We start from the raw sequence: 57,671 nt of genomic DNA, 5'->3' as shown, positions 1-57,671 counted from the left end.
CTAGAAGTACAGAACTTGGCCGGTGAGAGTAAATATCTTCAACGTCCTATTTATGCCGGTGATCATCATCAGCTAGGTGTTATTCTAGCTCCGGATCAGAATGTAGGTGTGACGGCGAGTATGAGACCTATTAGCATTTATCAAATTATCGGTATGAAATTGAACACGACTAAACGGGCTTCAATAAGTGACGAAGTACCTTCTCCTGAATCGGCAACGCAAGCAGTGATTGCCTTAGCTGAAACAGCTGCAACAACAGACATGGATATACCTGATCCAGTTATACGTTATCCATGGGATAAATAGCGTGCGTGTTGATCTTCCGTATTCTTATTTCACAGAATTCGTGAGATATAGAATCGCAATTTGTGTTCTATCTCGTAGCTGTGTCTTACTTAAGATGTCCGTAATATAATTCTTTACCGTACCTTCGCTCAGGAAACATGTCTGGGCGATTTCTTTATTTGATCGACCTTCTGAAATATGACGGACAATCGTCTGTTCCATAGGGGTTAGTCCGTATTGTTCTAACTTATGAGTACACGAAGCTTCGGATGCCTGCATAGGAGACGAGGGCATAGGCCGAAGGAAGGTTGTGAGCTTACGAGCGATATCCGGATGGATTAATATATCACCATCGTGTACAGTTTTGATTCCATGAATGATGCGATCGGGGGGGATATTCTTGAGTAAGTACCCACTGGCTCCATTCACTAACGCTTGAATAATAAACTCGTCATCATCGAAGGTTGTTAGCATCAGAACACGCGTATTTGGAAATTGTTCCTTCACCCGTTTGGTTCCTTCTACACCGTCACATATTGGCATTCGAATGTCCATGAGTACGACATCTACGTGTAGTCCAGATGCCAATAAGTCTACGGCATCTGCACCATGTGCAGCACAACCTACAACCTCAATATCAGAATCCATGGCCATTAATACTTTTAGACTTTCACGTATGAATTCATCATCATCTACGATTAATAAAGAAATCAATATATGTTCCCCCTTGTTCTATATTACTTCGTTCTTCTTGTACACTGGGAGCGTGGTAACAATAGTAAATGGATACTCCCACTGAATATCTATCGAACCACCCACCAACTTAACGCGTTCTTGCATGCCACTGAGCCCCATGCCTTGTTGTCTCGAATTCATATTCGTCGTAAGCTGAGTGATTTCACCAGTATTACTTACAGACATACTTACCTGCCCATCTTCAAAAGTGATGATAACTTCCACAGCTGTAGCTTTACCATGTCGTAGAGCATTCGTAATCGCTTCTTTAGCATTTTTGAATAATACAATCTGCAAACTCGGATACAACAGGATTGGGATGCCTTTGACCTTAAGATTGGTGTGAATTCCTGTTGCACGTCCAGTTTCCTCAAGTAATCGATCGATGGCGTATTCCTCCGTTAAAGAAGTAGCAGGGCGCATCTTTTTCACAGTATTACGCATATCATCCATGCTTCCGGACAGTTGGTCTCTAATCTGGATCATCATGTTCATACCTTGAGGATAATTGGTAGGCATAATGTGAATAGCTGCTTCCATCATCATTTTGACTCGAATTAGACGATGACCGATATCATCATGAAGGTGTCGAGCTATTCGCTCACGTTCGCCCGATTGTGCAGTGGCTTCTACTTGATGAGTAAACTCTACTAGCCGTTTATTTGTTTCATCTAGTTCGTAATGATTCTTACGAAGATCGTCGTAGCGTCGAATGAGATCTGCATGACTTTTCGTAGAATACTGAAGTAACGATAGTAAAACAGCGGTTAGAATGAATGAGAAATTGATGCAGATCATCCATAAAGCTTGCTCGTATTGAAAGGATACATTAAGAAGTATTAAATGGACACTTAACATGAACCAACGGGTCCTGCGATGAAGTAAGAAAACATAAGCGAATAATGAGGAGAGAGAGATAAAAAACATCAAATAACCATAGGTGTGACAGAGCCAGACAGAGAAGATGATGTCTATACATAACAATAGCTTTTTAGCGGAGAGTTTATGTATGAATCGATCTAATACAACTAGGGACATATAGAGGAGCAGAGTTACAATAAATTGACCATAATTATCATAACGGTATATGTAGATGGAGCTAAAACTGGCAATGAAGATGAAGCCATAGCGAAGAATACTTAGAAAAGATGAGAACAAGATACGCAACATCCTTTATAGGATAAAATGGGTCAATATGGCTTCATTATAGCATAGGACTAGAATCCTGAAGGAGATGACTTTCGTCACCTATATCATATGACCTTTAGTACCTCTCAAATACGCTGAACTTCAGTACAATAGGGAACAAGAAGTAGTTAGAGGGAGCGATGAATATGGCGTTTGTGGAAATAAAGGATGTAGTGAAACGATACGGTTCTAATATATCTGTTGATCATCTAAATCTGAGTATTCATGAAGGTGAAATCTTTGGTCTGTTAGGTCCAAATGGTGCAGGGAAGAGCACGGCGATCAATATGATGAGCGGACTAATGAAAATAGATCATGGAAGTATTTCTGTAGATGGGATATCTGTGAATGATCGACCCCTCGAAGTTAAGAAGCGTATAGGTCTTGTTCCTCAAGATCTAGCGTTATATGAGACGATGCCTGCGGCAGACAATGTGACTTTCTTTGCTAAGTTACATGGACTGCGAGGAAAGTTGTTGAAGGAGCGAGTGGAGGAGGCATTAGAGTTCGTAGGCCTACAAGACCGTGCTAAAGAGATGCCTGCGACATTCTCAGGAGGGATGAAAAGAAGGTTGAACATTGCTTGTGCAATCATGCATCACCCAAAATTGATTATTATGGATGAACCGACGGTAGGTATCGATCCGCAATCTCGGAATCATATCCTTGAATCCGTTCGTACTTTGAATAAAATGGGCTCAACCATTATTTACACAAGTCATTACATGGAAGAAGTAGCTGCGATCAGCGATCGGGTTGCGATTATGGATCAAGGACACATGATTGCATGTGGTACGCAGCAAGAACTCCGTGAGCGGGTATCGAGTTTGGAGAAGATTGTCATTAAGGCAACTCAGATTACAGAAGCGGTTATCGATGAGTTGAAACTTCATCCAAGAATTTCTAGAGTCTCGTCCTATGAAGATGTTATTGAGCTATATGTGGCTTCTTCCCAGCAAGAATTGCAAGACATCCTATTCATTTGTGCTAAGCACAATGTTATTTTACAGTCGCTAGCTTGTGAAGAGCCTGATCTTGAGTCTCTTTTTCTAAATTTAACGGGTCGCAAGCTACGTGATTAGGGGGTTGAAGTAGATGAATATTTGGATCATTGCGTGGTTTGAGCTTAGGAGAATGTTTCGAACGCGTACAGTAATAATGAACCTTTTTTTGTTGCCATTAATATTGATCTTTATACTAGGTACGGCCCTGTCAATCTTTTTCAATTCAGGTGATAAGATTCCCGATCTTGATCCTGTGAAGGTTGCGATGGTAGAAAGTGTTGGGAATAGAGGAGCGGTGACCTCTCAGTTAAATACCTACCTGCAAGGTCCAGATATTGTGAAAATGATTATTGTTCAAGATGTAGCTACAACAGAAGAAGCGGAGAAGCTGTTGCGGTCCCAAAAGGTGGATTATGTCGTTACGGTTCCTATTGATTTCGATCATCAAGTGATGAGCGGAAAGGAAGCGAAGCTCCAGTTGATGCTTGGGAGTAACAGAACGGCTAATATGGTTGCAGGAACGGTATTTGATAGCTTTCTAGATGAAATCAATCATGGGCAAGCAGTTGCATCTGTCGTAGGTTCAATGGGATTACATCAAGAAGTGGCTATTAGTTCAGGTGCGCCTGGCGATACCCATTCATATGTCACAGTAGGGAAGTTGAATGATGAAGCAACTTCATATTCTGCGGCGCAGTATTTTGCAGTGGCGATGTTGATCATGTTCCTATTATATTCGGGCAGTACGGCCAGTGATAGTTTATTTAGTGAGAGGGAAAATCACACATTATACCGCTTACAGTCTATGCCCATATCACATGCTCAGATATTAGTAGGTAAGATGATCGGGAGTAGCATTGTAGCAATGGTTCAGACACTTGTTATTATTGCTGTCTCCTATTTACTATATGGAACCAACTGGGGTCAACAGCCATTGTTGTTAGCGGTGACTTGCATGTTATTGATATTTGCTTCCATGGCGATCGCAGCAATCGTAGCATTGATGTCTAAATCGAGTTCCAGTGCCAGTAACTTCATGCAATTTTTAATAGTGGCAATGACCTTTTTTAGTGGAGGATTTCTACCTATTCCCGTTGGATTTATTCAGAATATCGGAGAGTTTACGTTGAATCATTGGGGGATGCAGAGTATTCTGCAAATCATGTTACATGGGGATATGTCTGAGATCATCTCAAGTATCGGTATGTTGGCAGGTATCTGTGCTGCTCTCTTAGCGGTTACAGCTATTGTTTATCGAAAGGTGGGATATCATGCATAGCTTAACGATTGCCTTGAATATGGTCAGAAGAATTATTGGAACCCGGAAAGGATTTATTGCTTTTATTATTCTACCTTGTGTTGTAGTCACGGCTACGATAGCGTTAATGGGTCAGAATAGTAATGCTAAGGTGAATATTCCTTACGTGAATCAAGATATAGGTCCTGCAGGTCAACATATTATCGATGAATTATCTAGAAATGATAATTATGAGCTGAAACCATTGAATGGTGAAAAAGAGCTTAGGGACACTATTATAGATAAAAAAGGAACATTGGGGATATTGATTCCTTCTGGATTCAGTGAACAATTACTACAAGGGAATGTGCAAGATATCCGCATGTATGAACTAATGGCGGGTGAAGCCGGGATTATGGTCAAAATGAATGTGAATAGTATCGTTGGAAGAATGGTACGAACGACAGAGAGTCTGAGCGTGATGAAGCTGGACGCGGGCATTCAATTAGATGTCTTTAGCAAGAGTCTGCAAGAAGTAAGTAAACATCTAATTGCGTCACAGAAAACAGATTATAATCTGTATACTAAGAATGGACTTACGAATGTGACTGGATTTACAATCATGTTCATGATGGGATTGGTAACGAGTATTGTTCGGATGATATTAGATGATCGTCGAAATAAAACCATGGCACGTATATATAGTGCACCTGTGAGGTCTTACCAAATCGCAGTGGGTCATATGATGGGAAGCTTCATTGTGGGGATCTTACAAATCATTATTATTCTGATCTTGAGTCGTTGGGTATTAGGATATGAGTATAATATTCCATTCTTTACACACTTTCTGATATTAGGTTCCTTCATGTTGGTAGCGATGGGTATAGCTAGCACCGTGGCTGGATTAGTACGAAATCCTAATAATGCCAGTATGATTAATAACATGATTATTACGCCAACTTGTATGATAGGGGGATGTTTCTGGCCGATATCTTTCATGCCGGATTACATGCAAAAGGCAGCTAATTTCGTACCGCAGAAGTGGGTCATTGAATCCGTTGAGAAAATAGCCTCAGGTGGTCAACTGGCGGATATCTGGCTACCTTTATCTATCTTAGGGTTGATGGCGGTCATTCTGCTCGCGATTGGATCAGCGATTTTACGTCCTAGCGATACGGGGGTTGGGGTGTAAGAGGGTTATATTATAAAAGATAAGGACAGCCGTTCTTCAACGGCTGTCCTTATTTGTGTTTACTACTCTTGCAGTTGACGAAGAACAATAATCTGCACACGACGATTACTCTGACGGCCAAGGGTTGTTGTGTTATCTCCTACAGGACGGGTATCAGCATAGCCAGCATATTGGAATCCTTCAGGCTTAAGGTTCTCTTGTTCAAGGAAGAACCGAAGAATAGATAAGGCGCGAGCTCCGGATAATTCCCAGTTATCTTTATACTTAGAGGAGTTCGTGATTGGAACATTATCCGTATGACCTTCGATACTGACTGTAGTTCCCAGGTTCTTGAAAAGGCTTGCGAGCTTAGCTAGTACAGGACCTGAAGCGGACTTTAGGTCTGCTCTACCAGCGTCGAATACGAATTGATCGCTAAGTGTAATAGAGATTCCCTGTGGTTTATCCGCCACGAAAATTTGATCATCCAATTGATTATCAGATACATATTTCGAGATGACAGACATCAAACCCTGCAACTCTTGTTCTTGCTGTCTGAAGGCTAGTTCACGTTCAGTTAATGCTTGTGGTTGTTGTTCCTGTATCTGTGTCTGAGTATCAGGCACTATTTCCTTCGCGGGTGGCGTTGTTGTAGTGTCAGGATTCTTATGTGTATATTTATCAGCGGTACCTGTTATTCCAGAACCTTCTTCTAGAATAGAATCACCAGATTTGAATGTCAGTTGAAGTGACTGAGTAACATCATCATATTTGCTCTTGTCAAGGGTGCTCATGGCATACATCATGACGAAGAAAATCAGCAGTAGAGTAATTAAATCTGCATAGGTTATGAGCCAACGGTCTCGACTACCATGTTCAGTCTTATTTCCTCGACCCCGAGATGGTCGCCTAGTCTGTTGTCTCATCAAGAACCCCTTTCTTCATGGAAGGAGGAGGGGTCAAATCTGTCGTCCTCATCATTTCGAACGAAATCTTTTTTCGGACAATTTGAGGGTGTTCTCCGTTCTGAATCGCAAGAATTCCCTGGAGAAGAAGCTCCATATTCTGAATTTCATCAGCACTTCGCGATTTAATTTTGGAAGCAATGGGCAAAAAGATAAGATTAGCACTAGCGACACCGTAAAGTGTAGCGATAAATGCAACAGCAATGGCAGGACCCAATTCAGTTGGATCTGACAGGCTGCCAAGGACATGAACGAGTCCCATGACTGTACCAATAATTCCCATCGTAGGTGCATAACCACCAGCAGATTCAAATATTTTGGCATAACCATCATGTTTCATTTCTGCGCGATCTATTTCAATCTCCATAATTTGTCTTACAAGAGCAGGTTCTGTTCCATCTACTACCATCTGCATACCTTCGCTGAGGAATAGGTTGGGGTGGTGTTGTGCCTTTCGTTCGAGAGCGAGTACCCCATTACGTCGTGCAGTAGTCGCCATCTGAACAATATCGTCGACTAATTCCTCCATGTCATTGTCTGGTCGAACAAAGGCATAACGTATGGCTTGTGGAATTGTCTTCAACCTTGCAGTTGGGTAACTTATGACTACAGCGGCAATAGTTCCACCGAATACGATAAGTGCTGCCGTCTGTTGAAATAATCCTGTAATTTGTCCGCCTTCCCATAAAAAGCCTCCAACGAGTGCAGCAAGACCGGCTAGTATACCTAATATTGTAACGATATCCATTGATGTGTTCCTCTCCGATCTAAATGTTAGGATTTGCATACCCTATCTGATCCGAGTATAATAATGGGAACAGATATTCTTATATAGGTTAATATTCCTTGTATTATATATCGGGAATTCTCGACATATTCTTTAACTATTTTAGATGATAAGGGTGGTATTGGGCAATGAGTGATATTGTGATTAGTAACAAGCAGTTCGAGCTTGAATCGGAATACTCTCCGCAAGGCGATCAGCCCACAGCCATAAAGGAATTGGTAGAGGGGATTAGGAATGGTAAGAAAGAACAAACATTGCTAGGTGCAACAGGTACCGGCAAGACATTTACCATTGCTCAAATGATCAATAAGGTAAACCGCCCAACGCTTGTGATTGCACATAATAAGACTTTGGCTGCACAGCTTGCGGCTGAGTTCAAAGAGTTCTTCCCTAATAATTCGGTTGATTATTTCGTTAGTTATTACGATTACTTTCAGCCTGAAGCCTATATACCTTCAACGGATACGTACATTGAGAAGGATTCAAGTATAAATGAAGAAATTGATAAGCTTCGACATTCGGCGACGAGTTCATTGTTCGAACGTCGTGATGTAATTATTGTAGCGAGTGTCTCATGTATCTATGGTCTGGGATCACCACGTGAGTATTCAGACTTACTGCTCTCGTTGCGTGTTGGGATGGAGAAGTCTCGCCAAGAGATTCTGAGTCGACTTGTCGATATTCAATATCAACGTAATGATCTCAATTTTGTACGCGGAACTTTCCGTGTACGGGGGGATGTCATCGAGATCTTCCCAGCTTCCAAAGGGGAGCAAGCGCTTCGAGTTGAATTATTCGGCGATGAGATTGAGCGAATTACGGAGATTGATGTACTGACTGGCGAATTGGTTGGCGAGCGGGATCATATTGCTATATTCCCAGCCTCTCACTTTGTAACCAAAGAAGAGACGATGAAGATTGCCCTCGTTAACATTGAACGGGAGCTTGAAGAACGATTAACAGCGTTGAGGTCGGAAGGAAAGCTATTGGAGGCTCAGCGACTAGAGCAACGCACGCGGTATGATATTGAGATGATGAATGAAGTCGGATTCTGTTCTGGGATTGAGAACTATTCAGGACCACTAACATTCCGGGAACCAGGAGCTACGCCGTATACATTAATGGATTATTTCCCTGAAGATATGTTGGTCGTTATTGATGAGTCGCATGTCACATTACCTCAAATTCGGGGGATGTATAATGGTGACCGTGCGCGGAAGACCATGCTTGTGGATCACGGATTCCGACTACCTTCGGCTTTGGACAATCGTCCACTCAGATTCGAGGAGTTCGAAGAAAAGATTAGCCAGATCGTATATGTATCGGCTACACCGGGACCTTATGAGCTAGAACATTGTCAGACGATGGTACAGCAGATTATCCGTCCAACGGGCCTTCTAGACCCTATTATAGAAGTTAGGCCAACCAAGGGGCAGATCGATAACCTTATTGAGGAGATCAGACTTCGTATAGAACGTAATGAACGAGTGCTAGTAACGACACTTACGAAGAAGATGTCTGAGGATTTAACGGATTATTTGAAGGAGATTGGTATCAAGGTTAGGTATCTACATTCCGATATTAAGACATTGGAACGTTTGTCTATTCTTCGAGATTTACGTCTAGGTACTTTTCATGTATTAATAGGTATTAACTTATTACGAGAAGGTCTAGATTTACCAGAGGTATCACTTGTAGCCATACTGGATGCAGATAAAGAAGGGTTCCTTCGTTCAGAGAGATCACTTATTCAGACGAGTGGTAGAGCCGCGCGTAACTCAGAAGGTTATGTCATTATGTACGGTGATAAGATTACGGATTCGATGCGGAAGGCCATTGATGAGACGTCACGTCGACGTACGATTCAGATCGCTTATAATGAGCAACATGGCATTACACCTCAGACGATCGTTAAGAGAGTAAGAGATGTCATTGAAGCTACGAAGGTAGCTGACTCCAAAGCGGATTATCTCACAGGAAATGTATCGAAGATGTCGAAGAAGGACCGTCAATCGGTTATTCAGCGGCTTGAAATAGAGATGAAAGAAGCGGCGAAGAACTTACAATTCGAAAGAGCTGCGGAGCTGCGTGATGCTTTATTAGAGCTAAAAGCAGAGTAAATAGATAAGATGAATGATGTAATAATGATCGTTCACTTTTCAAATGTGTAAGAGTATAAGGAGATGATAACCGTTGGCAAATGAGAACATTATTATAAAGGGCGCTAGAGCCCATAATCTGAAGAATATTGATATTACGATTCCGAGAAATCGTTTTGTCGTGTTGACAGGACTAAGTGGCTCAGGTAAGTCATCTTTGGCGTTCGACACGATCTATGCGGAAGGCCAACGGCGTTATGTAGAGTCCCTTTCTGCTTACGCACGTCAATTTCTAGGTCAGATGGAGAAGCCAGATGTAGATTCTATTGAAGGTCTGTCACCGGCTATTTCTATCGATCAGAAGACGACGAGCCGCAATCCTCGATCTACTGTGGGAACAGTGACTGAGATTTATGATTATTTACGGTTGTTATTTGCACGTGTGGGTCATCCTCACTGCCCAACTCACGGTATCGAGATTACATCACAGACCGTGGAGCAGATGGTGGATCGGATTATGCAATATCCTGAGAAGACGAGGTTACAACTTCTAGCTCCTGTCATTTCTGGGCGTAAAGGAGAACATAAATCGCTGTTTACGGATATCAGTAAGCAGGGTTTTGTTCGCGTGCGTGTGAATGGAGAACTTCGAGACTTGTCGGAGGATATCGAACTTGAGAAGAATAAGAAGCATACCATTGAAGTCGTGGTTGACCGTATTGTCATCAAGGAGGATGTGGAGTCCAGACTAGCTGATTCCATTGAGACTGCATTGAAATTATCAGGTGGACAATTATTAGTTGACGTTATGGGCGAGGAAGAACTGCGATTCAGTTCGAACTTCGCATGTCCTATTTGTGGATTCAGTATGGAAGAGCTGGCACCAAGAATGTTCTCGTTCAATAGTCCATTTGGGGCATGTACGGAGTGTGATGGCCTTGGCGTGAAGATGATTGTGGATCAGGACTTATTGATTCCAGATATGAGTAAATCGATTGAGGATGGCGCCTTCTTAGCTTGGACAGGAAGTACATCTAACTATTATCCACAGTTCTTGAAATCGGTGTGTGAACACTTCACTATCCCACAGGATGTTCCGGTCAGTGAACTGAAGCCAGATCAGATGGAGAAGTTGTTACATGGGACGGGAGAGCAGAAGGTTCGATTCAAATACGAGAATGACTTTGGACACCGTAAAGAAGCGCTCGTGATTTTTGAAGGCATCATTCCGAATCTAGAACGTCGATATCGTGAGACGGCATCGGAAGGAATTCGTGAGTTCATTGAAGGATTCATGAGCGCCAAGCCTTGTGAGGTATGTAAAGGTCATCGTCTAAAGAAAGAAATATTAGCTGTGACGGTGGACAATCATAATATCGCAGATGTAACCAGTCTCTCGATCGGAGATGCGATGAAGCTGTTTGATAGTCTAGTATTGAGCGAGAAGGAGACGGCCATTGCTACGATGATCTTGAAGGAGATTGATAGTAGACTTGGGTTTCTCGTCAATGTGGGCTTAGATTATTTGTCTTTGAGTCGTGCAGCAGGGACATTATCAGGTGGTGAAGCACAGCGCATTCGCCTAGCCACTCAGATTGGTTCTAGCCTGATGGGTGTCCTCTATATTCTAGATGAGCCAAGTATAGGTCTGCACCAACGTGATAACGATCGATTAATAACGACGCTTTTGCATATGAGAGATTTGGGGAATACACTTATTGTGGTTGAGCATGATGAAGATACGATGATGGCGGCGGATCATATTATTGATATCGGACCAGGCGCAGGAATTCATGGGGGTCAAGTGATTGCTCAAGGCACACCACAAGAGATTATGGACCATCCAGACTCGCTAACAGGACAGTACTTAAGTGGACGTAAATTCATCCCAGTGAGTAGTAATCGGCGTAAGCCTGAAGACCGCTGGTTGGAAATTAGGGGTGCCAAAGAGAATAATCTGAAGAACCTTAATGTGAAGATACCTTTAGGGGTGTTCACTGCAGTTACTGGTGTATCAGGTTCAGGTAAATCTACGCTTATCAACGAAATTCTCTATAAGAAGCTAGCTCGTGAATTGAATCGGGCGGTCAAAGTACGACCTGGTCAGCATAAGGAGATTAAGGGATTAGAGCATCTGGAGAAGGTTGTTGATATTGACCAATCGCCTATTGGGCGTACACCAAGATCTAATCCGGCTACGTATACAGGTGTATTCGATGACATCCGTGATATATATGCTCAGACCAACGAAGCGAAGATGCGGGGCTATAAGAAGGGTCGATTCAGCTTTAATGTGAAGGGTGGGCGCTGCGAAGCGTGTCGTGGTGATGGAATTATTAAGATAGAGATGCACTTTCTACCTGATGTTTATGTTCCTTGTGAGGTATGTAAGGGTAAACGTTATAACCGTGAAACCTTGGAAGTTAAATATAAGAATAAGAGCATTGCAGAAGTGTTAGATATGACCATTGAAGATGCTACTGAGTTCTTTAAGAATATTCCACGTATTCACCGTAAGTTACAGACGATACTGGATGTGGGACTTGGCTATGTGAAGATGGGGCAACCAGCAACGACACTGTCGGGTGGAGAGGCACAACGTGTGAAGCTTGCTTCAGAACTATACCGTCGAAGTACAGGTAAGACTTTGTATATTCTTGATGAGCCAACGACGGGTCTTCATGTAGACGATATCGCTCGACTGTTGACCGTTCTTCATCGTTTAGTTGACTCTGGAGAGACCGTTCTTGTCATTGAACACAATCTCGACGTCATTAAGACGGCGGATTACCTAATTGATCTAGGACCAGAAGGCGGTAGTGGTGGGGGTACGATCTTAGCAACGGGTACACCGGAGCAGCTTATAAAAGTAGAGGGATCTTACACCGGCAAGTATTTGAAGCCTGTGCTTGAACGTGATATTGCACGAAGTAAAGCTATGGAAGTGTATAGCTAACAATGATTTATGGTCATGTAAGAATAAGCGTAGTGATCGCGTATTTGTATTGTTGATCACTATACTTTAGAAGTTTGGCAGGTATTAAATAGTCTCCGCCTTCTAACAAGGTGGAGGCTATTTGACGATTACGGGTGCCTTATTGGAATGAATTTGAGTTCATATAAACAATGAATAAAATCATATACAAAGCGTGGGAATCCTCCTTTTTAGAGAATATTCCGTGACAAATTCATTTTTTTCTAAAATCGGGGCTTGCATAAGATAGATCGGCAGGATAACATATAAATATAGGTAAAAATTGACGTGATGTTTCATAGAGGGAGGTACACTGTATGTTGTTGGCAGAAGGTGCTGAGGCTGTATCTAATTTCCATACGTTCGATATATTTATGATTATTTTTACAATCCTAATTTTAATTGGGGTCGTACGTTTGGTAACACAGCCTGTTAAGAATCTATTCGCTATTGGGTTTAGCGTAGTTAGTTTATTGGTCTTCCTATACTCGGATTATGCGATGGTATTAGGATGGATTGGCTAGGATCACAAGAATACTTAGAAGAAAGCAACACCAACGAAGACACCTTACTGCGGATGCAGAATCAAGGCGTCTTTTTTTGTAGTGTTTAAGTGGTGGCGGAATTTGGTTATGGTGGTACGTCTTACAAAGTGCTGTTGTTTTTATAGGGACAGTGTATCGAATAAATATAGGACTTCTAGCAATTGTTCGGGCTGAAATAGTATGATACATTTGGGATATTCCTTACATAAATGAATATGATGATATAGCAACTTAGAGAGATCTTCAAGGGAGATAAAGAGAGCTAGATATGAGAGGGTTAGGTGAGGAAAGAATGAATAGGGTGGGGAAGAACGGTGCAATAGCGCTGTTATGTGGCCTTATGCTGATGAGTGGTGTGGGCACTGCCCAGGCGCAACAAAAGGGGACAACCCAGAGTGCCAAGCAAAGTACAGCTAAGGTATCGAATAAAGTAAGCACAGATCAGGTTCCACAAATCGTAAAAGAAGTATCACCATCGGTCGTTGGAATTATAGGTAAAGGCGATGTTAGTCAGGTAAATAGTAATTCAGATCGATATAATCTAGTACATGGAACGGGTGTAATCATTCGTTCGAATGGATGGATTGTGACCAATGCTCATGTTGTTAAAGGTTTAAAGAATGCTACGGTCGTTACAACAGATGGAAAGAGTTATAAAGTAAAAGAAGTGTTTACGGATGAGACAAGCGATCTTGCACTTGTGAAGATTACGGCAAACGGTCTAATACCGGTGAAGTTCGCTAAATCTATTCAGGATACAGAAGTGGGGGAAAAGGTTATTGCAATCGGAACTCCCATCTCGTTCTCATTACGTAATTCGGCAACGGTAGGTGTTGTAAGCGGACTTAATCGAGGTGTAAATGCTTCTTACCGCTTAATCCAGAGTGATACTGCAATTAATCCAGGGAATAGTGGTGGACCGCTAGTCAACATGAAGGGTGAAGTATTGGGTATTAATACGATGAAATTCGCTGCCGTAGGGGTCGAGAATATGGGTTTCTCCATTCCAACGGATACGGTACAATATGTGATCAATCAATTGATGAAGTATGGAGAAGTGAAGCGTCCAAGCCTCGGTCTTACGCTAGAGGAAAGTTGGTCTGCTATTGTGGGTCTCCCTACAGATGATCCATTAACGGTAACTAAGATCCTTTCTAAGGAAGCTGAAAAAGCGGGCATACATGAGGATGATGTGCTCTACAGTATTAACGGGATAAAGGTAACTTCTGTGGTGGATATTAACGAGATGTTCAAGGCGTACTTACCTGGTCAGACTGTCAAACTATTGATGCAGAGTGATGGGGACATCGTTATCCGTAAGTTAGTACTGAGTCGCCAAGGTCTAGTCCTTGATGAGGAAAGCGAGGATTATGAACTATGATAATCGGGATAAGAAATGTGATGGAAATGAAGAAGATGAGACTCCGCCACTGGGCGTGCATCTCCATGTGTATGATCATGTTTCTAACAGGTACAATTCCTGCGTTCGCAGCAGATAGTGGAAATACATTGGAATTGAAGCTCAAAGTAGGGAGTACGATTGCGGTCATTAATGGACAACAAGTGGCTATTGGTAAGCCTTACATAGATCATTTGACGACGATGGTTCCATTGGGTGTGTTTAAGAGGGCTTTTGAAAGCCAAGTTCGTCTTGAGAACTCTAATCAAGTAAAGGTGACCTATGGGACACACACGTTAAGTATGACAATAGACAGTCATTTGGCTTGGGTGGATGGCAAAAAGGTGAAGCTAGATGTAGCACCTACGATGAAATCAGATACACTAATGGTTCCGGTACGTTTCGTAGCTCAGGGTATAGGGGCTAAGATTGGCACAAGTTCGGTTGGGGAGATCGTGATTACTTTAGAGTCCACAGGGGATAAGGTAGTAACGGATGACACGAATATTGATAGTGATGTAGGTAAGACCAAGCTTGGTAACAGTTATTACAATTGGACGATGAACTACCCAACGGGTCTAATCATTGGAGAAGGTGGAGGGTATGAGAGTATCGCTTCATTCAACGATTCAGAGGAATCTTATTACATCGAAGTTCATGCCAATAAACAAGAAGTGGAGCTTCAGGCGGAGGATATCTTACAACAGTTGGTTGAAGATGCGAAGGATTCAGGGGAAGTCGTATTGGACCGTGAATCTTATCCATTAGTTGGCGTTCCTTATGCCCGTATTGTAACGAAAGATTCGGATGGGACGATCTGGGAAGTTCGGGGATATTATGATCACGAGCAGTTGTACGAAGTATATCTTGCTGACTTCAAGGCGCAAAATTATAAAGAAGTAAGTAAATATTCAACCTTATTAAATTCATTTAAAACAAACTTCAATAAGCAAGACAAGGCCGTCAAGGATTTGTCCAGTGTCGTTAACGGTATGCGAAACGTCTATAACGGCGATTATGGTATTTCTCTAGATGTACCTGCTGGCTGGGATATGGATAATGAGAATATGTATTACGAAAGTGAAGATGGAAGTTATCTTAAGCTGAATGTGACTTCAGCTCCTAAAGGATCAAGCCTGGAACAATGGAGCGGGCAAATGAAGAAATGGCTGGGAGAATCTTTTGTCAACGAATCATATAAAGTGGTGGCTACGTATCCGATTGTCATATCGGGTAGTACAGCACTCGTTAACGAAGTTCAATACAATTATGGTGACGGATGGACAACAGAATATGAAGTGATGTTAGAGAAGAATGGATTCCGATACTATGCAGAGTATGGGGTGCCAGAGGATCAGAAGGCGGACTTAGCGCACTTTAAGGATATTATGAAGTCCATCGATATTGAGTATGAAGTGGTCTCTGACACATTTGGGAGAATGGAAGAAGACGCTTATCTGATCGATAAATCAAAGATCATTACGAAGTCTTCAAAGGCTTATAAGTTCAAATTGAATGTGCCACAATTCTGGACACCTATGAAGGATCGATTCGAGAGCTCTCCGATAGAGTACCAATATACAGGTGGGCGCTTTATGATAACAGCTGAACCAGATACTTCTGTCGAAGAGGCGGTCAGTCAGTTAAGAGCATATTATAATGAAGCTACCAAGAAGTCTAAGGATTTGATTATTCGTGGGATTGAGAGCACAACATTTGCGGGTGTAAATGCAACGGTGTTTAAGTTACATCAGGTTAAGAATGGTATCCCGTACGAGGGTGTCCAGATGCTATTTAGTAATAATGGTATAACGTACACGGTGACAACGGCATTAAATGATGCGAATGCTACACAGGTGCAGAAGGATGCACTGGAGAAGGCACTGAAGTCTTTCGCATTCACGAAGCTAAATTAATAGGTATGAAGGAGAGCAACCTTAAGGGTTGTTCTTTTTTTGAAATGAATGGGAAAGGTAGAAGGTTAGTGTGATATTTGGTACAATAGATAAGTTAAAGATATAATAGCTGTTAATGTGTTGTAGTTGAAGGTCATTTCATCATGATCAGAATTATATAAGAAGTTAACTGGCGATAAGGCTAGTTTAGGAGGATATAGATGCAGAATCAAGGTATACAAAGAGGAGACGTTGAGTTATTAGCGCCAGCCGGTGATTGGGATTGTATGAGAGCAGCGGTTGCTAATGGAGCAGATGCAGTCTTTTTCGGAGTGGAAAAGTTTAATGCGCGTGCACGTGCAAATAATTTCCGTATGGAAGAGCTGCCGGAGATTATGGCGTTTCTTCACAGTTATGGAGTTAAGGGATTTCTAACGTTTAATATTTTAGTATTTGAGAATGAGTTAGCAGATGCTAAGGAACTTATAGAAGCTTGTGTGGATGCAGGTGTTGATGCCACGATCGTACAAGATTTAGGTCTAGTGAAGATGATTCGTGAGATATCACCTGACTTTCCGATTCATGGATCCACGCAGATGACGATTACGTCACCAGAAGCGGTTGAATTTACGAAGCCTTGGGATATGGAGCGTGTAGTATTAGGCCGTGAGAATAATCTGAAGCAGATTAAGAAGATTGGTGAACAAGCAATGCTACCGATGGAAGTATTTGTCCATGGCGCACTATGTGTTTCTTATTCTGGTCAGTGTCTTACTTCGGAAGTATGGGGAGGACGTTCAGCGAACCGTGGGGAATGTGCACAAGCTTGTCGTCTGCCGTATGATTTGATGGTTGATGGGGTTCAGAAACCGATGGGGGATATCTCCTACCTGTTATCACCTAAGGATCTAGCTGCTATCGATATCATGCCGGAATTGATCGAAGCGGGCGTAACTTCATTTAAAATAGAAGGACGTCTTAAGACGCCTGAATATGTGGCTAACGTGGTTAGTAAGTACCGTAAAGCGATTGATCGTTACTTCGAAGGTGATTCTACGCCTCCAAGTAAGGAAGAAATACGTGAACTTGCGCAAAGTTTCTCACGTGGTCTTACGCACGGTTTCTTAGATGGAACGAATAATAAGAAGCTTGTGGAAGGAACATATCCTAAGAGTCGCGGTGTATATCTTGGTAAAGTTGAACAAATTCTACGTGATGGTGTTGTCTGCCGAATTGATGCACCGCTGAAGCGTGGCGACGGAATTGTATTCGACGCAGGGGACCCTACCAAGAAGGAAGAAGGCGGACGCGTTTACGATATACGCCGTAAAGGCGTGAAGATCGAAGGCGAAGCTGGAGAAGGTTGGGTTATTGATATCGTAGCCGGACGTAACGATGTTAATCTACAAAGATTAAATGTCGGAGACCGTGTATGGAAAACGAACGATCCTGCACTCGACAAGCGTTTGCGTCAGACGTATGAGACGGAGAAACCGTACAGAGTGTTCCCGGTTGAAGTGAAGGTTGTCGGTCATGTGGGTGGATTACTCACGACATGGTGGACGGATGTACAAAAGGGGACAATCGTTCAAGTCGATTCCGAGATGGAATTGGAAACGGCGCAGAAGCGTCCTATGGACTATGCTCTGCTGGAAGAACAATTCGGACGCCTAGGCGGGACCGTGTTCCAGCTTGAGAAGCTTGATGTCGAGCTGCAAGGCGACGTCATCGTACCTATGCGTGAGCTGAACAGCATCCGCCGCCGTGCGGTGGAATTGCTCGCTGGCGAGCGTCCGAAGCCGCCCGTATACGTGAAACGGGCGATTGAGGTGTACGGCGATGCGGCGCGAAGCGCATCGAAGCCTGTGGCGCGTGACGAAGCGGAGCTCACAGCGTTATGCCGCAGCCTGCCGCAGGTGCAGGCTGCACTCGATGCAGGTGTTGGTATGATCTACGCCGACTTCGAGTTCATTAAGCAGTTCCCGGCAGCAGTAGAAGCTGTTCGTGCTGCAGGTAAAAAGATTGCACTAGCAACGCCGCGTATTCATATGCCTGGCGAGAATGGCTATCACAACAACATTCTGCGTCTACAGCCAGATGCTGTACTGGTACGTAACACAGGAGCGTTATACTTCTATCTACGTTACCGTCAAGAACATCCAGATGCAGTGCATCCGAAGCTTATTGGCGACTTCTCATTGAACATCGCTAACCATAAAGCAGCTGACCTATTCATCGAAGCTGGATGTGATATCATCACACCATCGTATGATCTGAACATTCAGCAGATGGTCGACATGCTTGGACGTGCTAACACGTCTAAGATGGAGATTGTTATCCATCAGCATATGCCAATGTTCCATACGGAACACTGTGTGTATTGTACATTCCTAAGCGAAGGGACAGACTTCACGAACTGTGGACGTCCATGTGAAGATCACAGCGTGTCGCTACAAGATCGAATTGGAATGTCTCATCCGGTACGTGTAGATGAAGGATGCCGCAATACAGTCTATAATGCTGTTGAGCAATCCGGTGCTGAGTATCTAGATAACTTTATGGAGCTTGGTGTATCGCAGTATCGTATCGAGTTTCTTGAAGAGACACCTGAGCAAGTGCATGAAGTCATTGACCTCTATAAACGTGCACTCCGCGGAGACATCAGTGGATCGCAAGTATGGCGTACACTGAAAGCAACCAATCAACTTGGTGTAACACGTGGACAGCTAGTTAAATAGATAATCGTTCATAAGACGATGAGATTATAAAAAGGACAGCTTACCGAGGTTTATCTGCGGTGGGCTGTCCTTTTTTTTGCGAAATATAAGGAAAATGTATAGATACACTATTGAACTGAGTAAATGACCGATTCAAATCATTTTGTGATGATTTCAATAACGTAAATGAGAGACTACCTGACGATGTAATTATTTGTTACAATTATTGCAATGTAATTGGAATATAATAGGCATTCTAATAAATGCTAGATTAGGAGACTCAAGCAAATGAAAATCCGTAAAGCGATTATTCCGGCTGCAGGCTTAGGCACAAGGTTCCTACCAGCGACGAAAGCAATGCCCAAGGAAATGCTACCGATTGTGGATAAGCCGACCATTCAATATATAGTTGAGGAAGCTGTTGCATCTGGCATTGAGGATATCATTATTGTCACTGGGAAAGGCAAACGGGCGATCGAGGATCACTTTGACTATTCATTTGAACTTGAGCACAATCTTGAATCTAAGGAAAAGTGGGATCTACTCAGTGAAGTTCGCAAGTCCTCAGAAATGGCCGATATACACTATATTCGCCAGAAGGAACCGAAAGGATTAGGTCATGCCATCTGGTGTGCCCGTAAGTTTATAGGTAATGAACCTTTTGCTGTCCTGCTTGGGGATGATATTGTAGAATCGAATCAACCCTGCCTCAAGCAAATGATTGATCTGTATGAACACTACCAGTCTTCCATTGTTGGTGTGCAACCCGTTCCATGGAATGAAGTGTCTAGGTACGGGATTGTAGATGGTGTCTCCATAGAAGAACGGGTCTACCAAGCTAATAGATTGGTAGAGAAACCGGCAGAAGAGAATGCTCCCTCTAATCTAGCAATCATGGGAAGATATATTCTAACACCACATATATTTGAATTGCTCGGCGAACAACATGAAGGTGTGAATGGTGAGATTCAACTGACAGACGCTATTTCTAGACTAGTAGAGGTAGAGAGAGTACTCGCATATCACTTCGAGGGTCAGAGGCATGATGTAGGGGAGAAGTTAGGGTATATCGAGACGACGATCCATTATGCATTACAACATCATGATTTAAGAGAGCAACTACTTAAGTATATGAAACAAACGATTCATCAAATTGAGCATTCATAGGATTAAATATCCATAGGCAAAGAAACAATCTCTCCTGAGTGGAAGTCTTCTTTCAATCATACATAAAACAGCTACCATCCTCTTATAGGATGGTAGCTGTTTCTATTCAATCAGTATGACATTTAAAAGTTCATTTGTACGAGAGCATCAACTTGTTGTTTCTCCGTTGGATCAAGCTGGATTAGACGATCAAGAACGACTTGATCCGTTGTACCCTGTTTTATGAGAGCAGCAACATACCATCTTGCAATTTCACGGTTAACGGGGTCACTTAAGTCTTCTAGAAGTCCAAGTTTCAGTGTTTCAGCTGTCTTATCTGGTTGATTAAGTAGATACTGCATCTTACCTGTATTCAGGATCATTGCTGGAGTATTTGCGAATGCTCGTCCAGCCATTTGCCCTTCCGGTAGAGTAGCTAGATGTACAAGTCCAGCTTGTATCTTATTGAATGCTTCAATACCTGCATTGAAGTATTTATCTCTAGAAGTGAGATCCTTCTTGCTTTGGGCATCGGTACCCAATTCATACCCTTGTGAGATAATCCGTTCATACCATTCAATATCCCAGTTGAAGTTCTTAGAATTCGTTACTAGTAGATCGAAGGCTTGTGCTTGTTCACCTTTTAATGAATGGAACTTGATTAAATGGTTGATGATATTCTTGTTATAGGGTTCATCTTCATGTGCCTTAACCATCATTTGATATCCAGAAAGATAGAAGTCCTCGTTCTGTGTCTGCGAGTAGACTTGTTGATAAAGAGAAGATAACAGAAGCGTCGAATCTGGATGACTCTTACGGATACTAAGGTCTTCATCTAGCGGTGCCTTAATTTCCTCGAAGGATGTACTCGTCTGGACCAACTTCCTTGCCTCAAGTCCAGCGTTACTTGCCTGAACATATCGGATGGAAGTGATTAGGATGACAACTGCACCTATGCCGACTACTATGCTATATAGAGCACTCCAGCCTCTCCCGCGTAAGCGGAGTTGTTGGAAACGTAGTGGCTTGCTTTCCATAACAGCGGCCATACCTCCAAGACCAAGATATACGAGAATACCGATGAACACATAACTCATATTGAAGTCCAAGATACTATGCAACAGAATAGATAAGGTCAGAATAAGATATAAGAAATGAGATTCGCGTCCTTCTTCATTCCCTCTTATGTAACCACGAATATATTTATAGAATATAAAGATCAGGAATGATATAAATACGATAAATCCAAGGATGCCGACCTCTACCAAGTATTGAAGGAAGAAGTTATGTGCTTGACGGCTGGTATACGGGTTATTCTGATATTTCTCATAGAGTACAGCCCAAGCACCACCACCTGCACCTATGACAGGATAATCTTTAACAACTTTCACAGCATCTTTATAAAAGGTTAACCGTTCCAGTACACTATGCTGTTGGAAATTGATATTCTCGAGCCGTGTACTTACATTATCAGGGAGAATATTACGGGCACTGGTTCCGATGAAGAGGAAGGCTATCAAACCGACCACAACGACAGATCCTACTGGAATCCATAGGCTAGCCATTTTACGATTAGACCAAGAAGCAAGACCTCGTTCTAGATGAGAAACGATAAACTTTTGAATAACCCATAAAAGTAGTGCAACAATGGCGGATGTAATAAGTAAATATCCCCATCCCTTAGCAGCAGCCCCACCTTCGTAAGTCCTATTCAATTGTAATCCGAGATCAGTCACTTTCTTCGAAATCGCTAAGGAAGCCATCCCGGCAATACCGATGTATGCCACCCAGAGAATCTGTTTAGCAGGCTTCAAGAATAATAATAGAAGAACAAACACCACGGGCAGCATAACCAATCCTCCACGTGACAGTGTTAAGAGAATGGATAGGATAATTGGGACTAACATGAATCCGTGTATGACTTGGCCATACCACTTACGAGATTTAATCAGAAAGAACACTGCTGCGAATAAGAATGCCATTAGAAATGCTGCGTATGTATTGGCATATTGAAACACTGACGTCAGACGTAGCCCGTTAGAGTCCGACATGACCGCATCTGTGTACTTACCATTCAAGATACCGATAGAGAACCAAGCTACTAATTTTCCTGCAAATTTCCATTGTCCGAACCAGTTCAGCAGTCCAAAACCAACAATAATATAGGCAATAGCCATAATCGCGAGCTGAATCACTCTATTCGCAAACTTATCCCTCAGTAAGAATAACCCAACGATGAACATCGCCGTATAAGTCGACTGAATAATGACCATATTTATTGCCATTGAATGAGAGGCGGCACCAAAGAGTGCGAGTATATACGTAATAGGTAATAATAATATCCACACAGCAAGCCAATCTCTTTGATCTTCTAATTTGATAGTCTTGTAGTAGTTGGCACCACATACTAGCAGGATTACAGACGCCATAGCTGAAGCCCAGAACAACGGTTTCTCAAATTGAAGCATTTGTCCATTGAATAACGCCACTTGAAATGGTGACCAAGCTAAATATAGAATGATAGAGGCTAATAACACCCAGTAAATTACAGGTGTTTTCGAGACGACTCTCGACCCTTTGGAATGTTTACCGTATACTTGTTTAGACAAGCTCTTCAATCTCCTTTATATGTAATTATGAACAATATTTTATCATAGGGAACCAAAATAAGACAGAACACCAAGGATTACTTATATGGAAGTTCTAAACTAAGTTACTAGGACTGAAGGAGTACGAAATGAAATCAAATAAAATAATACTTTCTGTAATAGGAATCATGTTACTGTTTCTATTTTTCAATATCTTTTCTTCCTATCAAAAGAGTGAATCCCATTTAAGTTTTCAATTCAAATTGATTTCTGATCAATCGGATGACTACCAGTTATTTTATATTACCAAGGAAAGTCAGGAGTGGTCGGAGGAGCAATCGATTCATCAAGCTTATGATCGGTCAGGAACTTGGAAAACCTTTAAATATAAAATACCTAAGGACGTATATTCTCTTAGGTTAGATCTGGGTAATCAGAAGGCGATAGTTAAAATACAAGATGCTCAGTTAAAAGGGAACTCCAAAGTAGCCATTTCTCTCAGTGAAATCATGACTAAACAACATGAAGTGAAGATAATTAGTCAGGTGGATGATGAATTGGAGCTAGGAGTGGCTGATAAAGATCCACATATAATCTTGGATATTAAACCACATCGAGACGCGGCAATACAGGGTAATAGCTTGTTTAATACGACCTGGATTTCATTTGCTAGTATTATAACTACTTTAGTAAGTTTGTATATTATCAATTCGATCAAAGAGGTATACAGATTTTTGAAAGAAATATACAAAGGGAGAAGGCTAATTACCAGCCTAGCTAAAAATGACTTTAAAACTAAATATGCTTCTTCCTACTTAGGGGTAGTCTGGGGTTTTATTCAACCCTTACTCACTATTATTACATACTGGTTTGTATTTCAGATCGGATTGCGAAGTGGTAATGTATCGGATGTTCCATTCATACTTTGGTTTATAGTTGCCATTATTCCATGGTTTTTCTTTTCAGAAGCCTTATCGAGTGCTACAAATGTGTATTCAGAATACAGTTATCTTGTAAAGAAAGTAGTATTTAAGATTGAGTTGTTACCCGCGGTCAAGATTACATCGGTCTTATTCGTACATTTATTCTTTATCGTATTTATATTTGTAATGTATACGGGATACGGATACTATCCGAACATTTATAATGTTCAACTGATTTATTATTTGATTTGTACAATTGCTCTTGCTTTTTCTGTATCGTTATTAACATCTTCTGTTGTACTATTTTTTAAAGATTTAAATCAAATCATCATAATAATATTGCAAATAGGCTTTTGGTTCACACCGATTGGATGGTCATACACTATGATTTCTGGTTTCTGGATTAATATTTTCAAACTCAATCCAATGTTCTACATCGTGGAAGGGTATAGAGATACCTTCATCAAACAGGTGGCTTTTGTGGATCATCCTTATTATACGCTCTACTTTTGGATGTTTTGTGCGACTGTACTTGTAATTGGAGTTAAAAGTTTTAAGAAGTTGAAGCCACATTTTGCAGATGTCATATAAGTGGTAAAGGTGGGATAGAGGTTGGGCGATATAATCGAAATAAAAGATGTTGTGAAATCCTATAAATTGTACGATAAACCCTTAGACCGTCTAAAAGAAGCAATCTCTCCTACTCATAAAATGTATCACAAGGAGTTTATAGCTCTTAATGGTATCTCATTTAATGTTGAGAAAGGTGATGCACTTGGGATTCTAGGGAAGAATGGATCAGGGAAATCAACCTTATTAAAAATGATAACAGGAGTCTTGTCTCCCTCAAGCGGAACCATACAAGTAAAGGGTAAAATATCAGCTATATTGGAACTAGGTGCCGGGTTTAACCCTGAGTATAGTGGCAAAGAGAATGTGTACTTAAATGGTCTGATGATGGGATTTACCCGTGAAGAGATCGATAATAAAATGAATGATATTATTGAATTTGCTGATATTGGCGAGTTTATTGAGCAACCTGTCAAAATTTACTCTAGTGGTATGTTTGCTAGGTTGGCCTTTGCCGTTTCTATTAATGTAGATCCAGAAATACTTATTGTAGATGAAGCTCTCGCCGTGGGAGATGTACGCTTCCAAACGAAATGTATTGATAAAATGAAGGAATTGAAAAGTAGAGGAACTACAATATTGTTTGTATCCCATGCAACTGAACAGGTGAAGAGGTTCTGCAATAAGGCAGTATGGCTTAAGGATGGCGTAGTGCAAGCCTCAGGTGAATCATCTGAAATTGCTGATTTATATGAGGATTTCATGAAATATAATACAGATGATAGTGTGAATGATGAGAGTTTAACTGAACTTGACGAATCTGAAATCTCACAACCAGACGATTTTATCAAACCGAACAACCCCGACATATTAGCATCAATTACAAAGGTGGAACTTAACAAGGATAACTTTAGGACTTTTGATGAACTAGAGGTTGAAGTGGAATATGACGTCTATGATGATGTTATAGATGACTTATTATTGGGTGTGGCTATTTATACACCAGATCGTGAATATATATTTGGACCTAATACTCACTTAGAGAAAATTGATATTCCGAATATTTTTGGTAGACATAGAGTGAAGTATATTATTTCTAGCCTGCCGTTACTCAGTGGGACCTTCTGCATTGATGTGGGTTTATTTAACAATGAAGGTATAGTATGCCTAGATTACAAGCAAGAAGTGAGTAATTTTAAAATTACAAATAAGTATTTTTCCGAAGGCCTTATATACATGCAGCATAAATGGGAAGTTATTAAATAGGAAATACAATTAAAAAAGGGGAGTTGCAAAATGGTTGTTCCATTTGACCAATTTCAAAGGTATAAACACGCCTCTGAATTAATCGAAGTTGTTCGTGAAAATAATAATGTATATTCAATTTTAGAAGTTGGGGCAAACGAACATAAAAACTTGGAGAGGTTTCTTCCAAATGACAAAATAACATATTTGGATATTATTGTGCCTGATAAATTAAAAGGAGACCCAGCTTATATACAGGGGGATGCAACAGAGATGCCCCTAAATAATCAGCAGTTTGATTTTATAATAGCTCTTGATGTATTTGAGCATATTCCTCAAACGAAAAGGATTAGTTTTTTGAATGAATTAAGAAGAGTCTCTCGATTCGGGTTTATTTTAGGAGCACCATTTAACACTGAAGGGGTTTCAGAGTCTGAACATAGAGCTAGCACATATTTTAAGACCTTATATGGTTATGAGTACCCATGGCTAGAAGAACACTTTATTAACAAACTTCCTGATATAAATGAAGTATCTGATTATTTTAAAAGTAAAGACTGGAATCACATCAATTTTTATCATGGATCGCTCGAGATTTGGGAGAAGATGACTAAATTACACTTTCTGGCTGCAGGCAGAGAGGCGCTTTATGATTTTAGATTTACTATAGACGAATATTATAATAATTACATTTATAGTAGCGATTATAATGGTCCGTGTTATAGAAATTTCTTTTTTGTTGTGAATGCCGAAAAAAAAGAAATGCTGGAGAAAGTTGATAAATTAATAAACCAAAGGTATAAAAGTGAAATTAATCAATCTAAAATTAATGAATTGAATAATCTAGAGCGAGATTTAAATAATCTTAGTAATTTCCAACTGTTTAATACGGAGATTCATCATAAAAATAATGAATTGGAAGCAAAAAAAATAATGGTAGAGCAAGTAAGACAAGAGGTAGAACAAAAAAGATATGAATTAGAAAAAGCGGAACAGGAAATTAAAGAGAATCGTTTGCAGCTTAAAGAAATGAGTCTGGAACTACAAAAAAAGGATACTGAGATAGTTGATAATATTCAATTAGTTGAAAATTTAACTCTAATAAATGAAACTCTCAACTCTCAAAATAATTATTGGACTAAAATCCACGATGAAGCATGTGAAATTACCAAACGAGTTGAAGTGGAGAATGAGTTGTTAAATAACAGTATTCTTCAAATACAAAACACCGTGAAAGAACAACTAGAATATATTCAAAAACTAGAGATTGTATCTCAACAATTAAGATTGAAAAATCGAATTAAAAAAATAGTTCCTATTAAAATTAGATCGTATATAAAAAAAAACAAGGCGATTTTTGATACACTAAGAAAAAACCCGAATTTAGCAAAAAAAACATTTAATGAAATAAGAAAAAATGGGATTAATGCTACAAAAAATAAGATACGTTCTAAAATGATCTCAGCAGACGCAACTTCGGAATATAAAAGTGAGGATTTAATTAATTTTAAAATTGAACAAATTAAAACAGAAATTAAAGAATTTCCTTACAATCCTTTAGTGTCAATAGTAATTCCAGTTTATAATGTTGATCCAAAGTGGTTAGACCGTGCAATTAGATCTGTAGAAGAGCAAGTGTATGAATTCTGGGAGTTATGTATTGTTGATGATTGCTCCACAAATGAACAAACAAAGTCTTTCCTCAACACAATAAATCATCCAAAAATAAAAATAAAATTATTGGAATCGAATAGAGGTATATCTGATGCTACTAATGAGGCTATTTTATTATCAAGTGGTGAATATATTGCTTTATTAGATAACGATGATGAAATCACAAAAGATGCCCTGTTTGAAGTTGTTAGGGCTATCAATGAAACAGATGCAGACATTATATATTCAGACGAAGATAAGATAGACACTGCTGGAAACAGGAAGTTTCCTTTTCATAAACCGGATTGGTCACCTGACCTATTAAGATCGCAAATGTACATTGGTCATTTTCTTGTGTTTAAAAAGATATTGTTTAATTCTATTGGTGGATTTAGAAAAGAGTTTGACGGAAGCCAGGACTATGATTTGATACTGAGGTTGAGTGAAATAGCAAAATACATTCATCACATACCAAAAGTGCTGTACTCTTGGAGAGAACTAGAGACATCTACAGCATTAAATCCGTATTCTAAGCCTTACGCTCATCATGCTGGGTTAAAGGCCTTGAATGAACATTTAATAAGGGTGTTCGGAGAAGGGAACGCTCATGCGGATGAGAGTGAGTTTTTGTTTGTTTTTGATAGTAGGTACAAAATAGGTCCGATTAAAGCGAGTATTATAATTCCAACGAAAGATAAAATTGATTTATTGGAACCATGTATAAATAGTATATTAGAGAAAACGAGTTATTTGAATTATGAAATCATTATTATCAATAATAACTCAGTTGAAAAAGAGACATTTGAGTGGTTTGACTTGCAACGTGGAAATCCGAAAATTAAAATTGTTGATGCAAACTATGAATTTAATTGGTCTAAACTTAATAATCATGGCATTAGAGAAGCTACAGGGGATGTTTTTGTATTTCTGAATAATGATACACAAGTTATTAGTAAAGATTGGTTGTTAAGGTTATTAGAAAAAGCCAATCGCGCTGATGTTGGAACGGTCGGTGGATTGTTGTTATATGAAGATAAGACTATACAACATGCCGGAGTAGTCATTGGTTTAGGGGGATGGGCGGATCATGTCTTTAAGGGGATGGAGCCAAATCATTATGGATCACCGTTTGTATCACCGATGCTAACAAGAAATGTAATTGCCTCAACAGGGGCATGCCTAGCAATATCAAGAGGCACAATTAACGAAATTGGATTATTCAATGAGGAATTCGTAATTTGCGGAAGTGATGTTGAAATATCACTTAGAGCAATACAAAATGGACTTTACAATATATACGATCCTTACGTTGTACTTTGTCATCTAGAATCAAAGTCGAGAGATTCATATATCCCTCCTATTGATTTTGAAATGTCAAAATTGCATTATGGCCCCTATTTGGAAAAGGGAGATCCATATTTTAATAAGAATTTAGACTTGAATAGTCTCAAACCTATGCTACATCAAGGAGATTGAATTATATGTCGAAGTTTATTGAATTTGTGATTCGGAAAGCTAGAGGAAGTAACACTCTTAAGAGGGCATACAAATCAACGGTTAGTTCATATTTGAACACGCATGTTAGTGAAATAACACCGTTTAATCCAATACACTCATCTTTAGAGGGAAAGAGAATTAATTTGCTGGTTCCTTCAATCAATAAAGAACATGTATTTGGGGGTATATCTACAGCTATAAATTTTTATGATGAATTGGTATTAGCAAGTCAAGGCTATTCTCGTCGTATTATCACAACTGATGCATGCCCTGAGAGTGAGGATTTAGACAGATTTCCTAATTATACGTTAGTGACTTGTGAAGTTGATGCAGAGTATCGTTCTCAAATTGTACCTTTTAATGATAGATACAACAAAACAATCCCTGTGAGTAAAGATGACATTTTCATTGCTACATCTTGGTGGACTGCATACTTCGCTCAAAGGATTGTGAAGTGGCAGTCTGAATATTATGGCCAGGAGATAAAAAAAGTTATTTACTTTATTCAGGATTTTGAACCTGGTTTCTATCCTTGGTCTAGTCAATATTCATTAGCAGAGAGTACTTATAAATATAAGGGACCCCAAATTGCTATATTTAATTCAAGTTTGTTAATGGACTTTGTTATACAACAGGGCTACTCATTTACTGAGAAATATTCTTTTGAACCTAAATTGAATACAGCTTTAAAAGAAAGATTAGTTCCGGTAAAGGATATGAATAAACAAAAAAAAATATTAATATATGGTCGGCCTTCTGTGGCACGAAATGCGTTCACACTAATTGTTGAAGCACTAAGAACTTGGGTTTGGAGTTATCCTAATGCATCACAGTGGGAAATTATATCTGCAGGTGAGCAACATAACGATATTGATATCGGTAACGGGGTAACGATAAAATCCAAAGGGAAAATGTCATTAGATGAGTATGCTGAAGAATTAAAGTCGAGTGCAGTGGGACTTTCACTAATGATTTCACCACACCCTAGTTACCCCCCATTAGAAATGGCTCATTTCGGTGTTTTGGTATTAACAAATAACTATGCTAATAAAAATTTATCTAACTTGCATGGTAACATTACTTCATTGGAAGAGCTTAATACTGATGTAATTGCAAATGCGCTCTCAGATTTATGTGCGAAATTTGAATATGATAATAGTATTGGAACAAGAAGCTTATCATCTATGGAAAGTTATATTAATAATAAGAAGCAGTTTGATTTTATAGACGATGTAATCAAAAATCTATGAGAAATTTAATAAGCTATAGAATAGATTAATTGAGAAGCAATTAGAATAATTGTAAGTCATTTTTTCTGTGATTCGTACTGATTTATTGAAAGTAAATGAATGGAGGAAACATAATGAAAGGTATAATCCTAGCAGGTGGTACAGGCTCTCGCCTTTATCCTTTAACCAAAGTTACTAATAAGCATCTTCTTCCCGTGGGTAAATATCCAATGATCTTTCACTCAATCTATAAGCTTAAGCAAGCTAGTATTAAGGACATTCTCATTGTCACAGGCAAAGAACATATGGGTGACGTCGTTAACTTACTCGGTAGTGGCCGAGATATGGGCGTTTCTTTTACTTATAAAGTACAGGATGAAGCTGGTGGTATTGCCCAAGCATTAGATTTAGCTGAACATTTTGTTGGGGAAGATCAAATGGTAGTTATTCTAGGAGATAATGTTTTCGAAGATGATATCACTCCGTACGTACATAAATTTCAAGAGCAGAAGAAAGGCGCCAAGATCTTAATTCAAGAAGTTCAAGATCCTAATCGATTTGGTGTACCTGAAATTCAAGGAGAGCGAATTCTTTCTATTGAAGAGAAGCCGGAACATCCGAAGTCTAATTATGCAGTTACAGGTATTTATATGTTCGATCATAAGGTATTCGATATCGTTAAGACCCTAAAACCTTCTAGTCGAGGTGAATTAGAAATCACAGATGTTAATAATGCCTATATTAATCGTAATGAGCTGACCTTCGATATCCTTCAAGGATGGTGGACGGATGCAGGAACACATGCTTCATTAGCACGAGCCAATGAGTTATCTCAGGGTTTGATATTTGGAGAAACATTCGGCAAATTAAAATTGTGAATATAGGGAGGAATTCTAAGCTATGAAAGTCACTTCTCTAGCATTATCAGGTGCGAGCTTACTTGAACCGATTGTCCACGGAGACAGTAGGGGCTTTTTTATGGAGAGCTATAATGAGGTCAGCCTACATGAACAGGGAATTAATCATGTTTTTATCCAAGACAACCAATCCCTTTCCGCAGAACCAGGTGTTCTACGCGGCCTTCACTACCAACTCAATCCAAAAGCACAGACGAAACTGATCCGTGTACTCTCTGGAGCAATCTACGACGTAATCGTTGATATTCGTCGTAACTCCTCAACCTTCGGTCAATGGGTAGGTGTCATCTTAAGTGAACACAACCATCGACAGCTCTTAGTTCCAAAAGGCTTTGCCCATGGATTCTGTACTCTTGTTCCCAACACACAGGTTCTCTACAAAGTAGACGAGTATTATTCACCGGAGAATGATCGTGGCATACGATGGAACGACCCTGCTCTTGCTATAGATTGGCCTACAGCAAGTCCGATCCTATCGGACAAAGATCAACAGCATCCGCTACTTCAAGATGCGGAACTTAATTTTGAGTAGGGGGTATATTTTTTAATGAAACTACTAGTTACTGGCGGTGCAGGATTTATCGGAAGTAATTTCGTTATATACATGTTGCGGGAGCATCCTAATTACCAGATTGTGAATGTTGATGCGTTGACATACGCAGGAAATCTAGAGAATCTTAAAACGATTGAGAATCATCCTAATTACTCCTTTGTCAAAGCAGATATTACGGATGGACAAGCCATCGATCAAATATTCCAACAAGGCATTGATGTGGTTGTGAACTTTGCAGCGGAGTCGCATGTGGACCGGAGTATCCTTGAGCCAGAAGTGTTTGTGAAGACCAATGTGTTGGGTACACAAGTGCTGCTTGATGCTTCTAAGAGATATGGTGTGACGAAGTATGTACAAGTATCTACGGATGAGGTATATGGTTCACTTGGAGAGACGGGTCTATTTATGGAGAGTACGCCATTAGAACCTAATAGTCCATATTCCGCTAGTAAAGCGGGAGGTGATTTGTTGGTACGTGCCTATCATGAAACATTCGGATTGCCTGTGAATATTACTCGTTGTTCTAATAACTATGGACCATATCAATTTCCTGAGAAGCTGATTCCATTAATTATATCTCGTGCATTGAGTGATCAGGCCTTACCTATATACGGTGATGGGTTAAATATTCGCGACTGGCTTTATGTTGAAGATCATTGTAGTGCGATTGATCTTGTCATTCATCAAGGACGTGTTGGTGAAGTATACAATATCGGTGGTAACAATGAACGTACGAATCTTCATATTGTGAAGACCATTCTACAAGAGTTGAATAAACCTGAATCTCTTATTACTTATGTTGAAGATCGCTTAGGTCATGATCGCCGCTATGGGATAGATCCAACGAAACTTGCACAAGAGTTGGGTTGGAAGCCGAAGCACAATTTCGAGACGGGCATTAAAGAGACAATCCAATGGTATTTGAAGAATAAAGATTGGTGGACTCGTATTCAATCGGGTGAGTACCAACAATATCAGATCACACAGTATGGAGAACGGTTGGGAGATTCTCTATGAAAGCACTTGTAACAGGAGCAGCAGGTCAATTAGGAACGGATGTCGTTACTATATTGCTTAGCAACGGTCACGATGTGCTTGCATGTGGTCGTAAAGAGTTAGATTTTACGGATCTAGCACAGTGTCAACAAGTGATTGGTCAGTTTCAACCCGATGTGGTCATTCACTGTGCGGCCTATACAGCAGTCGATGCAGCTGAGACAGATATAGATGGTGCTTATAAGGTGAATGCCGTAGGCACGAGGAATATAGCGGTAGCTGCAGAAAGTAACGGATCAAAACTGATCTATATCAGTACGGATTATGTCTTTGATGGTACTAGTAATGAGTCATATCAAGAGTATGATAATACGAATCCCCAGAGCATTTATGGAAAGTCCAAACGTGCAGGAGAGGTATTGGTACAAAGCTTATCCACGCGGTATTTTATCGTTAGGACATCTTGGGTATATGGTGCTCATGGGAATAATTTTGTCAAAACAATGTTGCGTCTCGGTCAAGAAAAGCCTTCTCTTAAAGTTGTGCATGACCAGAAGGGATCTCCAACTTATACGGTTGATCTGACTAACTTCTTATTAGAGCTTATGGTAACTGAAAAGTATGGAGTTTACCACGCATCCAATAGTGGTGCATGTACATGGTATGAGTTCACACAGGCTATCTTTGAAGAGGCTCGTAAGTTAGGAATCAGCATTATTGCTGAGCCCGAACCTTGTTCGACAGATGAATTCCCGCGTCCGGCTCACCGCCCCGCTAATTCGGTCATGGAGCATCTATCTATCCGAACGAATGGGTTTCAGGATATACGGCCTTGGAGAGAAGGACTTATAGACTTCTTACAACAATGGACCGGAACTGAATCTAAATAGATGTTCCGACGAATCCCCCGATCTATTCCCAACTGAATCGGGGGATTCAGTTATAATATGAAGTAAATCTAACATACAAAGGATTGTCCTACCTATGAATAGTAACGTTAGTGTACATATTGTAACCTATAATAGTGCAGATGATATCGCCCGATGTTTACAGGCGGTTGAAGCACAAACATATCCTATATCACAAATTATCGTAGTAGATAATGCTTCTTCAGATTGTACTGTAGAGCAAGTGGAATCCCAATCCCATCTAATAACCGATCAACTTCTTCTTGTTCGTAATCAAGCCAATGTTGGATTTGCTCCTGCTCATAATCAAGCTATAACTTTATCTTCGACTGACTATATACTGGTGCTGAACCCAGATGTGACATTGAACCCAGACTACATCAAGTTACTGATAGAGGTGATGCAGGAGCGAGCAGACATAGGAAGTGCAACTGGAAAGTTACTACTAAGCTCGAATCCGGATGTGGTGGACAGTACAGGTCTAATCATGAATAACAATTGTCGGGCGTTCGACCGTGGAGCGGGGGATCTCGCTTCCCAGTGGAATGAATCTGGAGAAGTATTTGGAGCGTCTGGAGCAGCGGCGCTATATTCACGGACAATGGTTGAGGATATTAGCGTGCATGATGAATTTTTTGATAGTGATTTTTTTGCATATAAAGAAGATGTAGATGTGGCTTGGCGTGCACAACTACTAGGATGGAAATCTTATTATCTAGCAGAAGCGATCGGTTATCATGCAAGGGGATGGAAACAAGGAGGACGTAACGCTCAGCCTCTTTTCCTTCGGAGGGTATCCTATATCAACCGCTACAAAATGATGTATAAGAATCTAGATAGCTCAAGCATATTCAAATCTTTCATACGTATATTACCTTACGAGATCGCTAGCAATGGATATTTTCTAATAAGAGAGCCTAAATTACTAGGGGCGTGGGGAGCATTTTGGAGACAACTGCCGTTACTAAGAGCTAAACGTAAAGAGATTGCTAATAAAAGAAAAAGAAAATAAATGAAGCTCATGGGGAAGTAATCAAAACTGAACTCATTTCAAGCCTATGTCATGCTTCTTAAAACTACCATGCTAGCATTTATCTCCATATGTTATAATAATGTCGATAGATTCTATTTTTGTCAGGAAGTGTTTTACATATGGATTTAAGTATTCTGATTGTTAATTACAACACATGCAAGCTGACGCTGGACTGTCTGCAGTCCGTATTTGCTTCGAATACAAGTTATACTTTTGAAGTGATTGTTATAGACAACCACTCTATCGATTCATCCGTTGAGAGTATCTCAGTAGAGTACCCTCAAGTGACATTGATCGCTAATAATGATAATACGGGTTTTGCCAAGGCGAACAATCAAGGAATGGAAATAGCTAAGGGAAGACATATATTACTGCTTAATTCCGACACGGTAATATCTGATAATACGCTAGAGACAATGATCCTATTCATGGATCAGAACCCTTCTGCAGGAGCATCGGGGTGTAAGATTATTCTGCCTGATGGAACGCTTGATAAGGCATGTAAACGCGGATTTCCGACGCCATCGGCGTCTTTTTACTATGCATTTGGCATATCGCGTCTGTTCCCGGAGCGACCGAAGTTTAATCAGTACCAACTGGGGCATCTAGATCCTGATGAGGAGTATCCTGTGGATTGTTTAGTTGGTGCTTTTATGATGGTAAGACGCGAGACCATGTTGCAGGTAGGAGGTCTGGATGAGACCTTCTTCATGTATGGTGAGGATATTGATTGGTGTTATCGGATCAAGCAGGCGGGTTGGGAGATTCATTATTACCCACGTACTTCGATCGTTCATTACAAAGGTGGAAGCGCCCGTCGCAGACCTACTCGCATTATTTATGAATTTCATCGCGCTATGTTTGTTTTTCACCATAAACATTACAAGAACCAATACTTTTGGGGTACTAATAGTGTTATATATATAGGGATAGGTTTGAAATTTGCTATGGCGTTACTCAAGAACAAGTTTACAAGATCGAAGCCTGTTTCCAAGCCGGTAGACAATCAGGTGGAGGTGAATTTATGATTCGTAGAAGTCAGGGGTTATTAACTCAATTATATATTTTAGCGGATTTCGCTGTGATACAGATATCATTTCTGCTCGCATGGTGGCTTAAATTTGAAAGTGGTTGGATTCCTTATGAGTCACCGATGCCTTTAGAGAAGTATTTGCTGTGGAGTTTAATTTATGGTGCAATTGCTATCTTAACGGGGATTGTTGTGACACTGTATTCTCCTAAGAGGAAGAAAAGATTCGCGGATGAATTTATTAAAATCATACAGATACATTTCATCAGTTTGTTTATCTTGATTAGTATTATGTTTGTTATAAAGGAAATTGATATTTCACGTGTTTATCTAGCTTTCTATTTGGGTTTTAATATCTTGCTCATTTTATTTTACCGGTATTTACTTAAGAGGTCCCTTAAGTATTTTCGTGAGAAAGGTTACAATAGGCAATTCGTATTGATCGTGGGTGCGGGTACGCTAGGTAAACGATTCTACAATAATCTGAAGCAGTATCCTGAATTAGGTTATGAGGTTGTGGGATTTTTAGATGATAATCAGGTTTGGGATAATGTTGATGGAGCGCATTATAAGCCCATTCTCGGAAATTTAGATGATCTTGAATACATGCTGAGTCAAGAACTCATAGATGAAGTCATACTAGCTCTACCTCTCGACGCACATTCCATGTATACGAATATTATCGTCCTTTGCGAGAAGGCTGGCGTGCGAACACTTATCATACCGGACTTTTTCGATTACCTACCAGCGCGACCTTATTTCGATAATTTCGCAGGCATGCCCATGATTAATGTGAGGGATATTCCACTTGATGTGGCAGGTAACCGATTATTTAAGAGACTATTCGATATGATATTCGCTCTCTTTGCTATTATTGTGACTTCGCCAGTCTTGCTGGCCGTTGCTATAGGTGTGAAATGCACCTCATCGGGTCCAATTATATTTAAGCAAGAGCGAGTCGGATTGAATCGTCGTAACTTCATGATGTATAAATTCCGTTCGATGAAATTCCAACCTAAGGATTCTGTGGATACAGGCTGGACAACTGAGAATGATCCGAGACGAACCCGCTTTGGAACGTTCTTACGCTCGACTAGCCTAGATGAGCTTCCCCAATTCTTCAATGTGTTGATGGGACATATGAGTGTTGTGGGACCTAGACCGGAACGTCCCTATTATGTGGAACAGTTCCGTGATGAAATCCCTAAATATATGGTTAAACATCATGTTCGTCCAGGTATTACGGGTTTGGCACAAAGCAAGGGATTACGTGGAGATACATCTATTGAAGAACGGATTAATCACGATATTTTCTATATTGAGAACTGGACTATCCTTTTAGATGTCAAAATCATAATGAAAACGATTAAGAACGGCTTTAAGAATAACAATGCCTATTAAGAGTAGATTACGAGACTGTTCCTTGAGCTTATTGCTTGAGGAGTAGTTTTTTTTGTGTGTTAGTACAAATAGTCAATAGAAATGTTGGCTGTTTCATTTTCAAATATGGATGCCTAATCTAACTCACTTGCCATCAATTTGATCGCCTCTGAGTCATTCAAACGCCTCAACCCCATTTCTCTATATCGAATTGTAAACGTTTACATGTCAATATTGTTCTCTCAGTAAGAATCTGTGATAACTGACCCGCGAGATTGTGTAGAGTACGATAGGTGAAATTTGCGCAGAGGAAACAATCGCATCTTTTTATCAAGAATTACACATGTTTTCTAGAGTTTATAAACCCACAAGTAAGCGTGTAAAGGCCGTCCTATAAGGTTTTCTGGTAATATAAAATGACATATTTACGAATGTAGCTGCTGCTAGGTATTGTGTATGTAAGCGCTAACAACATTTGGTGATTAGCGTCGGTAACATAGCCAGAGGAACACTAACCGAATCAGGAAGGGGTGATACTATGCAGGAAACAAAAAGTAACATCATGAGTAGCGTGATCCCGAAAGTTAAGAGGAAGAAGGAAAAGAAGAAGAGCTGGAACAAGATAGTTCAGAACTGGGAATTATATATATTCATTGCACCAGCGTTCTTGTATTTCCTTATTTTCCATTATGGACCGATGTATGGTATCCAGATTGCTTTTAAGAACTTTGTTCCTACCAAAGGTATTATGGGAAGTTCGTGGGTTGGATTCGATCATTTCACTCGCTTCTTTAATTCTTATTATTTTTGGGATTTGCTATGGAATACGCTTAGTATTAGTTTGTATGAATTGGCTGTTGGGTTTCCAATTCCGATTATCCTGGCGTTAGCTTTTAATGAAGTGAAGAACGGGTCATTTAAGAAGTTGGCTCAGACCGTTACATATGCGCCTCACTTTATTTCCGTCGTTGTCATGGGCGGCATGATCATAACATTCTTGTCTCCTTCATCGGGGATGGCCGTTCACTTGATTGAATGGTTAGGATTTGACGCACCTCAGTTCTTGACGGATCCCAAATGGTTTAAGACGATGTATGTGTTCTCTGGCGTTTGGCAGAGTGCAGGTTGGGGAACGATTATTTATTTAGCAGCTTTGTCTGGCGTGGACCCGCAGCAACATGAAGCAGCTATAATTGATGGAGCATCGCGCCTTCAGCGCATCAGATATATTAACATTCCAGTAATTATTCCAACGATGACGATTCTATTGATTCTGAATGTGGGTAGTTTGCTAGGCGTAGGGTTTGAGAAAATACTACTATTGCAGAATCCGCTGAACATGGGAGCATCGGACGTTATTTCAACATTCGTTTATCGCTCGGGGCTAGTGGATGCACAATATAGTTTCTCTACTGCAGTAGGATTGTTTAACTCCGTAGTTAATGCGTTCCTATTAATTACAGTGAACCAAATCGTGCGTCGTACCAATGAGAACAGTTTATGGTAGAGGAAGGGGTGAGGTAAATGGTTGTCACCGTTAAAGAATCTGGGCGAGACAAGGCATTCGCTATTGGTATCTATATTTATGTGTTTCTAGCATTTATTATTGTGGCTTATCCTGTGGTGTATATGCTTAGTGCTTCCATTAGTGATCCGAAGCTTGTTAGTTCCGGTGAAATGTGGCTATGGCCGAAAGGTATTACGTTTGACGGTTACAAGAGAGTATTCGAGAACGCAAGTATATGGAGAGGATACGGGAATACCATCCTTTATACCGTGATAGGAACGTTGATCAATCTGATCGTCACGTTGCCAGCGGCATATGCTTTGAGTCGCAAGGACTTTGTTGGACGTAACTTTTTCATGGGTATGTTCATGGTCACTATGTTCTTTGGAGGGGGCCTTGTACCGAGCTATCTACTTATTAAAAACCTAGGTATGGTAGATACCATATGGGCGATCGTGATCCCATCGGCAGCTTCGATCTGGAATATCATTGTATCTCGGACGTTCTTTCAGTCTACGATTCCAAATGAATTACAAGAAGCAGCCCAAATCGACGGATGTACGAATATGCGTCTTTTCTTCCAAATCGTTCTTCCGTTGTCGATGCCGATCATTGCCGTTATGGGATTGTTCTACGGTGTAGGGAATTGGAATAGCTATTTCTCGGCTCTTATTTATTTGAACGACGAGAACAAATTTCCACTACAGTTGATCTTGCGTCAAATTCTAGTTCTGCAAGAAATGTCCGCACAACCAGGAGGATCCATGGATGCGACGACGGCGTTGGCACTTAATAATAAGGCAGAAGTCGCAGCTTTGGTTAAATACGCAGTCATTATCGTAGCAACGTTGCCAATTATCGCAATTTATCCGTTCCTTCAACGTTATTTTGTACAAGGTGTCATGATTGGTTCCGTTAAGGGCTGATCTTATATATTAATGATATTAAAAGGGGAGAAATAAGTTATGAAAAAAATCCGTAAAGCGTCAGCTATGTTGTTATGTCTCACCTTGTCCATGTCCGTATTAGCTGCTTGCAGCTCATCGAATGAGGGTTCAAAAGAAGCCGGTACTTCCAACACAGCTGCAGACGTGAGTAAAGAGGGCTTCCCGATTGTTAGCAAACCGCTTACCTTGAAGATGATGTCGCAGGACACTGGTATTCAGGATTGGACCCAAATGCCTACGCTTCAAGAAATGGAGAAATTATCAGGTATCAAGATGGAATACAATAATGCGACACAGGAAAGTTTCTTAACGAAGAAGAATCTCGTGTTTGCTAGTGGTAATTTGCCAGACATATTCTATGCAGCGGACATTAAACCTTCGGAACAAGTGACATACGGAAGTCAGGGTGTACTTGTACCACTCGAAGATTTGATTGATAATTACGCGCCTAACCTCAAAAAAATTCTCGATGGAAATCCAGATATCCGCAAGTCAATTACGACGCCTGATGGTCATATCTATGCTTTACCGAACATCGACTTGTCTGCCGTATGGTATCGAGGTCCGATGTGGTATAACGGGAAGTTCTTGAAAGCTCTTAATGTAACAGAACCTAAGACAACAGAAGAGTTGTATACCTATTTGAAGCGTGTTAAAGAAGAGGATCCAAACGGTAATGGTAAGCAAGATGAAATTCCACTTACATCCGTGAAGCTTGACGATTTACGCATGTACTTCTTCGGCTTCTGGGGGATGTATAACGAGGATATTTACGTCGATAAGCAAGACAAAGTGCACTACCCATATATGGAAGAGGGATATAAAGGTTATGCAACATTCATGAATCGTCTGTGGAATGAGAACCTACTCGATCACGAGACGTTCTCACAGACGAATGATCAGAAGAAGGCTAAAGGTAAAAATAATCAACTGGCACTTTTCGGCGATTGGTTTCCTAGCTTCACATTGGGCGGCGAGCCTGATGGTAGCCATCCAATGATGACACCTGTGAAGAGTGAAATTGATGATTCTCCTGTTTACGGTAAACATCCAGGTCTTTCTACGTACGGTACCTTTGCGATTACTAGCAGTAATCCGGCTCCAGAAGCTTCGATGCGTTGGGCGGATTACCAATACAGTTACGATGGTGCTACTTTGTTCGGACAAGGTCCAGAGAACATTCTTTGGAAATATACAGACAAGGAGAACCACGTAAAAGAATGGCTTCCTGTTCCAGACGGCGGTGATCGTGAAGAATATCGTGGGAAGATTACACCAAATTATAGTATCGTTCCTCCAGGTATGAACCGAATCGATCTTTATAACGGATTAAGAAGTGATTTCGATCAATGGATTGATAAGGAAAATGCAGAGAAGTTAGTTCCGATCGCTAAATCGCCATTCCCAAGTGTTTATTTAACAAATGAAGAGCAAGAGGAGACGTCCGCTTTGCGATCCGATCTGGATGCGTACGTTAAACAGATGGAAGCGAAATTCGTAACGGGCCAGGAATCTGTCGCTAATTGGGATAAATACAAGGCACAAGTTGAAAAAATGGGCGGTAAGCGTATTGTAGAAATTTACCAGGTTGCATACGATCGTTGGAATGCCAACAAGTAACACATAGACCTATCCAACCAAGAGATGCAAGTAGCAATTCTAACCGGATCATGCCACATGATGACCGGTTAGATTGCATCACGGTTATTCTTCAATGAGGTCAGGTGTCGATTCAATCAGTTCATTCTCTTTATGAAGTTTACGGTATTGGCCGGGCGTATACCCTGTTTCCTTCTTGAATTTACGGATGAAGTTCGGCGTATCGAGATAACCGACGCGCATAATAATGTCTTTTAACGGGTCATTTGTCATCGTTAATTGGTGCATGACTTCTTCCATCCTTTTTTGCCATATGTATGGGATAAAGTTTACGCCCATCTTGTCCTTGAAAGAACGACTGACATGCGAAGGTGAGATGTCGAACTCGAAAGAGATCGTCTCTAGACTGAGCGTGTGGTCCATATAATGATTGTCAATATAGACAATAACCTGATCCATCAGGGAATGATCCCTCTTTGTTTGATTACGCTCGACCTGAGCGCAGATCCGAGAAGCAAGATTTAAGAAACTATGCTCTAATTCATCCAATGAATTGAACATTAGATTAGGGGCCATTTCCTGCATCGCATTATCGTTGCCGAGTTCAGATGCGGTCTTCAGCATCGTATTCAGAATATCAAAGCAAATGCAGCGTATAAGTAGTGCAGAAAGTGTATGTAAATTACGGAATGCAGGACTTATGATTTGCGCCGCAACATCATAACTTCCTTGTTTCAAGCTTTGCGAGAGTTTCAGTAGTTCGCTATCCGGGATCCAGAATGTTTGGTCGGACGTATAGGACAGTTTCTCGAAAAAAGTGACGGTGCCATGATCGGTTGACATGCGTAATTCGGATGCCGAACAGGCCTCAATAAAGGACTGATTAATATGATCAGGACTCAAATAACAGGTCCCGACACCAATTGATGGAATGACATCGACCATTTCGAGTATATTCCCACGTATCGCTTCGACAATATGTTGGACATGGACGAATTCTTCCAGCTCGATATGTAGGTTGAAGCTGATAATAAGAGCGAGCTGATCCGGTTGAGGGAGTTCAACGCTGTAGGCATAGGCATCCAAGTCAGGGATCTCCATCTGGGTAAAAAGCTGTATGATTTCTAGTCTGTCTTGTTTATTGTTCTGATCGTCTTCAAGTGAACCCCACATGATCACCATCACAAAGTGGTGAGATCGATCAAATTGAAGGTCGAATGTTTCTAAGAGTTCTGGCGTCTGACTCTGGGCGTTACCGTATTTCAACAGCATAAAGAGAAAGTGATTTCGTGCATAGGGCTCTTGAAGGTCTACTCGCGAACTGTAATCTAGAAGTGCTGTCCGAATTCGCTCAAGCTCGTTGCCTTGCAGGACAGGTCCATCGGCTGATCGGTTTGGTTTGGCGTTAGCATAAGCGAACTCCGCCAGTGTGGATATAGGTTGGTATTGAATTCGGGCGAACATGATCGCAATCGCGGCGCCGACGAGCACAACGATGGAGAACAACATAATGATGAAACTGCGAACATGCAGGACACTGCTGAAGAATTGAGAACTAGGCATCAATGTCACATAGGTCCATCCGTTATTTTCTGATTTAACAGATACGATGGAATGCTGCTTACCGTTTAACGTTTTGCTATGGATTCCTGGTGATAGCCCAAATAAGGAGTTGGCATCGGCCTCCATAAGGGATTCACCTTGACGGTTATCGGTTAGAATTTGACCATTATTATCAAAAATATAAGATAGTCCTTGGTAATTTCCTAGAATCGAATCGATTAAACCTGTGAGCTCAGCTTCTTTGATGAAGTACATGACCGTTGCATGTGGGCTAGGGCTGTTGGGTGTAATCGGAACAAGATAAGCCAGAATCGTTTGTTCAAAAGAGTTACGGTTAAGGAGATCGGCAGGACGCATCGTTGGAAATTTGACGCTGTTCAAATCTTGGTTGAGATCTTTAGGAGTCCAATTATCGAAACGGTACTTATCCGTAAATACGTCTAGACTCGACATACCTTGTGAAGAGTAAATCTGTTCATTGTTATGAAAATATAAGAATATTTCACTGATGATGGAATTTGGTGCCTTATATTGATCTAGTGCTTGGATGGCTTCTCTGCCAAAATAGGGATCGTGAACGCGATATGAAGTAAGTCTCTCGTCGTAAGAGATACGTGTAGCGACATCACTCATTTCATTCATCCGGGCGTCAATGATATTTTTAGTTTGTGTTAATTGATTGAGATGAGAGTTTTCAATTTCAGCCCTGAGATTGCTGACAGCGTTTTCATAGATGAATACGGTTATAAGGACTAAAGGGATTAGAAGAATGAATAAGTAGGACAAGATGTATTTCAAGAATAGTTTGGACTTGAAGTAATTCATTTTCATGCATGTATCCTCCTTAATCTTCCAATCAACGGTAAATTACTTAAGTATATGATAACAAGAAAATCAACCAAATACGAGTAGGATGACTAATAGAGTATCAATCAGAACTCATTTACAACTGGAGGGAATTACGTGAATTCAAGTGGTGTGATGGAACCGAATATTGAATATGCACCGAAACATTATATTTGTAGACGTGCAACCGAGTCGCTTGTTCTGGACGGTCGCGTGGATAAATCGTTCTGGGCTGGAGCTGATTGGACTGACGATTTCGTTGATATTGAAGGAGATCTTCGCCCTAAGCCTACGAAGCAAACTCGGGTGAAAATGATGTGGGACGATGAGTATTTTTACTTTGCAGCGGAATTGATAGAAGATCAGATTTGGGCTACGTTGACGGAACGGGAAGCGGTTATTTTTTATGATAACGATTTTGAAATTTTCATTGATCCTGATGGAGATACGCACCAATATTACGAATTCGAAGTTAATGCGTTGAACACGGTATGGGATCTAATGCTGGTTAAGCCATATCGCGATGGTGGGCCACCAGTTAACGCTTGGGATATTAACGGACTTAAGACGGCAGTTCATATTGATGGTGAATTGAATCGTCCTGATGCGGATAATCGCAAATGGAGTGTTGAGGTGGCTATGCCATGGACTAGCTTACGAGAGTGTGCTCCAGAGGGACGTCCACCAGTAAAAGATGAATTCTGGCGCGTCAATTTCTCTCGCGTTCAGTGGCGCACAGAGGTTAAGGACGGCGAATATACAAAGATTCTGAATCCAGACACGGGTAAGCCTTTCCCAGAGGATAACTGGGTGTGGTCTCCAATGGGGATTATTAATATGCATTACCCAGAGTTATGGGGTTATGTCGTGTTTGCCGATAAGGAAGGTCCTGAACAGTTTGAGCCTTCGCCGGATGAGCGAATGAAGTGGGAGTTACGCAAACTTTATTATCGCGAGCGCAATTACTTCGCAGAGCATGGTGAATTTACCACAGATGTGAAGATGTTGATGGGGGACGAGTCGTGGATCATAACACCAACAATCGAGTTAACTAGCAGACTATTTCAGATTTCAGCGCCGTCATCCGACGGTACTGCAACCATATATATCAGAGAAGACGGAAAGTTATGGAAGGAGTAATGACAAATGACTATTCAAACCAGTGTGTTCTCATTGGATGTTACAACTATGGAGCTCATCGAGCGTAAGTTTTGCGAGAAGGAGTTTATTGCTCAATCTAAAAATGTCCAGTTGTTCAATATATTTCAGCAGGAACTAACCGAAGAAGAGACATGGGCACTCAAATTCTTATATGCGTATATGCCTATTAATGATTTGGCCGATTATGAGGGTTCATTATTCTTGAGTCATGTCCGCCAGACGTTGGAAATCCGCAATGAGGTTCCTTGGGGAGATAGAGTTCCTGATCATTTATTTCTACATTTTGTCTTACCATACCGGGTGAATAGTGAGAGTATCGATGATTGTCGGCGCATCTTATTTAATGAATTGGCAGAACGTACGGCGAATCTGTCGATGACCGAGGCTATTCTGGAGACGAATTATTGGTGCCATGAGAAAGCAACATATATCGGAAGTGATTTTCGTACGATCTCGCCGCTGACGCTGATGAGGAACGCTCGAGGTCGCTGCGGCGAAGAATCGACACTTGCAGTCTCTGCGTTACGAAGTATTGGCATTCCTGCCCGCCAGTGTTATACCCCACGCTGGGCGCATTGTGATGATAATCACGCATGGGTAGAGGCATGGGCTGACGGACAATGGGTTTACATCGGTGCATGTGAACCGGAAGTTAGACTGAATCAAGGATGGTTTAGTCCACCTGCGCGTAGAGCGATGTTGATCAATACGCGAGTTCCTTCGAACTATCCTGGTCCGGAGGATATCACGCTTGCTGACGAGTGGTACACAGAAATCAATCTCCTGGATGGTTATGCACCTACGAAGACAATCACGGTTCTTATAAAGGATGAGATCGGACAGCCGATTAAAGGCGCCAAAGTATACTTTGAGCTGTACAATATGGCCGAATTATCACCGATTGTCGTGCTACCAACCAATGAACGGGGCGAGGTTTCATTCAAGACAGGATTTGGTGATCTGGTCATTCGTGCGGTATATGCAGGTCGATGGGGAGAAGAGAAAATAACAGTTGCAGATCGTGTTCATTTCGAGGTTGTTCTTAACCAGACACAGCAGCTAGAAGGATCGGTAGACTTTGATCTGGTCCCTCCGCCGGAACGAGAGGGTGAAGCATCAGATCCGATCTCCGAGGAAGAGATGCAACGGCATAACGACCGCCTTGAGAATGGAATGTTGATTCGGAAAAACTACGAAGACACATTTCTAAATGAAGCACAAGCGGGTGAGATTGCCCGTAAATTGGAACTAGAACCGGAGCGCGTATGGGATGTTATTCGTAAAGCGCGCGGCAACAGTCGCGAAATTGCTGCTTTCCTAGAGGAACGCTGTCGTGAATATGGTGAGTGGCCGCTCCGTCTACTAGAAAGTTTGAGAGAGAAAGATTTAATAGATACTTTCCGTGTTACATTGGATGATCATCTATTTGGATCCATCTCTCAACAAGGAGAGTTCCAGGAAGATATCTTTGTTCAGTATATTCTTTGTCCGCGCGTACAATTTGAAATGATTGGACCCTATAAGCGGGTATTCCAAGGCGAATTTACCGAATCGGAATCGACTATATATAGAGCCAACCCGTCTGAGCTGGTTCGTCGAATCAATGAGGAGTGGGAGATCAGAGAAGATTTGTCCCATTTAAAAGGCAGAACAACACCGATTGGTACCTATCAGTTGAAGAAGGGCGATCATCCTTCTATTGCTATCATGTTTGTGAGCATCTGTCGCAGCCTAGGAATCCCAGCACGATTGCATCCGAGTGAACAGAAGCCGCAATATCTGACTGGCGACAGTTGGGCGGATGCGCAATTCGGGCAAGCGTTGGATCATGATACGGAGAAGAAGAATAATGGGACAGTGCAATTGATTCGGGATGCCGAAGCGGGACCAGAAGCCCCAGTTGCTTCGTATTCGGTGAATTTCACCTTTGCACGATTAGACAATGGCATTTACACAACGTTGATCTACCCGAACGGTAAATTGGATGTGTACGATGAGCCATTCGAAGTTATGCAGGGGTCTTACCGAATGATAACGGGTATACGTCTGAAGGATGGAACAGTGCAGATTCGCAGTACTTATTTCAAGGTGAATGCCGGAGAACAAACAGAGGTGACTCTGACATTCCGCAATGTTCAACTTGATATTCCGGTACTTGGTTCAGTTGATCGGAACAGTAAATTCGCCCTGTCGGACGGAACCGATAAGACACTAGGAGAATTAGTGGGTACGAAGGGTGCTTTGATCGCATGGATCGAACCAGAGCGAGAGCCATCTAAGCATTTGATCCGCGAAATCTGCGAGCTCGCTGAGCCGTACTCAGACATTGGCGCTCCAATCATTCTTGTGGTCGGTGATGATAAGTGGAATGCATCATTTGATCCTTCGAGTTATCTGAATCTGCCGTCAGGTAGCATGATTATTCGGGACTCCGTTTATGATTCACTACAAGGCTTTATGCCACAGTTCGAAGAGAAAGAAGTTAGCTTCCCACACGTCTATGTGCTTGATGAACAAGATCGCATCCGATATACAGAGTCCGGGTATAAGCTGGGTATTGCTAAGGAAGCTCTTCAGGTCCTTTCCGGTGTATCGAAACCATAATATGAACAGGAGTGAAATAACACAATGAAACAAACATATATTGTAGCTGGTTATGTCGTTGACTCTAAGATTCCCGATTTGACTCAGGAGGACCTGAAGAAACTGACCCATCTGAATGTGGCATTTGGACATGTCAAGGATGATGTGATCATTACGGATCATATAAAGCATATGGATATGCTGCAAAAGATAAAAGATGAACATCCCGAACTAAACTTAATATTGTCTGTCGGAGGATGGAGTGCTGGCGGATTCTCCGAAGCTGCTTCTTCCGAGGAGGGAAGAAGCGCAATGGCTAATTCGGCTGTTCGTGTACTAATCGACTACCCATTCGATGGAATTGATCTGGATTGGGAATATCCTTGTTATGGTGAAGCGGGCATTGAATCAAGCCCTGATGATAAGAAGAACTTTACATTACTATTGAAGACCATACGGGAGGCGTTGGATCGTCAAGGCGCACAGGACGAACGTCATTACTTACTTACGATCGCCGCAGGAGCCGATCAGTATTATGTAGACGGCACGGAGATGGATCAAGTACAGCAGTATTTGGATTTTGTGCAATTGATGACATACGACATGCGTGGAGGTTTTCAGGTTCTGACGGGTCACCATACGAACTTGCATACATCACCAGGGGATCTATTCCGTATTAGTACGGAATCATCTATCAATATGTTTGTCCGGGCTGGCGTTCCTAGAGAGAAAATTGTGATCGGCGTAGCATTCTACTCCCGTGTATGGAAGCAGGTTCCTGATATTAATCATGGTCTCCATCAAATGGCCGGAAGTACAGGAGGATATGGACCGGACTTCACGGACCTTAGTGCCAATTACATCAATAAAAATGGGTATACCCGTCATTGGGATGAAGAAGCAAAGGCACCGTTCCTTTTTAATGGGACTAGCTTCATATCTTATGATGACGAAGAATCGCTTGAGCACAAATGTGAGTATGTTAAGAATCACAATTTGGCCGGAATGATGTTCTGGGAGTACGGTTGCGATAAGACGCATCGGTTGCTCGATACCATGCATAAAGGACTTTAATAGTAAGGGAGAGGGATGACAATGGACAAGTGGTTTGAAAAGGCGAAGTTGGGTATTTTTATTCACTATGGTATTTATGCAGTGAACGGGATATCTGAATCGTGGTCGTTCTTTAATGGCGGGATCTCTTACGAAGATTATATGAAACAATTAGACGGCTTTACAGCCTCGAAATTCGATGCAGACAAATGGGCAGATCTCATTGAAAAGTCTGGTGCGAAATATGCCGTTCTTACAACCAAACATCATGATGGTGTAGCCCTGTGGGATACACAATATAGCGACTTAAATGTCGTGAAGAGTACCCCGGTTAAACGGGACATCATTAAAGAATATGCCGAAGCGATTACGAAAAAAGGCATTCACCTTGGCATGTACTACTCTCTAATCGACTGGTCGCATCCAGACTATCCAAGTGTCTATCAAAATGGCATTATCCCTGACGATTTAAGCAAAGTTAATAAATTCTCTGAGCCTACAGACGGTGTTCAAGATGAAGAGAAATGGAATAGATTCCTCGAATTCAACAACAATCAATTACAAGAGATTTTAACCGATTACGGTAAAGTAGATCTCTTATGGTTCGACGGGGATTGGGAGAGAAGCGCGAAACAGTGGAATCTTCCAGAGTTCAAGCAATATTTACAATCCTTCAATCCAGACATTATCATTAACTCACGTCTCCAAGGGCATGGTGATTACAAAACACCTGAGCAAGGTATTCCAATCACAAGACCCGAGGGTCCGTGGGAATTCTGTACAACCATCAATAGCTCTTGGGGATATGTGCCAACAGACACGAAATTCAAATCATTGAATCAGATCATCCGGATGTTCTGTGATTGTATCACCATGGGGGGCAATATGTTGCTCGATATCGGACCTATGGAAGATGGCACCGTAGATCCTAGAGAAGAAGCTATTCTGTTAGGACTGGGCAAATGGATTGGAACGCATGAAGAAGCGGTGTTCGAAACTGATGAAGGGATCTTGCCACGATATTTCTTAGGCGGGAGCACGATTTCTAAAGACAAGAAAACCTTGTACCTCTTCGTATATGATGATCCTAAAGAATGTCTATGCCTCAAAGGATTATCGAACACAATCAAAGACATAACAGTGCTTCATTCCGGTAAAAAACTGACACATGAAATTCACGGCGGTGTACCATGGTTCAATATTCCTGGAACCACATGGATTCATATGACAGCTGAAGATGCACATGAACAGGTTACCGTTCTTAAGCTAGAGCTTGAGGGTGAATTGGACATGTATGGCGGTTCTGGTGCGGTTGTTACACACAACTAAAATGAATACAACAAAATGAATACAACAGAAAGAGCCACCTATATAAGGTGGCTCTTCTGTTCCATTTCAAGTGATGAGTATCCCCCGTTTGGTCCTAGACAAGATGGGGTATTAGTATGTAGTGCACATCTTGCTAATGACGATAAAGGTTGTGATATTCTTGAGAAAATTATTTATGTTACTAATATTAGTAGGAATTACGGCAGGAATCATACTTACCTCTTCAGGAGAATCTAGTGGTAGTAATAGAAAAAGTAGTAGCAGCACTAGTCACACCAACTTTACAGACTACAAACTCATCTCGCATGCCATGGGCAGTATTCAGAATCAAGCATATACGAATTCATACGAGGCTTTTGTCGCGAATTATGAGCAAGGGAACCGAGTGTTTGAGGTGGATCTTCTTTTGACGGAAGATCATCAAGTGGTAGCTAGACACGAATGGACTCAATCCATGACCAAGGAGCTTCAGCAAGAGGAGGAACTTCCAGAGGATCGTCAAGCCGTTCCGCTGACTCATAAGGAGTTCAAAGAAAGTGATATCTTAGGGAAATTGAAACCACTAGATTGGGGCGACATTCTCGATCTCATGGAGGAATATCCAGACATCTATATGGTGACGGATACGAAAGAACAGCAACAGGTGGATATCTTAAGCTTAATGGTCAAAGAAGCAGAGCAACGTCGTAACCCTAAGCTACTTCAGAGGATTGTTCCACAAATTTATGATCAACCAATGCTGAAGACAGTGCAGGGAGTATATGAATTCCCGTCTATTATTTATACCTTATATGCGTCCAAGGATACCGATCAAGAAGTGATTGATTTCGTTACGAAGAATAAGATTACCGGTGTTACGATGCCAGAGAATCGTACAAGCGAAAGTTTTGTCTCAAAACTTAACAAAGTAGGCGTAGTTACGTATGTACATACGATTAACGACATCGCAGACATGAAGAAATATGAGAAGATGGGCATCTATGGTTTCTACACGGATGATCTATCTGAGATGGTCCTGAATTCTGCGAATAAGTGGTATCTACTGGGTTCGAAATAAATATGATTTAAGATGTTAAAAGAAATATGCCTGCTCTTTCAGGAGTTTAGGCATATTTCCTGCGTTCATCATGCATAAATATATTGTTCGTATTCAATGCGAACAGATTGACACTACACCCTCACTATCATAGACTAGATTTATAGCTTTAAGATGATGCGTGGAGGTATGAAGGTTGAAGGAAATGTTGAAGTCTTGGAGGCATGTGTTTAAGCTCGATCCAGACCGTCAGTTGGATGATCAGAGTCTAAATACGGTATGTCTGTCTGGTACGGATGCTATAATGGTGGGAGGCTCTACAGGAGTAACTTATGAGAATACAGTAGATCTTTTATCGCGTATAAGACGTTATGAATTGCCCTGTGTGCAAGAAGTATCTGATATGGAAGCTATTGTTCCAGGATTCGACCTCTATATGATACCGATGGTACTTAATAGTTCTGATCCTTCATGGATTGTAGGGCACCAACAGCAGGCGATTGACCGTTATGGCTATATGATTCCTTGGGAACTACTCGTTACCGAAGGTTATATAGTGCTGAATCCAGACTCCGCAGTGGCGCGTCTTACGGGGGCGAATACATTACTTGATACATCAGGCACGATTGCATATGCGCAAGTCGCGGACAGGTTAATGTCATTGCCAGTCGTGTACTTGGAATACAGTGGTACTTTCGGTGATATGGAGACGGTTAGAGGCGTACACCAGAAGCTAACTAGCGCTCAATTGATCTACGGCGGAGGAATTAAAGACCTCAATACAGCAAAGCAAGCAGCATCGGTTAGTGATACGATTGTTGTAGGCAATATTATTTATGAGGATTTGGAACAAGCATTACAGACTGTATTAGCTGTGAAGTGAACGACTTAATAATGTCTTGACCTGAATCACCACCACAATATAGATATTGGAAAGGAGCATGTACGCATGCAACCTATTGACATACATGAAGGAATCAAACGACTTAATCCACCGCAACAACAAGCGGTTCTAGCTACGGAGAAGCCGCTATTGATTATGGCAGGAGCGGGGAGTGGAAAGACGCGTGTGCTAACGCATCGGATAGCATACCTTATTGCTGAGCGTAAAGCACCACCATGGGCTATTCTGGCAATTACTTTTACCAACAAAGCAGCACGTGAAATGCAGGAGCGGGTATCGAAGCTTGTAGGCAGAGAAGGACGGGACATTTGGGTGTCTACTTTCCACTCCATGTGTGTTCGTATTTTACGTAAAGATATTGAACGGATTGGATTCTCATCAAGCTTCTCCATTCTGGATTCTACAGATCAATTGTCGGTTATCCGTGGTTGTATGAAGGAATTGAACATGGATACGAAGAAATTCGAACCGAAGGCCATCCAGGCTATCATTAGTTCCGCTAAGAACGAACTTCTATTACCGGATCAATTCGAACAGAAGGCCTCGGATTACTTCGAAGAGTTGGCAGCCAAAGTTTATAAAATGTACCAAAGACGTCTTAAGTTCAATAACTCCCTAGATTTCGACGATCTTATCATGACGACTATTCAATTATTTAGGGATGTACCTGAAGTGCTTGATTTCTATCAGAAAAAGTTCCAGTATATCCACGTTGACGAATACCAAGATACCAACCGTGCACAGTATATGCTATGTCGTATGTTGGCAGAGGGGCATCAGCGTATTTGCGTAGTAGGAGATAGTGATCAATCCATCTATCGCTGGCGCGGTGCTGATATCAGCAATATCTTGAACTTTGAGAAGGATTATCCAGAAGCACAGACGATATTCCTAGAGCAGAACTATCGTTCGACGTCGAACATTCTGAATGCTGCGAACGAAGTGATTAATCTGAACACAGGACGCAAACCGAAGAAGCTGTGGACGGACAAAGGGGAAGGCGCGAAGATTAAAGTCTATCGTGCGAACTCGGAACATGATGAAGGTTATTTTGTCACTTCAGAGATTAGTAAGAATATAAAAGAAGGACAATCGTACCAGAATCACGCCATCCTATACCGTACGAACGCTCAGTCTCGGGTAATAGAGGAAATTCTGATCAAATCAGATATTCCATATCAGATTGTGGGCGGTATTAAGTTCTATGATCGTAAAGAAATCAAAGACCTACTGGGATACTTGAAGCTTTTATCCAATCCTGATGATGATATCAGTTTAACTAGAATTATTAACGTACCAAAGAGAGCTATTGGGGATACGACGGTAGCGAAGCTTGCAGCTGCTGCATCAGAACGTGGAACTTCGATCTTCCGTGTGTTGCAGTACGTGGATGATCTAGGATTTGCGGGACGCACACGCGATGCACTTGTAGGATTCTACGATATGATTGAGTCTTTACATCGCATGGTGGAATACTTATCTGTAACCGAACTAACTGAACAAATCCTTGAATTATCTAAATATCGTATTGAACTCGACAATGAGAAGACCCTTGAGTCACGTTCCCGCCTAGAGAACATAGATGAGTTCTTGTCTGTAACGCAGGAATTTGAGAAGAATAATGAAGATAAGACATTGGTTTCTTTCCTAACAGATCTAGCATTAATTGCTGACATCGATAGTGTGAATGATGATCCAGAGGAAGAAGAGGATAACGTCATTCTTATGACAATGCATAGTGCCAAGGGATTGGAGTTCCCAGTCGTCTTCATCATCGGGATGGAAGAAGGAGTGTTCCCACATAGCCGTTCTTTTACTGATAATGATGAACTTGAAGAGGAACGTCGCCTTGCTTATGTGGGTATCACACGAGCAGAGAAACAGTTATTCCTTTCTTGTGCCCAAATGCGTACCTTATTCGGACGGACGACAGCGAATAAACCATCTCGTTTTCTAGAAGAGATTCCAGACGAGCTTAAGGAAGACACTGTGATGACTCGCGATCGTGACCGTTATCAACGTGGAGGCAACAGTGGTGGATCTTATGGAGGACGTAGCTTAGGTAGTAGTGGGGGAAGTAATTTCGGTAAAGGCGGCTCTACTGCTTCGGCGTCCTCTTCACAAAGTCGCGTAACAGTAACTACTTCGATGAAGGCAAACACCGCACCAGCGGGTAGTGCTACTGATCCGGCTTCTCTCAAAGCAGGGGATAAGGTTTCCCATGGTAAATGGGGCATTGGTGTCATCGTTTCGATAAAAGGTAGTGGAAATGATACGGAGTTACAGATAGCTTTCCCAGCACCTGTTGGCGTGAAGCGGTTGTTAGCTGGATTTGCACCAATTACCAAAGTAGAGTAAGTAGAGCGAATTTTAATTGAATGACGGAGGGATACGCCCGCATGGATTCAATGCATACCATGGAGCAGCTTGTAGCCGAGCTTAACAAGTATAATTATCATTACTATACGATGGACACACCTCTCGTAAGCGATAAGGAATATGACGTTCTGTACGATCAGTTGGTTCAACTTGAGAAGGATAGTGGCGTAATACTTCCTGATTCTCCAACACAGCGAGTAGGAGGAGAGTTGCTACGAGGCTTCGAGCCTCATCGTCACCTCTCACCACTCTGGAGTCTGGATAAGGCTCAGAATATTGATCAACTTCGTAATTGGAATAACCGAGTAATCAAATTAGTAACGGATTATAACAGTAAGAATCCAGAAAAGCCTTTACCTAATCCATGTTACGCGGTTGAACTGAAGTTTGATGGATTAACGCTTAATTTGACTTATCAAGACGGAAGATTAGTTCAGGCAGCGACCCGTGGGAATGGAGTTGTTGGTGAAGGTATTCTCGCTCAGGTCAAAACGATCAAGTCTGTGCCACTTACGATTCCGTTCTCTGAAGGCACGATTGAAGTTCAAGGTGAAGGAATTATGAATTTATCTGTCTTGAGTAACTACAATCTAACGGCTGCTGAGCCGCTGAAGAATGCACGTAATGCCGCAGCAGGGGCGCTTCGTAACTTGAATCCTAAGGCAACGGCATCACGTCGATTAAGTGCTTATTTCTACAACGTAGGTTATAGCGATGCTAATACGTTTGCGAATCATCGAGAGATGATGGACTTTTTAAGAAACAATCAATTCAAGGTCAACCCATTTATTACGTATTTCGAGAATTTCGATGATGTAACGGAAGAGTTGGCGAAGATTGTGGAGAGTCGTTCAGGTCTGGATTATCTCATTGATGGAGCGGTTATCAAGGTTGTTGATATGGAGACAAGAGGTGTGCTTGGGTATACCGATAAATTTCCTCGTTGGGCGGTTGCATATAAGTTTGAAGCCGAAGAGACCACAACGGTGTTGGAATCTGTCTCTTGGGAAGTAGGTCGTACTGGCAAAATCACTCCTGTAGCTCGTGTAGAAGCTGTCGAACTTGCAGGCGTTACGGTACAGAACTGTACGTTGAATAATATCGGAGATATTGAACGTAAGAACTTGAAGCATGCGTTAGGTGCGCGGGTGTTTATCCGCAGGTCTAATGACGTGATCCCGGAGATTCTCGGTAAGGTACCCGATGAGAATGATGGGGAAGAGATAGTGTTTCCAACCCACTGTCCGTCATGTGGATTTCCATTGGAACAGAAGGGTGCACATTTGTTCTGTTATGATAGCCTCAATTGCAAGCCGCAATTAATCGGTCGTATTACTCATTTTGCATCAAGAGACGCGATGGATATCGATACATTCAGTGGTATGACTGCGGAACTATTGAACACGGAATTGGATGTGCGAGAGCCTGCGGATCTATACTCGTTAACCTTTGAGGATCTCGTTAAGTTAGATCGATTTGGGGAGAAAAAGGCGAATAATCTCCTGCAAGCATTAGAGAAGAGCAAAGAACGTGACCTGGCTTCATTCCTCTTTGCATTAGGTATTCCGAATACAGGTAAAGCGACTACCCGAATGTTAGCTGATCATTATCGTGATCTTAATGCTGTTATGGCCGCGACGGTAGAGGAGTTAGTTGTATTACCGGACGTTGGAGGAATCGTAGCTGAGAGTATTGTGAATTTCTTTGCAGATCCTCGTATGCAAGCGGGGATTGAGCGGATGCTTGCGTTAGGTGTTCAAGCGAAAGCGCCGGAAGCTCCGCGAGTTGTAAGTACAGATTCTTTCTTTAGTGGTAAGACGATCGTACTGACAGGAACACTACACAAGTTGAGCCGTGATGAAGCGGCAGACAAGTTAGTAGCGCTTGGTGCAAAAGTCACAGGTAGTGTATCTGCCAAGACGGATATTGTCATTGCCGGAGAGAAAGCAGGCAGTAAACTTGCCAAAGCACAGAAGCTTGGCATTCAAGTCATTGAAGATGAAGATGAGTTCATCCGTCTATTGGAGATTTGATCTTACAACATAAATGCAGTAGCCTCGATGAAGTTGAGGCTACTGCATTTTTTACTAACATAATGTCGAACGAATCAATATGCTGTTTTGTTCGATTTGGACACCCATGCATCCTTATCGTAACCTCGATCTTCCCAATACCCTATATGATCCCCTTGGATTAGCTCAATCCGATTCAACCATTTAACTGATTTATATGCATACATGCGAGGTACAATCAGGCGAACTGGGCCTCCCAAATCAGCTGTAATAACTTCACCGTCATGAAGAACAGCGATAAGTACATCATCCATCTGAGCTTGGTTTAAGGTGAGTGAATCCGTATATACGCCATCACCAGAATAGAATTTCACTGTAGTGGATTCAGACTTAACACCAGCTGCTGTCAAAAAAGTCTTGAGGGGAATGCCTTCCCAAGTATTGTTGTATACGGACCATCCCGTAACGCAATGGAAATCACTGACTTGGACAGTGCGACTTAATGCAACAAATTGCTCCCAATTCCAAGTAGAAGGACGATCGACTAATCCATCGATCGTAAACGACCAGTTGCTGTTATTAAAAGACGGAATAGGCGTAACACTATACACTCTGAAATCACCTTTGGCACCACCGCCTATAGGAGGCAAAGAGGATACAGCAGGCTGTGGTGCAGGAACCAGTTCGTTGGGGTTAGCGCTAATAACGTCTTCCATAGTTTGACCTACACCTAGACCACGACCCACCCATTTGAAGAAAGAAGGACCTACAGTTACAGCGATTCCAATTCCAATAGCGGAACGAATGAATTCACGGCGTGTGTAAAGCGGTTGATAGGAGCCAGGAGTCTGATGGTATTTTTCGCTATCTGTTTTCACAGATCTTTTTCCGGATTGTTTGATCCATCCAGTACGTGTAATGGCGTGATAGATAATATACGGTAACCCAATCCACGTGAGTAAATCATGTACAATAAGAGCGGGATTGGCCCATGTAGGTCCGAACGTTCTAATCTGCCAAAGTACGACGCCTGAACCAATCCAACCGATTAGTAGTGTAAGCACCAATACAACATTGAATTTCTGCCAAGGCTTCCCTCTGAGTTGTTTCCAATGTTTCTTTATAAGTAGAAGATAGTAGAAGACGGGGATCAGGAGAACTAGACCGACGCCTACATGAAGCCATTTAAGCCACACGCGGCCTTCGCCGAGTAGTTCTCGCCAGAAGCCACCCAGCAATATCACACCGCTAAGTGATAACACAACAACAATCCAAGCATTCCAATAATGAATAGAAGCTAGCTTGCGCCCATAGCCCTTAGTTAATCTACTTAGCCAGTCTTTCAAGGGTTTTCCTCCTTCTGGTATTGAGTGGATTACAACTTCTGTATGCTGGGTTCGATATGATTTCAATTATAAGGGGAATGATAAGCGATGGGTAGATCGAGGTTCTAATTATGAAGTGATATCAAATGTAAAGGTAGAAGATAAATTTTCTTTGAAAAAAAGCTTGCATTGTGTCGAATATCATGTTAAATTATTAAATGTCGCTTCTAGCAAGTGACTTACACAGCTTCTAAGCTTCATATCAGCTCAAAAAAAGAGTTGACATCGACAGCGAGGAAATGATATAATAAATTTCTTGTGACAAACGAAAGTGTTTGATTGCAGAAGTTAATAAGTTCTTTGAAAACTGAACAAATGGATGATGTGATTTTTTTAAAATAAAGAACATTTGTGTTCTTGTCAGTTTGTTTCAAAATGAGCATTTCGCTCTTTCTAAATACCAATTTGGAGAGTTTGATCCTGGCTCAGGACGAACGCTGGCGGCATGCCTAATACATGCAAGTCGAGCGGAGTTGTTTTGAAAGCTTGCTTTCAAAACAACTTAGCGGCGGACGGGTGAGTAACACGTAGGTAACCTGCCTGTAAGACTGGGATAACTACCGGAAACGGTAGCTAATACCGGATAATTTGTTTCTTCTCATGAAGAGACACTGAAAGGCGGAGTAATCTGCCACTTATAGATGGGCCTGCGGCGCATTAGCTAGTTGGTGAGGTAACGGCTCACCAAGGCGACGATG

The 57,671-nt window shown here is 41.4% G+C and carries 40 protein-coding genes and 1 rRNA gene (1 of these 41 running past the window's edge); 34 read left to right on the top strand and 7 right to left on the bottom strand.

Translation table 11 applies throughout. The features are described from left to right. On the top strand, window positions 1-306 hold the 3' end of the coding sequence (locus BW961_RS18650) for a PDZ domain-containing protein (RefSeq protein ID WP_068584246.1). 1,083 nt of this gene lie to the left of the window's left edge; only the last 306 of its 1,389 coding nucleotides appear in the window; its start codon lies beyond the left edge, outside the window; its stop codon occupies window positions 304-306. A 24-nt stretch (window positions 307-330) separates the two neighbouring features. Here the strand turns inward: BW961_RS18650 and BW961_RS18645 are convergent, their stop codons facing one another. Together BW961_RS18645 and BW961_RS18640 are read right to left on the bottom strand one after the other, a co-directional pair. Then, window positions 331-999 carry a response regulator transcription factor gene (locus tag BW961_RS18645; protein ID WP_068584249.1) on the bottom strand — a complete coding sequence of 223 codons (669 nt, stop codon included), beginning with the start codon at window positions 997-999 and terminating at the stop codon, window positions 331-333. A gap of 18 nt (window positions 1,000-1,017) precedes the next feature. Beyond that, a complete protein-coding gene (locus tag BW961_RS18640; RefSeq protein WP_169810277.1) occupies window positions 1,018-2,178 on the bottom strand; it encodes a sensor histidine kinase in 1,161 nt (386 codons plus the stop codon). Between the two features lie 176 nt (window positions 2,179-2,354). Between BW961_RS18640 and BW961_RS18635 the strand changes: the two genes are divergently transcribed. From BW961_RS18635 to BW961_RS18625, 3 genes are read left to right on the top strand one after another with little or no spacing between them, the layout of a single operon-like run. Next, a complete protein-coding gene (locus BW961_RS18635; protein WP_068584253.1) occupies window positions 2,355-3,290 on the top strand; it encodes an ABC transporter ATP-binding protein in 936 nt (311 codons plus the stop codon). A gap of 13 nt (window positions 3,291-3,303) precedes the next feature. After that, window positions 3,304-4,491 carry an ABC transporter permease gene (locus BW961_RS18630; RefSeq protein WP_068584255.1) on the top strand — a complete coding sequence of 396 codons (1,188 nt, stop codon included), beginning with the start codon at window positions 3,304-3,306 and terminating at the stop codon, window positions 4,489-4,491. Then, window positions 4,484-5,641 (top strand): ABC transporter permease, encoded by a 1,158-nt coding sequence (locus tag BW961_RS18625; protein WP_068584259.1) that lies wholly within the window; start codon window positions 4,484-4,486, stop codon window positions 5,639-5,641. The genes BW961_RS18630 and BW961_RS18625 overlap by 8 nt, the downstream gene beginning before the upstream one ends. Before the next feature lie 62 nt (window positions 5,642-5,703). Here BW961_RS18625 and BW961_RS18620 read toward each other — a convergent pair whose 3' ends face one another. Together BW961_RS18620 and BW961_RS18615 are read right to left on the bottom strand one after the other, a co-directional pair. After that, window positions 5,704-6,546: a flagellar motor protein MotB gene (locus BW961_RS18620; RefSeq protein ID WP_068584261.1), complete on the bottom strand. Its 843-nt coding sequence runs from the start codon at window positions 6,544-6,546 to the stop codon at window positions 5,704-5,706. Then, window positions 6,530-7,333: a flagellar motor protein gene (locus BW961_RS18615; protein WP_068584265.1), complete on the bottom strand. Its 804-nt coding sequence runs from the start codon at window positions 7,331-7,333 to the stop codon at window positions 6,530-6,532. Before BW961_RS18615 ends, BW961_RS18620 begins: the two co-directional genes overlap by 17 nt. Window positions 7,334-7,500: 167 nt before the next feature. Here BW961_RS18615 and uvrB point away from each other — a divergent pair, with 167 nt between their 5' ends. The 7 genes from uvrB (at window position 7,501) to galU (ending at window position 20,168) form a co-directional block, all read left to right on the top strand. Continuing rightward, entirely contained in the window at window positions 7,501-9,492 is a 1,992-nt protein-coding gene (uvrB, locus tag BW961_RS18610; protein ID WP_068584267.1) for an excinuclease ABC subunit UvrB, read from the top strand. Window positions 9,493-9,565: 73 nt separating this feature from the next. Next, entirely contained in the window at window positions 9,566-12,427 is a 2,862-nt protein-coding gene (gene uvrA / locus BW961_RS18605; RefSeq protein ID WP_068584270.1) for an excinuclease ABC subunit UvrA, read from the top strand. 335 nt (window positions 12,428-12,762) lie between these two features. Beyond that, the gene (locus tag BW961_RS18600) at window positions 12,763-12,969 is read left to right on the top strand and encodes a hypothetical protein (protein WP_068584273.1); all 207 of its coding nucleotides are present in this window, start codon (window positions 12,763-12,765) and stop codon (window positions 12,967-12,969) included. Between the two features lie 313 nt (window positions 12,970-13,282). Next, window positions 13,283-14,371 (top strand): S1C family serine protease, encoded by a 1,089-nt coding sequence (locus tag BW961_RS18595; protein WP_068584454.1) that lies wholly within the window; start codon window positions 13,283-13,285, stop codon window positions 14,369-14,371. Next, a complete protein-coding gene (locus tag BW961_RS18590; RefSeq protein ID WP_244555994.1) occupies window positions 14,368-16,305 on the top strand; it encodes a stalk domain-containing protein in 1,938 nt (645 codons plus the stop codon). The genes BW961_RS18595 and BW961_RS18590 overlap by 4 nt, the downstream gene beginning before the upstream one ends. A gap of 200 nt (window positions 16,306-16,505) precedes the next feature. Then, entirely contained in the window at window positions 16,506-19,022 is a 2,517-nt protein-coding gene (locus BW961_RS18585; protein ID WP_068584277.1) for a U32 family peptidase, read from the top strand. 267 nt (window positions 19,023-19,289) lie between these two features. Next, a complete protein-coding gene (galU, locus tag BW961_RS18580) occupies window positions 19,290-20,168 on the top strand; it encodes a UTP--glucose-1-phosphate uridylyltransferase GalU (protein WP_068584280.1) in 879 nt (292 codons plus the stop codon). Window positions 20,169-20,290: 122 nt separating this feature from the next. Here galU and BW961_RS18575 read toward each other — a convergent pair whose 3' ends face one another. Further along, entirely contained in the window at window positions 20,291-22,756 is a 2,466-nt protein-coding gene (locus BW961_RS18575; RefSeq protein ID WP_068584288.1) for an O-antigen ligase family protein, read from the bottom strand. Between the two features lie 128 nt (window positions 22,757-22,884). Here BW961_RS18575 and BW961_RS18570 point away from each other — a divergent pair, with 128 nt between their 5' ends. The 14 genes from BW961_RS18570 (at window position 22,885) to BW961_RS18500 (ending at window position 40,743) form a co-directional block, all read left to right on the top strand. Further along, window positions 22,885-24,249, top strand: coding sequence for an ABC transporter permease (locus tag BW961_RS18570; protein ID WP_068584292.1), 1,365 nt, complete (start codon window positions 22,885-22,887; stop codon window positions 24,247-24,249). Between the two features lie 21 nt (window positions 24,250-24,270). Then, window positions 24,271-25,494: an ABC transporter ATP-binding protein gene (locus tag BW961_RS18565; RefSeq protein ID WP_068584296.1), complete on the top strand. Its 1,224-nt coding sequence runs from the start codon at window positions 24,271-24,273 to the stop codon at window positions 25,492-25,494. 30 nt (window positions 25,495-25,524) lie between these two features. Continuing rightward, complete coding sequence (locus BW961_RS29555) at window positions 25,525-28,602, top strand: glycosyltransferase (RefSeq protein WP_082867426.1); 3,078 nt, start codon at window positions 25,525-25,527, stop codon at window positions 28,600-28,602. Between the two features lie 5 nt (window positions 28,603-28,607). After that, complete coding sequence (locus BW961_RS18550) at window positions 28,608-29,873, top strand: rhamnosyltransferase WsaF family glycosyltransferase (protein WP_082867427.1); 1,266 nt, start codon at window positions 28,608-28,610, stop codon at window positions 29,871-29,873. Between the two features lie 113 nt (window positions 29,874-29,986). Further along, a complete protein-coding gene (locus BW961_RS18545) occupies window positions 29,987-30,730 on the top strand; it encodes a sugar phosphate nucleotidyltransferase (RefSeq protein WP_068584299.1) in 744 nt (247 codons plus the stop codon). Between the two features lie 22 nt (window positions 30,731-30,752). After that, the gene (gene rfbC / locus BW961_RS18540; protein ID WP_068584302.1) at window positions 30,753-31,301 is read left to right on the top strand and encodes a dTDP-4-dehydrorhamnose 3,5-epimerase; all 549 of its coding nucleotides are present in this window, start codon (window positions 30,753-30,755) and stop codon (window positions 31,299-31,301) included. Between the two features lie 15 nt (window positions 31,302-31,316). Continuing rightward, on the top strand, window positions 31,317-32,339 hold the full coding sequence (rfbB, locus tag BW961_RS18535) for a dTDP-glucose 4,6-dehydratase (protein WP_068584305.1): 1,023 nt from the start codon (window positions 31,317-31,319) through the stop codon (window positions 32,337-32,339). Then, complete coding sequence (gene rfbD, locus BW961_RS18530; protein ID WP_068584309.1) at window positions 32,336-33,208, top strand: dTDP-4-dehydrorhamnose reductase; 873 nt, start codon at window positions 32,336-32,338, stop codon at window positions 33,206-33,208. Before rfbB ends, rfbD begins: the two co-directional genes overlap by 4 nt. A gap of 94 nt (window positions 33,209-33,302) precedes the next feature. Next, window positions 33,303-34,238: a glycosyltransferase family 2 protein gene (locus tag BW961_RS18525; protein ID WP_068584312.1), complete on the top strand. Its 936-nt coding sequence runs from the start codon at window positions 33,303-33,305 to the stop codon at window positions 34,236-34,238. A 140-nt stretch (window positions 34,239-34,378) separates the two neighbouring features. Continuing rightward, on the top strand, window positions 34,379-35,287 hold the full coding sequence (locus tag BW961_RS18520) for a glycosyltransferase family 2 protein (RefSeq protein ID WP_068584315.1): 909 nt from the start codon (window positions 34,379-34,381) through the stop codon (window positions 35,285-35,287). After that, window positions 35,284-36,690, top strand: a complete 1,407-nt coding sequence (locus BW961_RS18515; RefSeq protein WP_068584317.1) for an undecaprenyl-phosphate glucose phosphotransferase — start codon at window positions 35,284-35,286, stop codon at window positions 36,688-36,690. Before BW961_RS18520 ends, BW961_RS18515 begins: the two co-directional genes overlap by 4 nt. A 541-nt stretch (window positions 36,691-37,231) precedes the next feature. Continuing rightward, the gene (locus tag BW961_RS18510) at window positions 37,232-38,176 is read left to right on the top strand and encodes an ABC transporter permease (protein WP_244556001.1); all 945 of its coding nucleotides are present in this window, start codon (window positions 37,232-37,234) and stop codon (window positions 38,174-38,176) included. A 17-nt stretch (window positions 38,177-38,193) separates the two neighbouring features. Then, window positions 38,194-39,102 carry a carbohydrate ABC transporter permease gene (locus BW961_RS18505; protein ID WP_068584323.1) on the top strand — a complete coding sequence of 303 codons (909 nt, stop codon included), beginning with the start codon at window positions 38,194-38,196 and terminating at the stop codon, window positions 39,100-39,102. 39 nt (window positions 39,103-39,141) lie between these two features. Further along, the gene (locus BW961_RS18500) at window positions 39,142-40,743 is read left to right on the top strand and encodes a type 2 periplasmic-binding domain-containing protein (protein WP_068584326.1); all 1,602 of its coding nucleotides are present in this window, start codon (window positions 39,142-39,144) and stop codon (window positions 40,741-40,743) included. An 84-nt stretch (window positions 40,744-40,827) separates the two neighbouring features. Here the strand turns inward: BW961_RS18500 and BW961_RS18495 are convergent, their stop codons facing one another. Next, complete coding sequence (locus BW961_RS18495; RefSeq protein ID WP_068584329.1) at window positions 40,828-43,116, bottom strand: helix-turn-helix domain-containing protein; 2,289 nt, start codon at window positions 43,114-43,116, stop codon at window positions 40,828-40,830. Window positions 43,117-43,248: 132 nt separating this feature from the next. On the opposite strand from BW961_RS18495, the gene BW961_RS18490 reads away from it, so the two are divergent. The 8 genes from BW961_RS18490 (at window position 43,249) to ligA (ending at window position 55,609) form a co-directional block, all read left to right on the top strand. After that, complete coding sequence (locus BW961_RS18490; RefSeq protein WP_139331691.1) at window positions 43,249-44,271, top strand: carbohydrate-binding family 9-like protein; 1,023 nt, start codon at window positions 43,249-43,251, stop codon at window positions 44,269-44,271. Between the two features lie 6 nt (window positions 44,272-44,277). Continuing rightward, window positions 44,278-46,896, top strand: coding sequence for a transglutaminase-like domain-containing protein (locus BW961_RS18485; RefSeq protein WP_068584332.1), 2,619 nt, complete (start codon window positions 44,278-44,280; stop codon window positions 46,894-46,896). Between the two features lie 24 nt (window positions 46,897-46,920). Beyond that, window positions 46,921-47,949: a glycoside hydrolase family 18 protein gene (locus BW961_RS18480; protein WP_068584337.1), complete on the top strand. Its 1,029-nt coding sequence runs from the start codon at window positions 46,921-46,923 to the stop codon at window positions 47,947-47,949. A 21-nt stretch (window positions 47,950-47,970) separates the two neighbouring features. Then, window positions 47,971-49,257: an alpha-L-fucosidase gene (locus BW961_RS18475; RefSeq protein WP_068584340.1), complete on the top strand. Its 1,287-nt coding sequence runs from the start codon at window positions 47,971-47,973 to the stop codon at window positions 49,255-49,257. Between the two features lie 160 nt (window positions 49,258-49,417). Continuing rightward, the gene (locus tag BW961_RS18470; protein ID WP_068584468.1) at window positions 49,418-50,314 is read left to right on the top strand and encodes a phosphatidylinositol-specific phospholipase C/glycerophosphodiester phosphodiesterase family protein; all 897 of its coding nucleotides are present in this window, start codon (window positions 49,418-49,420) and stop codon (window positions 50,312-50,314) included. A 184-nt stretch (window positions 50,315-50,498) separates the two neighbouring features. Then, window positions 50,499-51,176 (top strand): heptaprenylglyceryl phosphate synthase, encoded by a 678-nt coding sequence (gene pcrB, locus BW961_RS18465; RefSeq protein ID WP_394327614.1) that lies wholly within the window; start codon window positions 50,499-50,501, stop codon window positions 51,174-51,176. Window positions 51,177-51,242: 66 nt separating this feature from the next. Next, complete coding sequence (gene pcrA, locus BW961_RS18460; RefSeq protein WP_068584346.1) at window positions 51,243-53,555, top strand: DNA helicase PcrA; 2,313 nt, start codon at window positions 51,243-51,245, stop codon at window positions 53,553-53,555. Between the two features lie 41 nt (window positions 53,556-53,596). Beyond that, complete coding sequence (ligA, locus tag BW961_RS18455) at window positions 53,597-55,609, top strand: NAD-dependent DNA ligase LigA (RefSeq protein WP_068584348.1); 2,013 nt, start codon at window positions 53,597-53,599, stop codon at window positions 55,607-55,609. A gap of 74 nt (window positions 55,610-55,683) precedes the next feature. Here the strand turns inward: ligA and BW961_RS18450 are convergent, their stop codons facing one another. Then, window positions 55,684-56,934, bottom strand: a complete 1,251-nt coding sequence (locus BW961_RS18450) for a molybdopterin-dependent oxidoreductase (protein ID WP_082867428.1) — start codon at window positions 56,932-56,934, stop codon at window positions 55,684-55,686. A gap of 441 nt (window positions 56,935-57,375) precedes the next feature. Here BW961_RS18450 and BW961_RS18445 point away from each other — a divergent pair. Next, window positions 57,376-57,671, top strand: a 16S ribosomal RNA gene (locus tag BW961_RS18445); the annotation flags it as partial.

The sequence above is a fragment of the Paenibacillus macquariensis genome (assembly GCF_900156375.1).
GTDB classification, from domain to species: domain Bacteria; phylum Bacillota; class Bacilli; order Paenibacillales; family Paenibacillaceae; genus Paenibacillus_AQ; species Paenibacillus_AQ macquariensis.
This window is presented reverse-complemented; position numbering and strand designations above follow the sequence as displayed.

Excerpts from the sequence above, each read along its gene's own strand:
- BW961_RS18550 (WP_082867427.1), top strand. The coding sequence starts at position 28,608 with ATGTCGAAGTTTATTGAATTTGTGATTCGGAAAGCTAGAGGAAGTAAC.
- BW961_RS18500 (WP_068584326.1), top strand. The coding sequence starts at position 39,142 with ATGAAAAAAATCCGTAAAGCGTCAGCTATGTTGTTATGTCTCACCTTG.
- BW961_RS18520 (WP_068584315.1), top strand. The coding sequence starts at position 34,379 with ATGGATTTAAGTATTCTGATTGTTAATTACAACACATGCAAGCTGACG.
- BW961_RS18595 (WP_068584454.1), top strand. The coding sequence starts at position 13,283 with ATGAATAGGGTGGGGAAGAACGGTGCAATAGCGCTGTTATGTGGCCTT.
- ligA (WP_068584348.1), top strand. The coding sequence starts at position 53,597 with ATGGATTCAATGCATACCATGGAGCAGCTTGTAGCCGAGCTTAACAAG.
- BW961_RS18625 (WP_068584259.1), top strand. The coding sequence starts at position 4,484 with ATGCATAGCTTAACGATTGCCTTGAATATGGTCAGAAGAATTATTGGA.
- rfbC (WP_068584302.1), top strand. The coding sequence starts at position 30,753 with ATGAAAGTCACTTCTCTAGCATTATCAGGTGCGAGCTTACTTGAACCG.
- BW961_RS18635 (WP_068584253.1), top strand. The coding sequence starts at position 2,355 with ATGGCGTTTGTGGAAATAAAGGATGTAGTGAAACGATACGGTTCTAAT.
- BW961_RS18600 (WP_068584273.1), top strand. The coding sequence starts at position 12,763 with ATGTTGTTGGCAGAAGGTGCTGAGGCTGTATCTAATTTCCATACGTTC.
- rfbB (WP_068584305.1), top strand. The coding sequence starts at position 31,317 with ATGAAACTACTAGTTACTGGCGGTGCAGGATTTATCGGAAGTAATTTC.
- BW961_RS18515 (WP_068584317.1), top strand. The coding sequence starts at position 35,284 with ATGATTCGTAGAAGTCAGGGGTTATTAACTCAATTATATATTTTAGCG.
- BW961_RS18505 (WP_068584323.1), top strand. The coding sequence starts at position 38,194 with ATGGTTGTCACCGTTAAAGAATCTGGGCGAGACAAGGCATTCGCTATT.
- BW961_RS29555 (WP_082867426.1), top strand. The coding sequence starts at position 25,525 with ATGGTTGTTCCATTTGACCAATTTCAAAGGTATAAACACGCCTCTGAA.
- BW961_RS18620 (WP_068584261.1), bottom strand. The coding sequence starts at position 6,546 with ATGAGACAACAGACTAGGCGACCATCTCGGGGTCGAGGAAATAAGACT.
- BW961_RS18495 (WP_068584329.1), bottom strand. The coding sequence starts at position 43,116 with ATGAAAATGAATTACTTCAAGTCCAAACTATTCTTGAAATACATCTTG.
- uvrB (WP_068584267.1), top strand. The coding sequence starts at position 7,501 with ATGAGTGATATTGTGATTAGTAACAAGCAGTTCGAGCTTGAATCGGAA.
- pcrA (WP_068584346.1), top strand. The coding sequence starts at position 51,243 with ATGCAACCTATTGACATACATGAAGGAATCAAACGACTTAATCCACCG.
- BW961_RS18525 (WP_068584312.1), top strand. The coding sequence starts at position 33,303 with ATGAATAGTAACGTTAGTGTACATATTGTAACCTATAATAGTGCAGAT.
- galU (WP_068584280.1), top strand. The coding sequence starts at position 19,290 with ATGAAAATCCGTAAAGCGATTATTCCGGCTGCAGGCTTAGGCACAAGG.
- BW961_RS18585 (WP_068584277.1), top strand. The coding sequence starts at position 16,506 with ATGCAGAATCAAGGTATACAAAGAGGAGACGTTGAGTTATTAGCGCCA.
- BW961_RS18570 (WP_068584292.1), top strand. The coding sequence starts at position 22,885 with ATGAAATCAAATAAAATAATACTTTCTGTAATAGGAATCATGTTACTG.
- BW961_RS18615 (WP_068584265.1), bottom strand. The coding sequence starts at position 7,333 with ATGGATATCGTTACAATATTAGGTATACTAGCCGGTCTTGCTGCACTC.
- rfbD (WP_068584309.1), top strand. The coding sequence starts at position 32,336 with ATGAAAGCACTTGTAACAGGAGCAGCAGGTCAATTAGGAACGGATGTC.
- BW961_RS18485 (WP_068584332.1), top strand. The coding sequence starts at position 44,278 with ATGACTATTCAAACCAGTGTGTTCTCATTGGATGTTACAACTATGGAG.
- BW961_RS18630 (WP_068584255.1), top strand. The coding sequence starts at position 3,304 with ATGAATATTTGGATCATTGCGTGGTTTGAGCTTAGGAGAATGTTTCGA.
- BW961_RS18545 (WP_068584299.1), top strand. The coding sequence starts at position 29,987 with ATGAAAGGTATAATCCTAGCAGGTGGTACAGGCTCTCGCCTTTATCCT.
- pcrB (WP_394327614.1), top strand. The coding sequence starts at position 50,499 with ATGTTGAAGTCTTGGAGGCATGTGTTTAAGCTCGATCCAGACCGTCAG.
- BW961_RS18590 (WP_244555994.1), top strand. The coding sequence starts at position 14,368 with ATGATAATCGGGATAAGAAATGTGATGGAAATGAAGAAGATGAGACTC.
- BW961_RS18510 (WP_244556001.1), top strand. The coding sequence starts at position 37,232 with ATGAGTAGCGTGATCCCGAAAGTTAAGAGGAAGAAGGAAAAGAAGAAG.
- BW961_RS18475 (WP_068584340.1), top strand. The coding sequence starts at position 47,971 with ATGGACAAGTGGTTTGAAAAGGCGAAGTTGGGTATTTTTATTCACTAT.
- BW961_RS18480 (WP_068584337.1), top strand. The coding sequence starts at position 46,921 with ATGAAACAAACATATATTGTAGCTGGTTATGTCGTTGACTCTAAGATT.